Raw genomic sequence first — 57671 nt, 5'->3', positions numbered from 1 at the left:
AGACGCCCGCCCCGAGCTTCGCCGCGCCGTGCGGCCCGCCCTTGTACACGGGGAGGTAGAACGTGAGCGGGTTCGCCAGGTGGGGGGCCACCTGGCGGGAGACCGCACGGCGCTCGAAGTGGTTCTCCGCGACCAGCTTCACCGCGCCGGTCTGCAGATAGCGCAGACCGCCGTGGAGCAGCTTGGAGGAGGCGGAGGAGGTGGCGCCGGCGAAGTCGCCGGCGTCGACCAGGGCCACCCTGAGCCCGGACTGCGCGGCGTGCCAGGCGGTGGAGATGCCCAGGATGCCGCCGCCGATCACGAGGAGGTCGTACGACGCCTTGGAAAGCTGTTCCCGGGTCTCGGCACGGCTCGGGTTCGAGCCGGACGCCGGGCGCGTCCCCAGGGCAGGCAGGGTCTGCAGGGTGGTCTGACTGGTCATGTCGGGTTCTTACTCCTCAATCAGAGCCGGACGAACGGAGCCTTCGAGGGCCCCGCTCAGCTCTCGTCCTCGATCCAGCCCATGGTCCGCTCGACGGCCTTGAGCCAGCTCTTGTACTCACGGTCGCGGGTCTCCGCGTCCATACGGGGGGTCCACTCGGCGGCCCGGCGCCAGTTGGCGCGCAGGTCGTCGGTGCTGGTCCAGAAGCCGACGGCGAGACCGGCGGCGTAGGCGGCGCCGAGGCACGTGGTCTCGGCGACCATCGGACGCACCACGGGGGCGTCCAGGAAGTCCGAGAGCGTCTGCATCAGCAGGTTGTTGGAGGTCATGCCGCCGTCGACCTTGAGGGCCGCGAGCTCGACGCCCGAGTCCTTGGTCATGGCGTCCGTGATCTCACGGGTCTGCCAGGCCGTGGCCTCCAGGACGGCGCGCGCGAGGTGCGCCTTGGTGACGTACCGGGTGAGACCGGCGATCACACCGCGGGCGTCGGAGCGCCAGTACGGGGCGAACAGACCGGAGAAGGCCGGCACGAAGTACGCGCCGCCGTTGTCCTCGACCGAGAGCGCCAGCGTCTCGATCTCGGCGGCGGTGGAGATGAGCCCCATCTGGTCGCGCATCCACTGCACCAGCGAACCGGTGACGGCGATCGAGCCCTCCAGCGCGTAGACCGGCTTCTGGTCGCCGATCCGGTAGCCGACGGTGGTCAGCAGACCGCTGTAGGAGTTGATGATCTTCTCACCGGTGTTCAGCAGCATGAACGTTCCGGTGCCGTACGTGGACTTGGCCTCGCCCTCCTCGAAGCAGGTCTGGCCGAAGAGCGCCGCCTGCTGGTCGCCGAGCGCGGAGGCGACCGGGATGCCGCCGAGCAGGTCGCCGAGGCGGCCGCCGGTGACCTCGCCGTACACCTCGGCGGAGGAGCGGATCTCCGGGAGCATCGACAGCGGGACGCCGATGGACTCGGCGATCTTCTCGTCCCACTGCAGCGTGTGCAGGTTCATCAGCATCGTGCGGGAGGCGTTGGTGACGTCGGTGTAGTGCTTGCCGCCGTCGACACCGCCGGTCAGGTTCCAGATGACCCAGGTGTCCATGGTGCCGAAGAGGATGTCGCCGGCCTCGGCGCGCTCGCGCAGGCCCTCGACGTTGTCCAGCAGCCAGCGGGCCTTCGGACCGGCGAAGTACGAGGCCAGCGGCAGACCGGTCTCACGGCGGAAACGGTCCTGCCCGACGTTGCGGCCGAGCTCGCGGCAGAGGGCGTCGGTACGGGTGTCCTGCCAGACGATGGCGTTGTGGACGGGCTCACCGGTGTTCTTGTCCCAGAGCAGCGTGGTCTCGCGCTGGTTGGTGATGCCGATGGCCTTGATGTCGTCACGGGTGATGCCGGCCTTCTCGATGGCCCCGGCGACGACCTCCTGGACGTTCGTCCAGATCTCGGTGGCGTCGTGCTCGACCCAGCCCGGCTTCGGGAAGATCTGCTCGTGCTCCTTCTGGTCGACGGAGACGATGCGTCCGTCGCGGTCGAAGACGATACAGCGGGACGAGGTCGTGCCCTGGTCGATGGCGGCGATGAAGGGGCCGGCGGTGTGGGCGTCGGTCACGGTGTGCTCCTGAAAGGTCAACTGGTCAACGGGCTGTACGTACGGCGCGTGCTGAGCGTTCCGCGGGTCGGGCCCCGCGGAACGGCGGCTCAACGGGTTTCTCAGGCGAATGCGACGTTGTAGAGGCCTGCGGCGATGGCGGCACCGATCAGGGGGCCGACCACCGGGACCCAGGCGTAGCTCCAGTCCGACCCGCCCTTGTTGGGCAGGGGCAGCAGGGCGTGCACGATGCGCGGACCGAGGTCACGGGCCGGGTTGATCGCGTAACCGGTCGGGCCACCGAGGGACAGACCGATGGAGACCACGACGAGCGCGGTGACCAGGGCGCCGAGGGTGCCGAGGCCCTTGCCCGAGTCGTTCAGACCTTGTGTGAGCACCGCCAGGACCAGCACGACGGTGCCGATGACCTCGGTGGCGATGTTCAGGACCGCGTTGCGGACCTCCGGACCGGTGGAGAAGATGCCGAGCACGGGGCCGGCGCCCTTCTCCCGGGCCTCGACCGACTTGGCCTTGGCCAGCGTCTCCGCGTCTCCGACGATCTCCTCGTCGGTCAGGTGGGCGTGGAACTGCCCGTAGTAGGCGATCCAGACCAGAGCGGCACCGATCATGGCGCCGAGCAGCTGCCCGCCCCAGTAGATCGGGACGTCGCCCCAGTCGATGCCGTCCTTCTTCAGCGCGAGCGCGAGGGTCACGGCCGGGTTCAGATGGGCGCCGGACAGCGGCGCGGAGGTGTAGACGGCGGTGAGAACGGCAAAACCCCACCCGAAGGTGATGGCGAGCCAACCGGCGTTACGGGCCTTGGAGGCCTTCAGTGTGACGGCCGCGCAGACGCCGCCGCCGAGCAGGATGAGTATGGCGGTACCGATGGTCTCGCCGATGAAGATGTCGGAGCTGGACACCCGCGACTCCTTTGTCCTTCGTCCAGGGGAAAGAGTTCGGCCCGTGGCGTTGTCACACTCTAGCGCGTATTGCCGGTAGGTGTTCGACAATGTCGACCGATGGACGGGAGTCTTGCTCTGGCGTTACGGGCACGTCAAGAGCTGAGTTGTCGAAAACGCGATCGTTATTGATCGAACCGGCTCATCGATCTTGAGACGGCCGCCAGGGCGCCCACCAGGGCACCTGGCGTGCACCCGCGCCCACGCGCGCGTACGGCGAAGGCCGGGACACCGTGACGTGTCCCGGCCTTCGCCGTGTCGGTGGCGGACCGTGTCGGTGGCGGGCGGTCAGAACCGCCCGGCGCCCAGGTCCCGCGAGACCGCGCGGGCGCAGTCCCGCACGGCCGCGATCAGCTCGGGGCGCAGCTCGCCCTCGCGGCACAGCCGCTCCACGGCACCGGTGATGCCGACCGCGCCGACGGGCATCCGCCGCCGGTCGTGGATGGGCGCCGCGATGGACGCCACGCCCTCCCAGGTCTCCTCGACGTCGGCCGCGTACCCGCGCGCGCGGGTGATGTCCAAGACGCCCTCGAAGTCGTCCAGCGCGTGCACGGTCCGGTCGGTGAACGCCTTGCGCTCGCTCTCCAGCACCTCGCTGTGCGCCACCGGGTCGTAGGCCGACAGCACCTTGCCCAGGGCCGTGGAGTGCAGCGGCTGCATGGCCCCTATCTCCAGGACCTGCCGGCTGTCGTCCGGCCGGAACACGTGGTGCACGATCAGCACGCCCTGCTGGTGCAGCACCCCCAGGTGCACGCTCTCGCCGCTGGAGCGGGCCAGGTCGTCCGTCCAGACCAGGGCGCGCGCCCGCAGCTCATGGACGTCCAGGTACGTGGTCCCCAGCCGCAACAGCTCGGCCCCCAGCTGGTAGCGCCCCGAGGCGTCGTCCTGTTCGACGAAGCCCTCCTGCTGGAGCGTGCGCAGTATGCCGTGGGCGGTGCCCTTGGCGAGGCCCAGCGACGAGGCGATGTCCGACAGACCGAGCCGCCGTTCGCCGCCCGCGAGCAGGCGCAGCATCGCGGCCGCCCGTTCGAGCGACTGGATGTTCCGTGCCATCGCCGTCCTGCCTCCGTCCCCTTCGGCCGCCGTACGCGACTGAACTTCCATCGTTCGGCAATGTCGAACACTACCGGTCGTTGCCGACCTCTCGCTAATGGCCGTCACTAGCTTTTCGGCCACGCTCGCCGAGCGGTGGCGCTCTCGTGTCCGTCCGGTGCGCCTCCGGTGCCCCCGGGGGCGCACATGTGGCCGTGGGGTGTCCGAAGCATGCCGGAGTGGTGTCCGTCGTTCTTTTCGTCGTCGGAGTAAACCGCACCCGGGCGGGTGCGCCACGCCGGTCCGCCCCGTGGACGCCCCTGACCATCCGCGCCGCTCCGGGCTAGGCTTGCCGCGTGCGCCTTCCGCTGGGAGGGCGCAAAGCCGACAGCCGTCGCACTCCAGGGAGCAGCTCCATGGCCTCGTCGCCGAACACGTCCCTCACGTCCGCCGCCGCAGGCCGGGCCCGATCCGAGGCCCTCCGCGAGGCCCTCGCCACCCGTGTGGTGGTCGCCGACGGCGCGATGGGCACGATGCTGCAGGCGCAGGACCCCACACTGGACGACTTCCAGCAGCTGGAGGGCTGCAACGAGGTCCTCAACGTCACCCGTCCCGACATCGTCCGCTCGGTGCACGCCGCGTACTTCGACGCGGGCGTGGACTGCGTGGAGACCAACACCTTCGGCGCCAACCTCACCGCACTGGGCGAGTACGACATCCCCGAGCGCACCGCCGAGCTGTCCGAGGCGGGCGCCCGCATCGCCCGCGAGACGGCCGACGAGTACGCCGCCCGCGACGGACGGCAGCGCTGGGTCCTCGGCTCCATCGGCCCCGGCACCAAGCTGCCCACGCTCGGCCACACCACCTTCACCGCCATCCGTGACGCCTACCAGCAGAACGCCGAGGGCCTGCTGGCCGGCGGCGCCGACGCGCTCCTGGTGGAGACCACCCAGGACCTGCTGCAGACCAAGGCCTCCGTCGTCGCCGCCCGCCGCGCGATGGAGACCGCCGGCTACGACGTCCCCCTGATCGTCTCGGTGACGGTCGAGACGACCGGCACCATGCTCCTCGGCTCCGAGATCGGCGCCGCGCTGACGGCGCTGGAGCCGCTCGGCATCGACATGATCGGTCTGAACTGCGCGACCGGCCCCGCCGAGATGAGCGAGCACCTGCGCCATCTGGCCCGCCACTCCCGCATCCAGCTCTCCTGCATGCCCAACGCCGGACTGCCGGTGCTGACCAAGGACGGCGCCCACTACCCGCTGACCGCGCCGGAACTGGCCGACGCGCAGGAGAACTTCGTCCGCGAGTACGGCCTCTCCCTGGTCGGTGGCTGCTGCGGCACCACCCCCGAGCACCTGCGCCAGGTCGTCGAGCGGGTCCGCGACCTCGCCCCCACCGCCCGTGACCCGCGCCCGGAGCCCGGCGCGGCCTCCCTCTACCAGAGTGTGCCGTTCCGCCAGGACACGGCGTACATGGCGATCGGCGAGCGGACGAACGCCAACGGCTCGAAGAAGTTCCGCGAGGCCATGCTCGAGGCCCGCTGGGACGACTGCGTGGAGATGGCCCGCGACCAGATCCGTGAGGGCGCCCACATGCTCGACCTCTGCGTCGACTACGTGGGCCGCGACGGCGTGGCCGACATGGCCGAACTCGCCGGCCGCTTCGCCACCGCCTCCACCCTCCCCATCGTCCTGGACTCCACCGAAGTGGACGTCATCCGGGCCGGGTTGGAGAAGCTCGGCGGTCGGGCCGTCATCAACTCCGTCAACTACGAGGACGGCGACGGCCCCGACTCCCGCTTCGCCAAGGTCACCCGCCTCGCCCAGGAGCACGGCGCCGCACTGATCGCGCTGACCATCGACGAGGAGGGCCAGGCCCGCACCCCGGAGAAGAAGGTCGAGATCGCCGAACGGCTCATCGACGACCTCACCGGCAACTGGGGCATCCACGAGTCGGACATCCTCATCGACACCCTGACCTTCACCATCTGTACCGGTCAGGAGGAGTCCCGGGGGGACGGCATCGCCACGATCGAGGCGATCCGTGAACTCAAGCGCCGCCACCCGGACGTCCAGACCACCCTCGGTCTGTCGAACATCTCCTTCGGCCTCAACCCGGCCGCCCGGATCCTGCTGAACTCCGTCTTCCTCGACGAGTGCGTCAAGGCGGGCCTGGACTCGGCGATCGTGCACGCGTCGAAGATCCTGCCGATCGCGCGCTTCAGCGAGGAGGAGGTGCGGACGGCCCTCGACCTCATCCACGACCGCCGCGCCGAGGGCTACGACCCGCTGCAGAAGCTGATGGCGCTGTTCGAGGGCGCCACCGCCAAGTCCCTGAAGGCGGGCAAGGCCGAGGAGCTGGCCGCACTCCCGCTGGAGGAGCGCCTCAAGCGCCGCATCATCGACGGCGAGAAGAACGGCCTGGAGGCCGACCTCGACGAGGCCCTTACCGAGCGCCCCGCGCTCGACATCGTCAACGACACGCTCCTGGACGGCATGAAGGTCGTCGGCGAACTCTTCGGCTCCGGCCAGATGCAGCTGCCGTTCGTGCTCCAGTCCGCCGAGGTCATGAAGACCGCCGTGGCCCACCTCGAACCGCACATGGAGAAGACCGACGACGAGGGCAAGGGCACCATCGTCCTGGCGACGGTCCGGGGCGACGTGCACGACATCGGCAAGAACCTCGTCGACATCATCCTGTCCAACAACGGCTACACCGTGGTCAACCTCGGCATCAAGCAGCCGGTCTCCGCGATCCTGGACGCCGCAGCCGAGCACCGCGCCGACGTCATCGGCATGTCCGGCCTCCTGGTCAAGTCCACAGTGATCATGAAGGAGAACCTTCAGGAGCTCAACCAGCGCGGCCTGGCCGCCGACTATCCCGTCATCCTCGGCGGCGCCGCCCTCACCCGCGCCTACGTCGAGCAGGACCTGCACGAGATCTACGAGGGCGAGGTCCGCTACGCCCGCGACGCCTTCGAGGGCCTGCGCCTGATGGACGCCCTCATCGGCGTCAAGCGCGGCGTCCCCGGCGCGCAACTGCCCGAACTGCGCCAGCGCCGGGTCAAGGCCACGGCCGCGGCCACCGTCGTCGAGGACCGCCCCGAGGAGGGCCACGTCCGCTCCGACGTCGCCACGGACAACCCCGTCCCCACGCCCCCGTTCCGGGGCACGCGTGTGGTCAAGGGCATCCAGCTCAAGGAGTACGCGTCCTGGCTGGACGAGGGTGCGCTGTTCAAGGGCCAGTGGGGGCTGAAGCAGGCCCGCACCGGCGACGGCCCCACCTACGAGGAGCTCGTCGAGACCGAGGGCCGGCCCCGGCTGCGCGGCCTGCTGGACAAGCTGCAGACCGAGAACCTCCTCGAAGCGGCCGTCGTCTACGGCTACTTCCCCTGCGTCTCCAAGGACGACGACCTGATCATCCTGGACGACGACGGCAACGAACGGACCCGGTTCTCCTTCCCGCGCCAGCGCCGCGGCCGCCGGCTGTGCCTGGCCGACTTCTTCCGCCCCGAGGAGTCCGGCGAGATCGACGTGGTCGGTCTCCAGGTCGTCACCGTCGGCTCCCGCATCGGCGAGGAGACCGCCAAGCTCTTCGAGGCCAACTCCTACCGTGACTACCTCGAACTCCACGGCCTGTCCGTGCAGTTGGCCGAAGCCCTCGCCGAGTACTGGCACGCACGCGTCCGCTCCGAGCTGGGCTTCGCCGGCGAGGACCCCGCCGCGATCGAGGACATGTTCGACCTGAAGTACCGGGGCGCCCGCTTCTCCCTCGGCTACGGCGCCTGCCCCGACCTCGAGGACCGCGCCAAGATCGCCCAGCTCCTCGAACCCGAGCGGATCGGCGTCCAGCTCTCGGAGGAGTTCCAGCTCCACCCGGAGCAGTCCACCGACGCCATCGTCATCCACCACCCCGAGGCGAAGTACTTCAACGCACGGTAAGGCCCTGGCCCAGGGCTCGGCGCTGTCGAAAGGCACTTCGCCGCGCGGCGTCGTAGACTGGTCGGTCCACCGCAGGCCGGTTCCCCACCCGGGAACCGGCCTGCTCGTCCCACAAGGAGGTGCGCCGGATGACCACGACGATTCCCGCGCCAGGAACCCGTACGGCCGAAGGCTCGGCGCTCCAGGCCGTGCTCCTCGACATGGACGGCACCCTGGTCGACACCGAGGGGTTCTGGTGGGACGTGGAGGTCGAGGTCTTCGCCGGCCTCGGACACACCCTCGACGACTCCTGGCGCCATGTCGTGGTCGGCGGCCCCATGACCCGCAGCGCGGGCTTCCTGATCGAGGCCACCGGCGCCGACATCACCCTCGCCGAGCTCACCGTGCTGCTCAACGACGGCTTCGAGGCACGCATCGGGCGCACGCTGCCGCTGATGCCCGGCGCCTCCAGACTCCTCGCGGAACTCGCCGCCCACGAGGTCCCCACCGCCCTGGTCTCCGCCTCGCACCGGCGCATCATCGACCGCGTCCTGACCTCTCTCGGCCCCCAGCACTTCGCGCTGACCGTCGCCGGCGACGAGGTCGAGCGGACCAAGCCGTTCCCCGACCCCTATCTGCTCGCGGCCTCCGGCCTCGGCGCGGACCCGGCCCGGTGCGCGGTCATCGAGGACACCGCCACCGGTGTCGCCGCCGCGGAGGCCGCCGGCTGCCACGTGGTCGCCGTCCCGTCCGTGGCGCCCATCGCCCCCGCCGTCCGCCGCACCGTCGTCACCTCGCTGGAAGAGGTCGACCTGCCATTTCTGCGCGGTCTCATGGCGATCACGGCCAATTGAAAACGCAAGGAATTCCAAGATCGCGCACAGAGCCCCGGAGCGGGGAATTCGACTGGTCGCAATGACTGAATTCCCACAGTAGGGAATACCTTTCCACCTGTGACGTTGACCACTTCCCAGGGCATCCGAAGTGGCCGCCAACCGCCCCCGAACCCCCGGGTCGGGGGCGTTCGCCACGCCTTTGTGTCCCGATTGGAGAGGCGTGCCCCAAACATTCCGTGGGCACTACACCGTTTGCGTCCACGCCCGGTTCCGCAGCGTGAGGGGAACTCAACTCCGGTGTGCGCGGGCCCCTCTGGCGATGCGGGCTAATCTCGTCGCGAGAACATCGCCGTACTTCCCGAGACGCGCTCGCACCACCCCGCCAGCACCCATCTCGGACCACAGCTCTGGAGATTCGCGAGCATGAACCGCAAGACCCTGGTGCTGCCGGCCGTGATCGGTCTGCTCACCCCGGTACTCGCCGCCTGCGGTGCCACCGACAGCGCGGGCGACAGCGGTGACGCGATCGTCGTCGGCACCACCGACCACTTCACCGCCTCCGAGAAGGCCCCGGCCCCCATCGACCCGGCCTACGCCTACGACGTCGGCACCTGGAACATCCTCCGCCAGACCGTCCAGACCCTCCTGGTCCAGCCGCGCGGCGACGGCGAACCGGAGCCCGAGGCCGCCTCCAGCTGCTCCTTCACCGACACCGGCAACGAGCGCTACGCCTGCACCCTGCGCGACGGCCTGAAGTTCGCGAACGGCGACCCGATCACCGCCGAGGACGTGAAGTTCTCCATCGACCGGGCCCGCTCCCTCAAGGCCGACAGCGGTGTCTTCGCCCTGCTGTCGACCATCGACCTCATCGAGACCAAGGGCGACAACGAGGTGATCTTCCACCTCAACAGCCCCGACGCGACCCTCCCGTACAAGCTGTCCACCCCCGTCGCCGGCATCGTCAACCCCGCCGACTACGACAAGGGCGAACTGCGCGACGGCTTCCAGGTCGACGGCTCCGGCCCGTACACCATGGACGCCGAGGTCGAGAACAACGAGCTGGTCCGGGCCGTCTTCACCAAGAACCCCAATTACAAGGGGCAGTTGGACCCGAAGAACGACAAGGTCGAACTGCGCTCCTTCGCGAACGCCGACGCCATGGGCACCGCCCTCGAGAACGGCGACATCGACCTGATGACCCGCACGATGTCCCCGGAGCAGATCACCAAGCTCTCCGACGCGGCCGACAGCGACATCGACGTCATCGAGTCCGCCGGCCTGGAGATCCGCTACCTCGCCTTCAACACCGAAGCCTCGCCGGTCAGGAGCACCGCGGTCCGCCGCGCCATGGCCGAGGTCATCGACCGGGGCGAACTCGTCTCCAAGGTGTACGGCTCCCAGGCCGAACCGCTCTTCTCCCTGGTCCCCGCCGGCATCACCGGCCACTCCAACTCCTTCTTCAACAAGTACGGCGACCCGGACGTCGCCAAGGCGAAGTCGACCCTGGAGTCGGCCGGCGTCACCGCCCCGGTGAAGCTGACCCTCCACTACACGACCGACCACTACGGCGCCGCCACGAAGAAGGAGTTCGAGGTGCTGAAGAAGCAGCTCGACGACAGCGGCCTGTTCGACGTCACCATCAAGGGCACCCCCTGGTCCACGTTCCGCCCCGCCGAGCAGGACGGCGAGTACGCGGTCTACGGCATGGGCTGGTTCCCGGACTTCCCCGACGCCGACAACTACCTCGCGCCCTTCCTCGACAAGGACAACTTCCTCGGCTCGCCCTACGCCAACAGCGAGATCCGCGGCAAGCTGATCCCCGAGTCCCGCCGAGCGGCCGACCGCCTCTCCGCCGCGGAGACCCTCAACGGCATCCAGGACATCGTCGCCGACGACGTGCCGATCCTGCCGCTGTGGCAGGGCAACCAGTACGTCGCCGCCCGCGACGACGTCACCGGCGCCGAGTACGCCCTCAACGCCGCCTCCACGCTCCAGCTCTGGGAGCTGGGCCGCGGCAGAAGCGACTGACCGGACCTCACCACCCCTCCGGACAGGGGCCGTTCGGCCTCGGGGGAGCCCGGAGCGCCCGCAATGCACCCGACGACACAAGGCATCCATACGTGAACATACGCACCCAGTGGCCCGTCCTGACCATCGCGACAGGGCTTGCCGCCGGCCTGCTGACCGGTTGCGGCTCCGACTCGGGGGGATCCGGGGACTCCGGCTCCAACGTCGTGATGGGGATGTCCGACGACGTCCTGGCCACCGACCCCGCCTCCGGCTACGACCCCGGATCCTGGCTGCTCTTCAACAACGTCTTCCAGTCGTTGCTGAGCTTCCCCAACGGCGCCACCGAGCCCGAACCGGACCTCGCCAAGGAGTGCTCCTTCGAGGCCGGCGGCACCACCGTCTACCAGTGCACCCTCAAGGACGGCCTGAAGTTCAGCAACGGTGAGGCGCTCACCGCGAAGGACGTCAAGTTCTCCTTCGACCGCATGCTGAAGATCAACGACGACGCCGGCCCCGCGATCATGTTCCCCATGCTCGACAAGGTCGAGACCCCGGACGACAAGACCGTCCGCTTCGACCTGAAGTACGCCGACGCCACCTTCCCCAGCAAGATCGCCTCCGGCGCCGGCTCGATCGTCGACGAGAGCTCCTACGACGCCGACGGACTCCGCGAGGACGGCGAGGCGGTCGGCTCCGGCCCCTACAAGCTGGAGTCCTTCGGCAAGGACGAGGCCGTCTTCACCGTCAACGAGAACTACCAGGGCACCGCCGACGTCGAGAACAGCGGCGTCACCCTCAAGTTCTTCCACGGCGACCAGGACGCCCTGAAGAAGGCCCTGCTGGAGGGCGACCTCGACGTCACCTACCGGGGCCTGAGCGCCTCCGACATCTCCGACATCGAGACCGACACCTCCACCGCCAGCGGCATCGAGATCGTCGACGGCACCGGCGCCGAGGTCCAGCACCTCGTCTTCAACATGAACGACCCGGTCACCGGCAAGCTCGGCGTCCGCCAGGCCATCGCCTACCTCCTCGACCGCGAGGCCCTCGTCGACGAGGTCTACCAGGGCACCGCCACCCCGCTGTACTCGATCATCCCGGCCGGCATCACCGGCCACAACACGGCCTTCTTCGACACCTACGGCGCCCGCCCCTCCCGCGCCAAGGCCGAGGCCGCGCTCCGGGCCGACGGCATCGACGACAAGGTCGAACTGACCCTCTGGTCCACCCCGTCGCGCTACGGCCCCTCCACCGACCAGGAGTTGGAGGCCGTCGCCAAGCAGCTCAACGACAGCGGCCTGTTCGACGCCAAGGTCGAATCCGTCGCCTTCGACCGGTACGAGAAGGACATCGCCGCCGGCAAGTACGGCGTCTACGTCAAGGGCTGGGTCCCCGACTACCCGGACCCCGACAACTTCACCGGCCCCTTCTTCGGCAAGGGCAACGTGCTCGGCAACAACTACACCAACAACACCATCACCGGTGAACTCCTCACGAAGACCGCCGCCGAGAGCGAGCGCTCCTCCACGGAGAAGGAGTACGCCGAACTCCAGAACATCGTCGCCACCGACGTCCCGCTCATCCCCATCTGGCAGGCCAAGCAGTACGCCGTCGTCCGCGACGACGTCTACGGCCTGGAGTACTGCCTGGACGCCTCCACCGTCTTCCGCTTCTGGGAGATCAGCAAGGGCTGACACGAGCACGGGTCCACACCACGGCCCCGAACGCCGAGGGCGCCCCCTTCCACAAGAAGGGAGCGCCCTCGGTGCGTACTGGGGAGCCCGCCGACTACTGCGCGCCGGGGCGCACCAGCCCGCTCTCGTACGCGTACACCGCCGCCTGCACCCGGTCCCGCAGCCCCAACTTCGTCAGCACATGGCCCACATGCGTCTTCACCGTGGTCTCGCTGACGAACAGATCGGCCGCGATCTCCGCGTTCGACAACCCCCGGGCCACCAGCTTCAACACCTCGACCTCACGGTCCGTCAGCGTGTGCAGCGTGTCCGGCACCGGCTCCTCGCCCGACGGCAGATGCTCCGCGTACTTGTCGAGCAGCCGACGCGTGATGCTCGGCGCGAGCATCGCCTCCCCGTTCGCCACCACCCGGATCGCCTGCACCAGCTCATTGGCCGGAGCGTCCTTCAGCAGAAACCCGCTGGCCCCCGCCCGCAGCGCCTCCACCACGTACTCGTCCAGATCGAACGTGGTCAGCACCAGCACCTTCGCCGGGCCGTCCCGCCCGGGACCGGTGATCTGACGGGTCGCCTCCACGCCGTCCATCCGGGGCATCCGGATGTCCATCAGAACCACGTCGGGCTGCAACGCCCGCACCTGGTCGATCGCCTGGAGACCGTCCCCGGCCTCCCCGACGACCGCGAGGTCCTGCTCCGCCTCCAGAATCATCCGGAACCCGGTACGCAGCAGCGGCTGGTCGTCGACCAGTAGGACGCGGATGGCCACGAAAATCTCCTTCGGCTAGTCCGGCCCCATTCTGCCCTGCGCCTCGCCGGCCGACTCCGGTGACCTCACCTGGAGGGGGTACGGCGGGGGAGTACCACCGAACTCCGGACACACCGCCTGGTGATCGCACCAACCGCACAGCTTCGTCGGCCGCGGCCGCCAGTCACCGCTCTCCGTGGCCAGCCGGATCGCCTCCCACAGCGCCAGCAACTTGCGCTCCACCCGCTCCAGATCGGCGATCACGGGGTCGTACGTCAGGACGTCACCACTGCCGAGATAGACCAGCTGCAACCGGCGCGGCACCACCTGCTTCAGCCGCCACACCACCAGCGCGTAGAACTTCATCTGGAACAGCGCGCCCTCGGCGTACTCCGGCCGCGGCGCCTTCCCCGTCTTGTAGTCGACGATCCGCACCTCGCCGGTGGGCGCCACATCGACCCGGTCGATGATCCCGCGCAGCCTGAGTCCCGACTCCAGCTCCGCCTCCACGAACAACTCCCGCTCGGCGGGCTCCAGCCGCGTCGGGTCCTCCAGCGTGAACCAGCGCTCCACCAGCCGCTCGGCCTCCGCCAGCCAGCGCCCCAGCCGCTCACCCTCCGCGTCGTCCGCGAACAGCTCCACGACCTCCGGCCGGGTCTCCCGCAGCCGGTCCCACTGCCCGGGCACCAAGGCCCTGGCCCGCGGCGCCGTCCGCTCGGCCGCCGGCGCGTCGAAGAGTCTCTCCAGCACCGCGTGCACCAGCGTGCCCCGGGTCGCCGCCTCGCTCGGCTTCTCCGGCAGCCGGTCGATCACCCGGAACCGGTACAGCAGCGGACACTGCATGAAGTCACTGGCGCGCGACGGCGACAGCGAGGCGGGCGGCGCGGCGGCCCGCACGACAGGACGGTCGCCCTCGCCACCCACGGGAACGGCGGGGGTGCCGTCGGTGCTGGTTTCCATGACCACAGACCATACGGCCCACCACTGACAGTGACAGCCACGGCCCGGCACGACCACCGGGCGACACCCCGCCCGCCGACACCTGTGTGCCTCGTGCGACGCGGGGGAAAACAGAGGGGGTGCCGGGGCGGAACGTGCCCCGGTGACGGCATAGCATCGACGACAGACCCATCCGCCCGGCCACCGGGTGCGGAAGACGCTTCGAACGAGGGGACATCGTGGAGACGAGCGGCGGGAGCGGGCAGCCGCGGTCCGACAGCGAGCAGGCGCCCGAGCGCGCCCACCGCGACACGACCGGCACACCGGCGAACCACAACGCCCCCACCGACCCCCACCCCACCCCCGACCACCCGGACGCCCCCGCGAACCCGAAGAGGATGGAGCGGCCCACCACGCCCGCCGCCGACGGGGAGGGCGCCGACGCCGCCGCGACCGCCGACGACGGTGAGGTAGCCGCGGACGGCAAGGCCGCTGACGACTCGGAGTCGGCCGGCAATAGCTCGCGGACCGCTACCGGTACACCGGCCGCCACCGGAACGACGGCCGACAGGGGCATGACGGCCGACGGTGGCGCGCCTGCTGAAAACGGCTCGACGGCCGGTAGCAGCACGCGGGACGGCGCAGGCATGACGGCCGGCGACGGCACGCCCACCGACAACGGCGCGACGGCCGACACGGATGAGGCTCCAGAGCCCGCCGCCACGCCCCCCGGCACCGGAACGCCTGCCGACGCCAAAACAGCGAAGCCGCTGACCGACCCGCCGACCGCCTCCACCCCCGCCGACCCGGCGAAGGCCCACACGCCTGCCGACCCGACCAAGGCCCCCGCGCCCGGTGCCCCGGAGCAGGACCACGCAACTGGCGACCCGGAGAGGGCCCCCGCGCCTGCCGACCCGGCGAGGACCTCAACCCCTGCCAACCCGGAGCAGGCCCACGCCCCCGCCGACCCGGACAAAGCCCCCGCCCCCGCCGACCCGGACAAGCCCCCCGCCCCCGCCGACCTCACCAAACCCCCCGCCCCGGCCGACGAGTCGGAGCGCGCCGCGACGTCCTCGCGCCCCTATGCCCACGCGGACGCCGGGCCCAAGCCCCCCGAGCGTTCCAAGGAGCCCGGCGGTGGCATCCTCATGGGGCGGCCCTTCGGCGTGCCCGTGTACGTCGCGCCCAGCTGGTTCCTGGTCGCCGCCCTGATCACCTGGGTCTTCGGCGGCCAACTCGACCGCGTCCTGCCCGAACTCGGCGCCCTCCGCTACCTCGTCGCCCTCTTTTTCGCGGTCGCCTTCTACGGCTCCGTACTCGTCCACGAACTCGCCCACACCATCGCCGCCCTGCGCTACAAACTGCCCGTGCGCCGCATCCAGCTCCAGTTCTTCGGCGGTGTCTCCGAGATCGAGAAGGAGTCCGAGACCCCCGGCCGCGAATTCGTCCTCGCCTTCGTGGGCCCCCTCCTCTCCCTGATCCTTGCGGGCGTCTTCTACGTCGCCCTGCTGGCCGTCGAGCCCGGCACGGTCCCCGGCGTCCTGCTCGCCGGCCTGATGATCTCCAACCTCATCGTCGCCGCGTTCAACCTGCTCCCCGGCCTGCCCCTCGACGGCGGCCGCATGCTCCGCGCCGTCGTCTGGAAGATCACCGGCAAGCCCATGAGCGGCACCATCGCCGCCGCCTGGGTCGGCCGCGCCCTCGCCGTCTCCGTCCTCATCGGACTCCCGCTGCTCACCCAGTCCGGCCTGCTCGGCTCCGCCGCCGAGGACAGCGTCGGCATGGACACCGTCCTCGACGCCCTGCTCGCCGCGATCCTCGCCGCGATCATCTGGACCGGCGCCGGCAACAGCCTCCGCATGGCCCGCCTGCGCGAACACCTGCCCGAACTCCAGGCCCGCGCCCTCACCCGCCGCGCCGTCCCCGTCGAGACCGACACCCCCCTCTCCGAGGCCCTCCGCCGCGCCAACGAGGCCGGCGCCCGCGCCCTCGTCGTCGTCGACCCCGACGGCGAACCCCTCTCCCTCGTCCGCGAGGCCGCCATCGTCGGCGTCCCCGAACACCGCCGCCCCTGGGTCGCCGTCAGCGGCCTCGCCCAGGACCTCACCGACGGCATGCGCGTCTCCGCCGAACTCGCCGGCGAGGAACTCCTCGACGCCCTCCGCGCGGCCCCCGCCACGGAGTACCTGGTCGTCGAGGACTCGGGCGAGATCTACGGAGTCCTCTCGGCGGCGGACGTGGAACGCGCCTTCGTCAAGGCGATGGCCCGCCCCAGCTGACCTCTCCCCGACCATGGTCGGCGCCCTCCCCGGGGACCGGTAGGCTGGTCACATGTCCGAACCGACCGGTGCCGCCCGCCGTCGCGGGCCCTTCAAGGTCGGGGACCAGGTCCAGCTCACCGACCCCAAGGGACGCCACTACACGTTCACGCTCGAAGAGGGAAAGAACTTCCACACCCACAAGGGTTCCTTCCCGCACGACGAGCTGATCGGCGCTCCCGAGGGCAGTGTTGTCCGCACCACGGGGAACGTCGCCTACCTGGCGCTCCGCCCCCTGCTCCCCGACTACGTCCTGTCCATGCCCCGCGGCGCCGCCGTGGTCTACCCCAAGGACGCGGGGCAGATCCTCGCCTTCGCCGACATCTTCCCCGGCGCCCGCGTCGTCGAGGCCGGCGTCGGCTCCGGCTCGCTCAGCAGCTTCCTGCTGCGCGCCATCGGCGACCAGGGCATGCTGCACAGCTACGAGCGCCGCGCAGACTTCGCCGAGATCGCCCAGGCCAACGTGGAACGCTACTTCGGCGGCCCCCACCCCGCCTGGCAGCTCACCGTCGGCGACCTCCAGGACAACCTCAGCGACACCGAGGTCGACCGCGTCATCCTCGACATGCTCGCCCCCTGGGAGTGCCTGGAGGCCGTCTCCAAGGCCCTCGTCCCCGGCGGCATCGTCTGCTGCTACGTGGCCACCACCACCCAGCTCGCCCGGACCGTCGAGTCCATCCGCGAGATCGGCTGCTTCAACGAGCCGAGCGCCTGGGAGTCGATGATCCGCAACTGGCACATCGAGGGCCTGGCCGTCCGCCCCGACCACCGCATGATCGGCCACACCGGCTTCCTGCTCACCGCCCGCCGCCTCGCCGACGGCGTCGAGCCCCCCATGCGCCGCCGCCGCCCCGCCAAGGGCGCCTACGGCGAGGACTACGCCGGCCCCAACGCCGACGGCGGCTCCGGCCGCTGACCCGCCGTACGACGAACGCGCCCTCGACGTGGCCGAGTTCCCCGCAGCGCACGGGAACTCGGCCACGGCGCTCTCCCGTTGACGCGCCACCGAAAAGCTGCGGGAACCACGTACCCCGCCGTTCCACCCCCCTGTGACGTGTGGCACCATGCGGGTCATCCCAACCGGCACAGCACCCTCAGGAGACGCTCCTAGTGCAGCAATCCGCCGTCCCGGAACTGGCACACACGCACACCCGCCCCATCCACTGGCTCGCCACGGCCACCGCACTCGCCGGAGTCGTCGCCCTGTCGTCCGCCCTCCAGCCCGACGCGGCGAGAGCGGCCCAGCCCGTCCCGAAGGCGGCCCCCGCTCCCGCCGTCGCGGCCCCCGACCCCGCCGAGGTCGACCTCCCGCTCGACTGCGGACCCGTCGGCGTCGTCGTGAAGAAGAAGGCCTCCGGAGACCTCGACGGGGACGGCCGGCCCGAGACCGTGGCCGTCGTCCACTGCGACGCCAGCATGGGCACCCCGCCCGACGGCGTGTACGTGCTCACCCGCTCCACCGACGCCGCGCAGCCCCGGGTCGTCGCCACCCTGGTCAACCCCAAGGACCGCACCAACGTCTCCGACTTCGCCGTCCGCGACGCCGCCGTCACCGCCACCCTGCACAGCTACTCGTCCCCCGAGGTCCCCAACTGCTGCCCGGACGTCACGGACCCCGTCAAGTGGCAGTGGAAGAACGGGGCGTTCGTGCGCTCCACCCCCGCGGGGACACAAAGCGTCTGACACCGCCCGCACCCGGGCGAACGGGAAGTGATCACCCGGCAAACCCGGTGTGAGAAAGCAGACACAGGGCGACGCGGAGTGCCCGCCGGGTCACTCCGCGTCAGGCCCGAAGACCTCGACCCTGTCCGAAACGCGACGTACATGGATGCACTCGCCCGGACACTCCTTCGCGGAGTCCACCACATCCGTGAGAAGCGGCAGCGGAACGGGCGTTGTCGCCCCCGGCGCCTGCAGCAACTCGTCGCCCGGACTCTTCACATAGGCCAGTCCGTCGATGTCCAGCTCGAACACCTCGGGCGCGTACTGCACGCAGATACCGTCACCGGTGCACAGGTCCTGGTCGATCCAGACCTCGAGCGCCTCGCCCGCGGCCGTGGCCTCCTGCTGCACGCTCATCTCTCCTGCCGCCTCATGCGTCGGGTCAATCGTCGAGTCATTCGTCGAGCCGGTCGGGAACGATGCAGGCTCTGACGGGTGTTGAACACTTCGACCCTACCCGGGGCGGCTTCCCCATCACGTTCGGTGGGTATCCCCTTGACGTGAGGGAGAGCGCAAGGGTGAAGATCGGACACACCCCGACCGTCTTTGTGATCTAGGGGTTTCAATCGACACCCACCCAGGTAGGGTCTGGAAGCGTCCAGCTCCCCTTGGAGGAGGTGAGGACCGTGGCAGCCCACGACGACGACATGAACCGCGGCATCCGCCCGGGACGAGGGTCCGACGACCCGGCCGGGCAGATTGCCTACCTTGAGCAGGAGATCGCCGTCCTGCGACGCAAGCTCGCCGACTCTCCGCGACACACGAGGATTCTCGAAGAGCGGATCGTCGAGTTGCAGACCAATCTGGCCGGCGTGTCCGCACAGAACGAGCGGCTCGCCAACACGCTCCGTGAGGCCCGCGACCAGATCGTGGCCCTCAAGGAGGAAGTCGACCGGCTCGCACAGCCGCCGGCCGGCTTCGGTGTCTTCCTCACGGCGAACGAGGACGGCACGGCCGACATCTTCACCGGGGGCCGAAAGCTCCGGGTGAACGTCAGCCCCAGCGTCGACCTGGAAGAGCTCCGGCGCGGCCAGGAAGTGATGCTCAACGAAGCCCTCAACGTGGTCGAGGCCATGGAGTTCGAGAGCGTCGGCGACATCGTCACCCTCAAGGAGATCCTCGAGGACGGCGAGCGCGCCCTCGTTCAGGGGCACACCGACGAGGAACGGGTGGTGCGGCTCGCCGAGCCCCTGCTGGACATCACCATCCGCCCCGGCGACGCCCTCCTGCTCGAACCCCGCTCCGGCTACGTCTACGAGGTCGTGCCCAAGAGCGAGGTCGAGGAACTCGTCCTCGAAGAGGTCCCCGACATCGGGTACGAGCAGATCGGTGGCCTCGGCAACCAGATCGAGATGATCCGCGACGCGGTCGAGCTCCCCTATCTCTACCCGGACCTGTTCAAGGAGCACGAACTGCGCCCGCCCAAGGGTGTCCTGCTCTACGGACCCCCCGGATGCGGCAAGACGCTCATCGCCAAGGCCGTCGCCAACTCGTTGGCCAAGAAGGTCGCCGAAGTCACCGGCCAGGCCCAGGGCAAGAGCTTCTTCCTCAACATCAAGGGCCCCGAGCTCCTCAACAAGTACGTCGGCGAGACCGAGCGACAGATCCGCCTGGTCTTCCAGCGTGCGAGGGAGAAGGCCAGCGAGGGCACCCCCGTCATCGTCTTCTTCGACGAGATGGAATCCCTCTTCCGCACCCGCGGATCCGGCGTCAGCTCGGACGTGGAGAACACCATCGTCCCGCAGCTGCTCGCCGAGATCGACGGCGTGGAAGGCCTGCAGAACGTGGTCGTGATCGGCGCCTCCAACCGTGAGGACATGATCGACCCCGCCATCCTGCGCCCCGGCCGGCTCGACGTGAAGATCAAGATCGAGCGTCCGGACGCCGAAGCGGCCAAGGACATCTTCCAGAAGTACCTCACCGAGCGACTCCCCCTCCACACGGACGACCTCGGCGAACACGGCGGCTCCAAGACCACCACCGTCCAGAGCATGATCCAGACGGCAGTGGAACACATGTACGCCGAATCCGAGGAGAACCGCTTCCTGGAGGTCACCTACGCCAACGGCGACAAGGAAGTCCTCTACTTCAAGGACTTCAACTCCGGCGCCATGATCGAGAACATCGTCGGCCGCGCCAAGAAAATGGCGATCAAGGACTTCCTCGACAAGAACCAGAAGGGCCTCCGCGTCTCCCACCTGCTCCAGGCCTGCGTGGACGAGTTCAAGGAGAACGAGGACCTGCCCAACACCACCAACCCGGACGACTGGGCCCGAATCTCCGGAAAGAAGGGCGAGCGGATCGTCTACATCCGCACCCTGATCACCGGAAAGCAGGGCGCGGACACCGGTCGCTCCATCGACACGGTGGCGAACACCGGACAGTACCTGTAAAACACAGGGCGGCTGCGGGTGCCCTCAGTGGGTACCCGCAGCCGACTGTTTTCCAGGTAAAAGCCGGAGCACAGCAATGACGCAAATGATCTCCCCACCAGCGCAGAGCCGTTCTAGGCTCTTTCGTACCGCCGAGTCGCGCAGTGCGGGGACGGGCACCGCACACGCACGAGAGCGCCAGCGGTACTTGAGCGGCGTCCCCGACCGAGGACACCGCCGGGCAAGGAGGGCCGCATGACCGTACGGCGAGTAATGGGCATCGAGACGGAGTACGGGATCTCCGTCCCCGGCCACCCCAATGCCAATGCCATGCTCACCTCGTCCCAGATCGTCAACGCCTACGCAGCGGCGATGCACCGGGCCCGCCGGGCCCGCTGGGACTTCGAGGAGGAGAATCCGCTGCGGGACGCGCGAGGCTTCGACCTCGCCCGCGAGGCCGCCGACTCCAGCCAGCTCACCGACGAGGACATCGGCCTCGCCAATGTCATCCTCACCAACGGCGCGCGGCTCTACGTCGACCACGCCCACCCCGAATACAGCGCCCCCGAGGTCACCAACCCCCTCGACGCCGTCCTGTGGGACAAGGCCGGCGAGCGCATCATGGCCGAAGCCGCCGAACGCGCGGCACAGCTCCCCGGCGCCCAGCCGATCCACCTCTACAAGAACAACACCGACAACAAGGGCGCCTCCTACGGCACGCACGAGAACTACCTGATGAAGCGGGAGACCGCCTTCTCGGACATCGTGCGCCACCTCACCCCCTTCTTCGTCTCCCGACAGGTCTTCGCCGGCGCCGGCCGCGTCGGCATCGGCCAGGACGGCCACGAACACGGCTTCCAGCTCAGCCAGCGCGCCGACTACTTCGAGGTGGAAGTCGGCCTGGAGACCACCCTCAAGCGACCCATCATCAACACCCGCGACGAACCCCACGCCGACGCGGAGAAATACCGCCGCCTCCACGTGATCATCGGCGACGCCAACCTCTCGGAGATCTCCACCTACCTGAAGCTGGGCACGACCGCCCTGGTCCTCTCCATGATCGAAGACGGCTTCATCGCCGTCGACCTGGCCGTCGACCAGCCCGTACGCACCCTCCACCAGGTCTCCCACGACCCGACCCTGCAACGCCTCATCACGCTGCGCAGCGGGCGCACCCTGACCGCCGTACAGCTCCAGATGGAGTACTACGAGCTGTCACGCAAGTACGTCGAGGAGCGGTTCGGGGCGGACGCGGACGACCAGACGAAGGACGTCCTGAGCCGGTGGGAAGACACCCTCAACCGCCTGGAGAACGACCCCATGAGCCTCTCCGGAGAGCTCGACTGGGTCGCCAAGCGGGAACTGATGGAGGGCTACCGGCGCCGTGACGGCCTCGACTGGGACGCCGCGCGCCTGCACCTCGTCGACCTCCAGTACGCCGACGTGCGCGCCGAGAAGGGCCTCTACAACCGTCTCGTGGCCCGCGGCAAGATGAAGCGGCTCCTGACCGAGCAAGGCGTCGACGAGGCCCGTACGAAGCCGCCGGAGGACACCCGTGCGTACTTCCGCGGTCGCTGTCTGGAGCAGTACGCGGACGACGTCGCGGCGGCCTCCTGGGATTCCGTGATCTTCGACCTCCCGGGGCGGGACTCGCTCCAGCGCGTCCCAACCCTCGAACCGCTTCGCGGAACGCGAAATCACGTCAAGGAGCTCCTGGACCGCTGCCGCACGGCAGAAGACCTGGTCAGGGTCCTGTCGGGCAACTGAACCGGGCCCCAATCGTGATCAGCGGCGCAGGGTGGAAACACCGCCGTCCGGGAATCATCGAGGTGGTCCCCGGACGTTGTGGAAACAACAGGGCCAATGTCAGACCCGGCTTGTAGGGTCTGATCATCACCGATCGGCAGGAATGCCGACCTGCCGACCATGTCGGGCAACAGAGCGGGGTGAGGGTTATGGCGACCAAGGACACCGGCGGCGGCCAGCAGAAGGCCACCCGTTCCACCGAGGAGACCGAGGCAGCGCCCGAGGCGCAGGCATCGGAGGACCTCAAGGAACGGCAGGAGAAGCTCAGCGACGACGTGGACTCGGTTCTGGACGAGATCGACGATGTCCTCGAAGAGAACGCTGAGGATTTCGTGAGGTCGTTCGTTCAAAAGGGCGGACAGTAGTCACCTACGTGAACGCACCGCTGAAGAAGTGCTCGGCGTGCCAGAGAATGCTTTCGGTCAGCGCATTCGCGAGCAACAGGTCACGGCCTGACGGCCTCCAGACCACTTGCCGCGAATGCGCTGCCGATTACTACAGGCGTCGCCAAGAGGCCAAGGGCAGAACCGTTCGCGCCAAGGTGCCTGTGCCGCGAGGCCACAAGCGCTGTCCCCAGTGCGCGGAGATCAAGCCGCACTCGGAGTGGGAGCGGAACAAGACTTCCGCGGACGGCTGGGCCAGCTACTGCCGAACCTGCCGTGCGGAGCGCAACCGGATCAGCTACTTCAAGCGCAAGTACGGTCTCACCCCGGCCGAGTTGGACACCATGGTCGGCGAGCAGCACGGCATCTGTTGCATCTGTCTCGCTGCACCCGCCGAGCATGTGGATCACTGCCACGAGACGGGTAGGGTCCGAGGCGTACTGTGCTTCAGCTGCAACGCGGCGCTGGGGCAGTTCAAGGATCGGCCCGACGTCATAAGGCGGGCTGCGACATATGTGGAAGGAAACGCGTGGAAGCCAACACTCGTAGCACCGGGCGTCTACCAGCTGCCTTCCTGACGCCTGGGTCGTCGTCCTTCATGGACTTCCTGTCGGACCACCAGCCGGAGCTGCTCCCCGGCAAGCGGCAGCTGCCGCCGACCCAGGGCGTCATCGAAGCTCCGCACGGCACGACGATCGTGGCCGTGACGTTCCCCGGCGGTGTGGTGCTCGCCGGTGACCGCCGGGCCACGATGGGGAACATGATCGCCCAGCGGGACATCGAGAAGGTGTTCCCGGCCGACGAGTACTCGGCCGTCGGGATTGCCGGCACGGCCGGTCTGGCCGTGGAGATGGTGAAGCTGTTCCAGCTGGAGCTGGAGCACTTCGAGAAGGTCGAGGGCGCGCAGCTCTCGCTGGAGGGCAAGGCGAACCGGCTCTCCACCATGATCCGTTCCAACCTCGGCATGGCGATGCAGGGCCTGGCGGTCGTGCCGCTCTTTGCCGGTTACGACGTGGACCGGGAGAAGGGCCGCATCTTCTCCTACGACGTGACGGGCGGCCGTTCCGAGGAGAGCGGCTACGCGGCCACCGGCTCGGGTTCGATCTTCGCGCGCGGTGCGATGAAGAAGCTCTTCCGTGACGATCTGACCGAGGACCAGGCCACGACCCTCGTGATCCAGGCCCTCTACGACGCGGCAGACGACGACTCGGCGACCGGTGGTCCCGATGTCGCCCGCCGGATCTACCCCATCGTCACCGTGATCACCGAGGACGGCTTCCGTCGGCTCACCGACGAGGAGTCCTCCGAGATCGCCCGTTCGATCCTGGAACGCCGTCTGGAGCAGCCGGACGGTCCCCGGGCCGCGCTGCTCTAGCCGGTCCGGCCCGCGACGGCTCTCTTATCAAGGTGATCCAGTGACTTCGACAGAAAGGGACGGATAACCGGTGTCGACGCCGTTCTATGTCTCACCCCAGCAGGCGATGGCGGACCGGGCGGAGTACGCCCGCAAGGGCATCGCCCGTGGCCGCAGCCTGGTCGTGCTGCAGTATGCCGACGGCATCGTGTTCGTCGGCGAGAACCCGTCCCGCGCGCTGCACAAGTTCAGCGAGATCTACGACCGGATCGGCTTCGCGGCCGCCGGCAAGTACAACGAGTACGAGAACCTCCGCATCGGTGGTGTGCGCTACGCCGACCTGCGGGGTTACACCTACGACCGTGACGACGTGACCGCCCGTGGTCTCGCCAACGTGTATGCCCAGACGCTGGGCACGATCTTCTCCTCGGCGGCCGAGAAGCCGTACGAGGTGGAGCTGGTCGTGGCCGAGGTGGGGGAGACCCCCGAGGGTGATCAGATCTATCGGCTGCCGCACGACGGTTCGATCGTGGACGAGCACGGTTCGGTCGCGGTCGGTGGCAATGCCGAGCAGATCAGCAGCTATCTGGACCAGCGCCACCAGGACGGCATGTCTTTGGCGGAGGCGCTGAAGCTCGCCGTCCAGGCCCTGTCGCGCGACACCAACGGCACGCAGCGGGAGATCCCCGCCGAGCGTCTGGAGGTGGCGGTCCTGGACCGTACGCGTCCGCAGCAGCGGAAGTTCAAGCGGATCGTCGGCCGTCAGCTCGACCGTCTGCTGGAGGCGGGCGGTGCCTCCACGGAGGCCGAGAGCTCCGAGGAGGACGACGAGTAGCGCAGGCGTGCGCAGGACCCGTCCGTAGTGCGCCCCGGCCGACACGAGGCCGGGGCGCGCGGCGTTCGGTGCCCGTGGCGGATGCGCCCACGACAACGAGCCCCGAAGGGGCGCGGGGACCTGCGCGACCACCCGCTGACGGGCGTGGTGCTCAGCCTCCTGCCCGTGCCGTGGAGCCCCGTACCACCAGCTCCACCGGGATGTCCCCCTCCGCCGGCGTACGCCCCTCCAGGACGGCCAGCAGGGCCTCCATGCCGCGTTCGCCGAACAGTTCCGCGTCCAGTCGTACGGTGGTCAGCTCGGGGTCGAGGGCCGTGGCGAGGGCGAGGTCGTCGAGCCCGGTGACGGACACGTCCTCGGGGATCCGCAGCCCGAGGCGGCGTACGGCCTTGTAGACGCCGGCCGCGAGTTTGTCGTCGTCGCACACCACGGCGGTGGGGCGCCCTGCGCCGCCGACGTCGGTCAGGGCCGCTTCCGCCGCGGCCAGCGCCCCCTCGATGGAGATCGGTGCCGCGGCCGTTCGCAGGGACGCGCCCGGCACCGATCCCAGCCGTGCCGCGAGTTCCCGTGCGCGGACGTGGAAGGTCCAGGAGGGGATGTCGGCGGCGAGGTGCAGGAAGTCGCGGTGGCCGAGGGCGAGGAGGTGCTCGGTGACCTGGCTGATCCCGTCGCGGATGTCGAGGTTGACGGTCGCGGCGCCGAGGCTGCCGTCGGGGTCGCTGTCGAGCATGACGAGGGGCAGTTGGTCGCCGCGGATGGCGGTGAGGGCGTCCGCGGCCATGGAGGAGGCGATGACGCCGTCGAGGGCGGCCTGGGCGGAGGCGAAGGGGTCGCGGGCGGGGCCGACGCCCTCGGGGGAGGGGTAGAGGACCACGCCGAAGCCGTGGCGGGCGGCGACGCGGGCGGCGCCCGTGTAGACGCCGGCGAAGAACTCGGTGGTGAGGGCGGGGACGACCAGCAGGACGGTGCGGGTGCGGCCGAGGCGTAGGTTGCGGGCGGCGAGGTTGGGCCGGTAGCCCAGTTCGCGGGCGGCTGCGCGGACGCGTTCGGCCGTGGTCTCGGAGACACGGCCGCGCCATTTGTCGCCGAGGACGAGGGAGACGGCGGCCTGGGAGACGCCGGCGGCCTGGGCGACGTCACGACTCGTGGGCCGTGTACTACCTCGTGCCACCGTCGGCCTGCTCCCTCGTCTGGACTCGTGGTCAGGGCACATGGTACGTATGACGAGAGACGTTATACGTAACACGTCGCTCGCGAGAGCCCGTCGAGAGGCAGGACATGGCCGCCGGATACCTCGAGATCCTCAGGACGCGGCACGCGGCGCGGCTGCTCGCGGGAACGCTGGTGGGGCGGCTGCCGAACGCCACCGCCGCCATCGCGATCGTGCTGTTCGTCCGTGCGGAGGGCGGCACCTACAGCCTCGCGGGCGCGCTGGCGGCCGTGTACGGCCTGGCCAACGCGGTCGGCCAGCCGCTGCTGGGGCGGCTGGTGGACCTGTACGGACAGCCGCGGGTGCAGTTGCCCGCTGCGGTCGTCTCCGCCCTCGCCATGGTCGTCTTCGCGCTGTCGGGCCTCGATCCGCTTCCGGTGGCCTATCTCGCGATGGCGGTCGCCGGGCTCTGCACGCCGCCGCTGGAGGGCGGGCTGCGGGCCCTGTGGTCCTCGGTGCTCCGCGGGGAGGAGCAGGTGCACACGGCGTACGCGATGGACGCCGTGGCGCAGGAGGTCATGTTCACCGTCGGGCCGCTGCTGGTGACGCTGTGCGTGGCGCTGTGGTCGGCGTCGGCCGCGCTGATCGTGCTCAGCGTGATCGGGGTGCTGGGCGCGCTGTGGGTGGTGGTCTCGCCGCCCTCGCGGGCCTGGCGCTCCGCTCCGCGTGAGGCGCACTGGCTGGGGGCGTTGCGTTCGCCGGGGCTGCTGGTGCTGCTCGGCGCGTTCCTCTTCGTCGGTGTCGCGCTCGGCTCGATCACCGTCGCGGCGGTGTCGTACGCGGACGGCCACGGTGGGGACGCGGTGTACGGCTGGCTGATGGCGGGTGTGGGGCTGGGGGCGCTCGTGGGTGGCACGGCGTACGGCGCGCGGCAGTGGGGCGGTGCGCCGGAGCGGCGTCTGCAGGTGCTGGTGGCGCTCCTCGCGGTGTGTTACGTGCCGCTGACGCTGATGCCGGGTCCGGTGGGGATGACGGGGCTGACGACGCTCGCGGGGGTGTTCCTGGCGCCGGCGATCGCCTGTGTGTTCGTGCTGGTGGACCGGCACGCGCCGCGGGGCACGGTCACGGAGGCGTTCTCGTGGATCGTGACGACGTTCACTGTGGGCCAGTCGGTCGGTACGGCGGTGGCGGGGCCGGTCGTCGAGTGGGGCGGGACGCTGTGGGGGTTCGTCGTGCCGGGTGCGGCGGGGGCCGTGTCGTTGCTGGTTCTGCTGGCCACGGGGCGGGTACTCGCTGTTCCGTCCGGGGGTGCGGTGGTTGCGGTCTCATCGGAAAATGATCCAAACCGTGCTGCCGAACCCCGTTTCAGCTCGGTGGATCGGGCGTAATGTTCAGTCATGGACCGCCGCATTTTCGGGCTGGAGAACGAGTACGGCGTCACGTGCACGTTCAGGGGACAGCGCCGTCTGTCTCCTGACGAGGTGGCGCGGTACCTCTTCCGCCGTGTCGTGTCATGGGGCCGCAGCAGCAATGTGTTTCTGCGGAACGGGGCCCGCCTCTATCTCGACGTGGGCTCACATCCGGAATACGCGACACCCGAATGTGACAACGTGACCGAACTGGTCACTCACGACAAGGCCGGCGAGCGCATTCTCGAAGGACTGCTGGTCGACGCCGAACGCCGCCTGCACGAGGAGGGAATCGCGGGCGACGTCTACCTTTTCAAGAACAACACGGACTCCGCCGGCAACTCATACGGTTGCCATGAGAACTATCTGGTGGCGCGGCACGGGGAGTTCTCCCGTCTCGCCGACATCCTGATTCCGTTCCTCGTCACCCGTCAGCTGCTGTGCGGCGCGGGCAAGGTGCTGCAGACCCCGCGTGGTGCGGTGTACTGCGTGAGTCAGCGCGCGGAGCACATCTGGGAGGGTGTCAGCTCGGCGACCACCCGCTCCCGGCCGATCATCAACACCCGGGACGAGCCGCACGCGGACGCCGAGCGGTACCGCCGTCTCCACGTCATCGTGGGCGACTCGAACATGTCCGAGACGACCATGCTGCTCAAGGTCGGTGCCACCGACCTGGTGCTGCGCATGATCGAGGCGGGCACGGTCATGCGTGACCTCACCCTGGAGAACCCGATCCGGGCGATCCGCGAGGTCAGCCATGACATCACCGGCCGTCGCAAGGTGCGGCTGGCCAGTGGCCGGGAGGCCTCCGCGCTGGAGGTGCAGCGCGAGTACTACGAGAAGGCCGTGGACTTCGTGGAGCGCCGCGGCATCCGTACGGGCACCGTCGAGCAGGTCCTGGAGCTGTGGGGCCGCACGCTGGACGCGATCGAGGCCGAGGACCTCGACCGGATCGGTACCGAGATCGACTGGGTGATGAAGTACCAGCTCATCGAGCGGTACCGGGCCAAGCACAACATGACCATGTCGCATCCGCGGGTCGCGCAGATAGACCTCGCGTATCACGACATCCACCGCCGTCGTGGCCTCTACTACCTGTTGGAGAGGAAAGGTCAAGCCGCCCGCATCTGCAATGACTTGAAGATCTTCGAGGGCAAGTCGGTGCCGCCGCAGACCACTCGGGCGCGGCTGCGCGGTGACTTCATCCGGCGCGCTCAGGAACAGCGTCGGGATTTCACGGTCGACTGGGTGCATCTGAAGCTCAACGACCAGGCACAACGGACGGTGTTGTGCAAGGACCCGTTCCGTTCGGTGGACGACCGGGTGGAGAAGCTGATCGCGGGAATGTGAGCTGAAATGTTCCGGTGGTGATTGTCGGAACGCAACGCGGGGCGCCGTACGTTTGCCGTACGGCGCCCTTCTCACGCCGTAGAGTTGCGCGCACGCCATCCGACAAGATCGACCGATACGAGGCCTTCACCGTGCGCCGACGCTCCCTCCTCATCGCTGTTCCCGCTGGACTGGTCACGCTCGCCGCCTGTGGTGAGGGCGAGTCAGATTCGGCCAAGGCCAGCAGCAGCCCGTCCGCGTCGGCGAGCGCGGCGAAGCCGCCGAAGATCGTGGACGGCCCGCTGCCGGCGATCACGGCGGGTGTGAAGTTCGACGAGAAGCCGACCGTCGCGAAGGGCAGTGGTGATCCGTCGAAGGACCTGGCGGTGAAGACGGTGATCGCGGGCAGCGGGAAGACGGTCGCCGAGGGCGACTACATCCAGGCGAACTACCTGGGGCAGATCTGGTCCACGGCGAAGGTCTTCGACAACTCCTACGACCGCAAGACGCCGCTGGTGATCCAGCTCTCCCCGCAGGGCATCATCGACGGCTGGCGGTACGCGCTGACCGGTAAGAAGGCCGGCAGCCGGGTCCAGATGGCCGTGCCGCCGACCTGGGGTTACGGGACGGCCGGGAGGCCTGAGTCGGGGATCAAGGGCACCGACACGCTGGTCTTCGTCGTCGACATCCAGAACACCTTCAACGGCAAGAGCTCCGCCAAGGGCACGGAGGTCGCGCAGGACAATGTGGATCTGCCGAAGGTGGGCACCAACACCGACGGCAAGGCGCCCTCCATCGAGGTGCCGAAGGTCGACCCGCCGAAGAAGCTCGTCGCGAACTACATCATCGAGGGCGACGGCCCCGAGGTCGGCGCGGACGACAGCCTGTTGGTGCAGTACAAGGGCGTGCTCTGGGAGAACGGCAAGGAGTTCGACTCCTCGTACAGCCGGGAGGCGCTGAGCTCGTTCGGGCTGAACCAGGTCGTCAAGGGCTGGTCGCAGGGCATGACCGGCAAGAAGGTGGGCAGTCGCCTCCTCATCGTCATCCCGCCGGAGCTGGGGTACGGGGACACGCCGCCGAGCGGCAGCGACATCAAGAAGGACTCCGTGATGGTGTTCACCGTGGACATCCTCGCGAAGATGTGATCCCGGGGATGCGAGACTGTCCACGTTGCCTCGTACGTACACAAGCAGGAGCCTGAAGACGTGAGCATTGACAAGCCCGAGATCGACTTTCCCGAGGGCGAGCCGCCGGCGGACCTGGAGATCAAGGACATCTGGGAGGGCGACGGCGAGGTGGCCAAGGCCGGCCAGACCGTCACCGTGCACTACGTGGGTGTGTCCTACTCCACCGGTGAGGAGTTCGACGCCAGCTGGAACCGCGGGACGCCGTTCCGTTTCCCGCTCGGTGGCGGTCGTGTCATCAAGGGCTGGGACCAGGGTGTGCAGGGCATGAAGGTCGGTGGCCGTCGCCAGCTGACCATTCCGGCCCACCTCGCCTACGGGAACCAGAGCCCGACTCCGGCGATCAAGCCCGGTGAGACGCTGATCTTCGTGGTCGACCTCCTCGGGGTCTGATCTGTTGGATGCCGGCTCCGCGGTGATCGTGCCGTGACCGGTCCCGACTGTCTGGGGTCCATGCCTTTTCGGGCATGGACCCTCGGCTTTTGCCGCGACGCTTCGTAGCGGTACGGTCGTGCCGCGGAAACACCCGGAGGAAGGGCGTCGATGGCCATTGCCAAGGCCGAGCGGTTGATGAACCTGGCGCTGTGTCTGCTGGGGACCCGACGGCCGCTCAGCAAGCGCGAGCTGCGGGAGTCCATCGAGGCCTATCTGGAAGCCGGCTCCGACGACTCCTTCAACCGCATGTTCGAGCGCGACAAGGACGATCTGCGCGAACTCGGCCTGGTCATCGAGACGGTGGAGAACCTCGACGGCGAGGTCGGCTATCTGGCCCGCCGCGACAGCAACAGCCTCCCGCCGATCACCCTCGACGCCGAGGAGGCCGCGGCGCTCGGGCTCGCCGCGAAGGTCTGGCAGCAGGCCCGCCTCGCCGGGGCCGCGAGCGGCGCCCTGCAGAAGCTGCGCGCGGCCGGGCTGCCCGAGGACGTCGACCCCTACGAGGCCCATGGGGCGCTGGAGCCGCGCATCCCGGTGCACGAGGCCGCGTTCGAGCCGCTCATGCTGGCCTGCCGTGACCGGCGGCCGGTCGTGTTCGAGTACCGCAAGGCGACCGCCGCGCGCCCCGAGCCCCGCCATGTCGAGCCGTGGGCGCTGGAGTGCTGGCGCGGTCACTGGTACCTGGCCGGCTTCGACCGGGACCGGGGTGCCGAGCGGGTGTTCCGGCTCTCCCGGATCACCGGCAAGGTCCGCAGCCGGGGTGCCGCCTTCACCGCCGAGGTGCCCGACGTCGTCACCGTGCGGGAGACGGTCGCGAGCTGGGCGGGGGAGACCGCCGACCGCTCCGCGCTGATCCGGCTGCGCTCCGGCGCCGGCTATCCGCTGCGCGCGAAGGCCTCCCTCGTACGGGAACTCGGGAACGGCTGGGACGAGTTGGAGATTCCGTACGGGCACGGTCTGGATGCCTGGCTGGTCGAGTTCGGGCCCGACGTGGTGGTCCTGGAGCCCGCCGAGTTGCGGGCCGACGTGGTGGACCGGCTGCGTGCTGTGGCCAAAGGTTGAGGGGGACGTAAGAACGTGGTGGGAAAACCGGCCCGGCCGGCGAACGCCATCGACCAGACCCGGCGGATGCTCTCCCTGGTGACGTACCTGCGGGAGCGGCCCGGCGCCCGGATCGAGGACGTCGCCCGTGCCTTCGGGATCACCGAGGACGAGCTGGTCTCGGACCTCGATGTGCTGCCCATGTGCGGGACCAGCTTCCGCGGCGGTGATCTGCTGGACATCGACACCGACGGCGAGCGGATCTGGTGGCACAATCCGGCCGCCCTGGGCGCGGAGGCCGCCGAGCCGCTGCGGCTGGCGGCCGACGAGGCCACGGCCCTGCTGGTGGCCGCCCGCGCGGTCGCGACCCTGCCCGGGCTGCGGGAGAGCGACCGGCAGGCCCTGCTGAGGGCCACCGCGAAGGTCGAGGGCGCGGCGGGGGAGGCGGCGGGTGCCAGTTCACGCCTGTCGGTCACCTTCGAGTCCGAGGGCGGGGTCTTCGCGGACGTCGACCGGGCCATCTCGGAGCGCCGGCGGCTGTGGATCCGCTACTACTCACCCGCCCGGGACGAGGTCACCGAGCGGGAGATCGACCCGATCCGCCTGGTCAGCGTCGGTCACACCTATGTCGAGGCCTGGTGCCGTCGCTCCGAGGCCCGGCGCACGTTCCGGCTGGACCGGGTCGCCGAGATCAAGATCCTCGACGAGCCGTCCGCGCCGCCCGAGATCGAGCTGCGGGACCTGTCGGAGGCGCTGGTGCAGCCGGCCGCCGAGGACCCCGAGGTCGTCGTCGAGGTCGGGCCCGGTGGGCGCTGGGTCGCCGAGTACTACCCGCACGACAGCGCCGAGGAACTGCCGGACGGCGGGCTGCGCATCAGTCTGCGTACGCCCGACCCCGCCTCGCTGCGGCGTCTGGCGCTGCGGCTCGGGCGGGACGGCCGGATCGTCTCGCCGCAGGATCTCGCCGACAGTGCCCGCCGGGCGGCCCGTGAGGCGCTGGCGGCCTACGACGAGGCCGACGTGACGACGAGGCCGTGACGGGCGGGCGGCGTGACCGGGTGACCTCGGGAGCGCGGGACCGTGACGGCGGGGCGCGACGACGACGTACGACCTAACAAGGGAGATGCGAGGGCTGTGAGCGGCGGGTCGGTTGTGTCGGGTGTGAAGTCCGGCGTGAAGTCCGGGGTGCAGGAGATCCAGGAGATCCGGGAGATGACCGTGGCGGTCGCCTTCGCGGGGATGAAGAAGGCGGTCGACGTGGTGTTCAGGGCCGGCTGCCCCGACTGCCGGGCCAATTTCGAGCTGGGCGCGAGCGCGCTGCGTCTCGCCATCGGCGCCACCAGCAAGACGACCTTCTACTCCTTCACCTGCCCCGAGTGCGGCACCGCCGTCCGCAAACCGGCCGGCGAGCGGATCGTCGAGCTGTTGACCGGGGGCGGCGTGCGGACCCTCCGGCTGCATTCGGCGGGGTAGGGCCAGGGGGCTAGGGTCGGCTCATGTTCTGGGCGATGTTCGCGGTGGCTGTGGGGTTCGTGGGGCTGGTCGTGCTCGGGGTGCTCGCCGTGCGGGTCTTCGTGGAGGCGCGGCGGCTGGGAGCGCAGGTCACGGAGTCGGCGCGGAGGATCAACCGGGCGGCGGAGGACCTGGAGCGGGCGGCGGCGAGCGCGGCCCGCTCCGTGGACGCTCTGTGAGGCGTGACGGAGGCCTCTGTGAGTTGGCCGCCGAGTGCGTTTTGCGCCACTTCGCCCTGTCACCTTCTCACCTTCGGCAGGTACGCTGCCTGTCGCGGCACGGATAAAGAGGCCCGGGTCGCGAATCGGGAGTGCGCACAGGGATTGCCTGACGTTCACCCCTGAGCGTTACGATCGCTGCCAGCATGATCGGTCGGACACTTGTCCGACAGGTCGGACAGCCCCCACCCGCCGCCTCGGTGAAGAAGGTAGACAGTTATGGGTAACCTCGGCCCCACCGAGATCATTCTGATCCTCGTCGTCATCATCCTGCTGTTCGGCGCGAAGAAGCTGCCGGACATGGCTCGCTCGCTGGGCAAGTCCGCCCGCATCCTCAAGAGCGAGGCCAAGGCCATGAAGTCCGACGGTCAGGACGACACGACCGCGGCCGCGCCCGCGCACCAGCACGGCGAAGCCCCGGCACAGCGCACCATCCAGGCCGCCCCCGGCGATGTGACCAGCTCCCGCCCGGTTGCCGAGCCGACGGACACGACCAAGCGCTGACGCAAGGCCGGACAAGGTTTCCGGCCTGCCGCACGAGATGAGGACGTGGGTTGCTCAAGTCTGCCCGCAAGACGGAGAAGGACAAGGATCCCGAGGGGCGGATGCCCCTCGCGGAGCACCTGCGCGAGCTGCGAAACCGCCTTGTCAAGAGCCTGTTGGCCATCGTTGTCACGACGGTCGTCGCGGTGATGTTCTACAAGGACATCATCCAGTTCTTCACGGATCCCATTCTCCAGGCGGTGGGATGCCAGTACAGCTTCGCCGAGTTGGCGAAGGACAGTAGCCAGACCAGTTGCGCGCGCATCGTGCAGAACGGCCTGCTGAGCCCGTTCACGCTCGCCCTCACGGTGTCGCTGTCGTCGGGCGTGGTGCTCGCCGCCCCGGTCTGGCTGTACCAGCTCTGGGCGTTCGTCGCCCCCGGGCTGCACCGGAACGAGAAGAAGTACAGCCTCGGCTTCGTGGCGGCGGGCTTCCCGCTGTTCCTCATGGGCTCGTACTTCGCCTACTGGTCGCTGCCCAAGATGGCGTCGGTCATGCTGCAGTTCTCGATCATCGGAAGCGACAACCAGCTTCCCCTCGATGATCTGCTGAACCTGATCATGCGGATGATCGTCGTCTTCGGCCTCTCCTTCGAGCTGCCCCTGCTGCTCGTGATGCTGAACTTCGGCGGCGTGCTCTCCGGCAAGAAGATGTTCGGCTGGTGGCGCGGGATGATCCTGGGGATCACGCTGTTCGCGGCGATCGCCACCCCCAGCACCGACCCCATCTCCATGATGGCGCTGGCGGGCCCCATCTGGATCCTGTACTTCTGCGCCTGTGCCATCGGGCTGGTCAACGACAGGCGTCGGGCCCGCGTCGAGGCGATGAAGCCGGACGACGACGAGGCGTCAGAGCTGGACCTCACCCCGGACGACATCGGCGAGGTCGAGACGGTCTCCGCGAGCCGGGCACTCCCCTCGCCGACGCCGTCCCCGGAGACCGAGCGCGAGCGGATCAACGGCTACGACGACGTCACCTAGGTTCGCCGGTCTGGAACGCCGACGGGGGCCCACCGCTATCGGTGGGCCCCCGTCGGCGTTCTTCCCGGGGGGCGGGGCGTGAGCTGCGCTTATCCCGGGTTTAACAGGTTCCGATCCGGATAATGATCGTCCTGTTGTCAGTGGGGCCCGGTACGCTCGAAAGCACGATGACAGAGGATCTCTCACCGGCCGAGCGGTATGCGGCAGCACGTAGGCGCGCTGCCGAGCAGGCCACCGCGCTCGCCTCCTTCCGCGAGATGTACGACTTCGGTCTCGATCCCTTCCAGATCGAGGCCTGCCAGGCACTGGAGGCGGGCAAGGGCGTCCTGGTGGCCGCCCCCACCGGCTCGGGCAAGACGATCGTCGGCGAGTTCGCCGTCCATCTCGCCCTGGGGCAGGGCAAGAAGTGCTTCTACACGACACCCATCAAGGCCCTGTCGAACCAGAAGTACGCGGACCTGTGCCGCCGTTACGGCAGCGACAAGGTCGGTCTGCTCACCGGTGACAACAGCGTCAACTCCGACGCCCCCGTGGTCGTGATGACCACCGAGGTGCTGCGGAACATGCTGTACGCGGGTTCCCAGACCCTCCTCGGCCTCGGGTACGTGGTGATGGACGAGGTGCACTACCTCTCCGACCGCTTCCGGGGCGCGGTGTGGGAAGAGGTGATCATCCACCTCCCCGAGTCGGTCACCCTCGTCTCCCTCTCGGCCACCGTGTCGAACGCGGAGGAGTTCGGCGACTGGCTGGACACCGTGCGCGGCGACACCGACGTGATCGTCTCCGAGCACCGGCCGGTGCCGCTGTTCCAGCACGTGCTCGCCGGGCGGCGGATGTACGACCTGTTCGAGGAGGGCGAGGGCAGCAAGAAGGCCGTCAACCCGGACCTGACCCGGATGGCGCGGATGGAGGCCAGCCGGCCCTCCTTCCAGGACCGCCGCCGCGGCCGCTCCATGCGCGAGGCCGACCGGGAGCGCGAGCGCAGACAGCGGTCGCGGATCTGGATCCCGAGCCGGCCCGAAGTCATCGAACGGCTCGACTCCGAAGGCCTGTTGCCCGCCATCACCTTCATCTTCAGCCGCGCCGCCTGCGAGGCCGCCGTCCAGCAGTGCCTGTACGCGGGCCTCCGGCTCAACGACGACGAGTCCCGGCACAAGGTGCGCAGCCTCGTCGAGGAGCGCACCGCCTCCATTCCCCGCGAGGACCTCCATGTCCTCGGCTACTACGAGTGGTTGGAGGGCCTGGAGCGCGGTATCGCGGCCCACCACGCCGGCATGCTGCCGACGTTCAAGGAGGTCGTCGAGGAACTCTTCGTACGCGGCCTGGTCAAGGCCGTGTTCGCCACCGAGACCCTCGCGCTCGGCATCAACATGCCCGCCCGCTCGGTGGTGCTGGAGAAGCTCGTCAAGTGGAACGGCGAGCAGCACGCCGACATCACCCCCGGTGAGTACACCCAGTTGACGGGGCGTGCGGGCCGGCGCGGCATCGACATCGAGGGCCACGCGGTGGTGCTGTGGCAGCGGGGTATGAACCCCGACCACCTCGCCGGGCTCGCCGGCACCCGTACGTATCCGCTGCGCTCCAGCTTCAAGCCGTCGTACAACATGGCCGTCAACCTGGTCGAACAGTTCGGGCGGCACCGCTCGCGGGAGCTGCTCGAGACCTCCTTCGCGCAGTTCCAGGCCGACAAGTCGGTCGTCGGGATCTCCCGGCAGGTGCAGCGCAACGAGGAGGGGCTGGAGGGCTACCAGGAGTCCATGACCTGCCACCTCGGGGACTTCGAGGAGTACGCGCGCCTGAGGCGGGAGCTGAAGGACCGCGAGACGGAGCTGGCGAAGCAGGGGGCCGCGCAGCGGCGCGCCGAGGCCGCCGTCGCACTGGAGAAGCTGAAGCCCGGGGACGTCATCCACGTGCCGACGGGCAAGTACGCCGGGCTCGCGCTGGTGCTGGACCCGGGGCTGCCCGCCGGGCGGTCCAACGGCCACCGGGGGTTCGAGCACCACGACGGGCCGCGTCCGCTGGTGCTGACCGCGGAGCGGCAGGTCAAGCGGCTGGCGTCGATGGACTTTCCCGTGCCGGTGGAGGCGCTGGAGCGGATGCGGATCCCGAAGTCCTTCAACCCGCGTTCGCCGCAGTCGCGCCGGGATCTGGCATCGGCGCTGCGCACCAAGGCCGGACATCTGGTGCCGGACCGGCACCGCAAGCGGCGGGCCGCCGCCGCGGACGACCGCGAGATCGCCCGGCTGCGCGCCGCGTTGCGGGCGCATCCGTGCCACGGTTGCGACGAGCGCGAGGACCACGCGCGGTGGGCCGAGCGCTACCACCGGCTCAAGCGGGACACCGCGCAGCTGGAGCGGCGTATCGAGGGCCGCACGAACACGATCGCGCGGACCTTCGACCGGATCGTCGCCCTGCTGACCGAGCTGGACTATCTGCGGGGTGACGAGGTCACCGAGCACGGCAAGCGGCTCGCCCGGCTGTACGGCGAGCTGGATCTGCTCGCTAGTGAGTGTCTGCGGGCGGGTGTGTGGGAGGGGCTCGGGCCGGCGGAGCTCGCGGCGTGCGTCTCGGCGCTGGTGTACGAGGCGCGTGTCGGGGACGACGCGATGGCGCCGAAGCTGCCGTCCGGGAACGCGAAGGCCGCGCTGGGGGAGATGGTGCGGATCTGGGGGCGGCTGGACGGGCTGGAGGAGGAGTTCCGGATCACGCAGAGCGAAGGGGTCGGGCAGCGGGAGCCGGACCTCGGCTTCGCCTGGGCCGCGTACATGTGGGCGTCGGGGGCGGGGCTCGACGAGGTGTTGCGGGAGGCGGAGATGCCGGCGGGGGACTTCGTGCGGTGGTGCAAGCAGGTGATCGATGTGCTGGGGCAGATCTCGGCGGCGGCGCCGGCTGGGTCGACGGTGGGGAAGAGTGCGCGTAAGGCGGTCGATGGGGTGCTGCGGGGGGTTGTGGCTTACTCGTCGGTGGGGTGAGTCGTGGAGCGCCTGCCGTGGGGGTGGAGCGGGTTCGTCGGCGGGTGCGGGTGGGTGGGGCTTCTCGCGCAGTTCCCCGCGCCCCTGAAGACCCTGCGCGCGCCCCGGGTGACATCAGGCGGGTCCGCGTCCCGGGACCAGGGGCGCGGGTCTCCTCCTCTTCAGCGGGACAGATAGCCCCTCCAGCCGCCGTACTCCGTGATGTCCTCGGCGTCTTGGAGGGCTGAGGGCTCGCACAGGAAGCCCGGGGTTCGGGTGCCGTCGGAGAGTTCGATCGAGCCCAGGGTCATCGGGCGGGGGAGGATGGTCAGGAGGCGGCCCAGGCCCTCGGCGGGGAGGCGCCAGATCTCGGTCTCGATGGGGGCGCCGCCCTCACCCACGTGGACCAGGCCCGGCTTCGGTGGGGTCGTGCGCAAGGCGTGCAGGCGGTAGACGGGCGCTGTCGTGGTGGTGCGCTCCAGCCGGGCACCCAGGGCCAGGAGTTGGGGGTTCAGGGGCTGGCCCGAGAGATGGGCGCCCACGACCGCCAGCCGGGCCTCCGGCTGGAGGACCGCGGCGAGGCGGACCAGGCGGTCGTCCGTGAAAGCCGGGCCGATCAGCATGACGCCGAACGGGAGGCCGTTCACCTCACCCGCCGGGACGGCCACCGCCGCCAGGTCGAAGAGGTTCGTGGAGTTGGTGAAACGGCCGAGGCGGGCGTTCGCGCCCAGCGGGTCGGCGGCCACCTCGGCCAGCGTCGGGTGGCCCGGAGTCGTCGGCAGCAACAGGGCGTCCGCGTCGGCCAGTTCGGCGAGCGCGCGGGTGCGTAGGCCGGCCAGCTGGTCCTGGTCGGCGAAGAGCTGGTGGGCCGGGACGTCCTTGGCCCGGGTGATGATGCCGGCGACCGTGGGGTCCAGGGAGTCCACGCCGTCCGCGATCGCCTTGTCGACGAAGGCGCCGACCGCCGTGTAGCGCTCGGCCACGAACGCGCCCTGGTAGAGCATGGCCGCCGCGTCGGTGAAGGGGGTGAGGTCGAGCGGGCGTACGTCCGCTCCCGTGGCCTTCAGGCGCGTCACCGTCGCCTCGTACGCCTCCGCCCAGCCCTCGTCCAGTTCGCCCAGCTGCTCACGCGGGGGGACTGCGACGCGCCAGGGGCCCGGGGTGCGCGGGGGGAGGGGCGGGAGGGCGCGGTCGGGTGGGGAGGCCATGTGGGCGAGGGCCTGTTCCGCCTCCGGGAGGGTGCGGGCGAACACCGTGACGCAGTCGATCGAGGCGCAGGCCGGGACCACGCCCGTGGTGGGGACCAGGCCCCGGGTGGGCTTCAGGCCGACGATGCCGTTGAAGGCGGCGGGCACCCTGCCGGAGCCCGCCGTGTCGGTGCCGAGGGCGAAGTCGACGATGCCGAGCGCCACCGCCACGGCCGAGCCGGCGCTGGAGCCGCCGCTGACGCGGGAGGGGTCGTGGGCGTTCCGGACGGCGCCGTACGGGGAGCGGGTGCCGACCAGGCCCGTGGCGAACTGGTCGAGGTTGGTGGTGCCGAGGAGGAGGGCGCCGGCGGCGCGGAGGCGGGCGACGACGGGGGCGTCGGTGGCCGGGGTGTACGCGTAGGCCGGGCAGCCGGCGGTCGTGGGGAGGCCTTGGACGTCGATGTTGCCCTTCGCGGCGAAGAGGTGGCCGGCGAGGGGGAGATGGGCGCCGGTGGCCAGGCGGGCGTCGATCGCTCGGGCCTCGGCCTCCACGTCGGGCTGGGGGCGTAGGTCGATCCAGATCTCGGGGCGGTCGACTGCGTCGATGCGGGCGTAGGCCGTGCGGACTCTGGTGAGGGTGGAGGAGTCTGGCATCTGGGCTCCTGGTGGGATGGTTGTGGGCTTGCCTTTTTTCGCCCCCGCCGCCCCTACCCGTCCCATCCCCAGGGGCGGTGCCCCTTCGACTCCCTTCGGCTTCCTTGGGCGGCCCATGGGGTGGCGGGTTCGGAGGCGTTGGCGGGTGCGGGTGGAGTGTGGTTGCTCGCGCAGTTCCTCGCGCCCCTACGGGGTGCTCGGGGTCAGGATGAGCAGGGGGGTGCCCGGTTCTACCTGGGTGCCCGGGGTGGTCAGGATCTGGGTGATGGTGCCGGCCGTGGGGGCGGTGACGCGGGACTCCATTTTCATCGCCTCCAGGGTCAGGAGGGCGTGGCCGGTGGTGACGTGGTCGCCCGCGCTGACGTTCACCTGCCAGACCGACGCGGTGAACTCGGCCTCGATCAGGTGACTGCCTTCGGGGACGTGGACGTCGGTGGGCGGTGCCGGTTCGGCCGTCGCCGTCTCCGGCCTGTCGAACTCGCCGGCCGCCTCCCAGGCGGCCCTCTCCGCCGCGAAGGCGGTCTGCTGCCTGGTCCTGAACTCGGCTATGGAGTCGGCGTGTTCGGCGAGGAAGGCCTCGTACTCGGCCAGGGAGAACGTGCCGTGCTCCACGTGGGGGACGAAGCGGCCCGCGACGATGTCCGCGCGGAGGGACAGCAGTTCGTCGGCGTCCACCGGGTACCACTTGATGCGGTCGAAGAAGCGGAGCAGCCACGGGGAGCCGGGCTCGAAGGCGCCGCGCTGCTGCCACGGGGACCACACCTGGGTGGTGCGGCCGACGAACTGGTAACCGCCGGGCCCTTCCATGCCGTAGACGCAGAGGTAGGCGCCGCCGATGCCGACCGAGTTCTCCGCCGTCCAGGTGCGGGCCGGGTTGTACTTCGTGGTCACCAGGCGGTGGCGGGGGTCCAGCGGGGTCGCCACCGGGGCGCCCAGGTAGACGTCGCCGAGGCCCAGGACCAGGTACTCGGCGGCGAAGACCGTGTCGTACACCTCGGTCACCGTGTCCAGGCCGTTGACGCGGCGGATGAACTCGATGTTCCAGGGGCACCAGGGCGCGTCGTCGCGGACGCCCGCCATGTAGCGGGCGATGGCCTCACGGGTCGCGGGGTCGTCCCAGGAGAGGGGGAGGTGGATCGTGCGGGAGGGGACGGTCAGTTCGTCGGCGGGGGGCAGCGTCGTCACGATCCGCCGTACGGCGGTGAGGAGTTCGGGCTGGGGGAGGAGTGCCGGATTCGTCTGGATCTGGAGGGAGCGGATGCCCGGGGTGAGGTCCGTGACGCCGTCGAGGTCCGCTTCCGCCACGCCCTCCATCAGGGCGTGGACGCGCATCCGCAGGGCCAGGTCGAGTTGCATGGGTCCGAACTCGACCAGCAGGTTGTCGTCGCCGCTGCGGCGGTACGTCACGTCGCCGTCGCGGGCCAGGACGCCGCCGTCGACGATCGCGGGGCGTGGCGAGGAGTCGTCGGCGACCGGGCGGAAGCGGACGGTGTCGCCGGGGCGGAGCTGGCCGAGTTTCCAGCGTTCGGTGGAGACGACGGTGGCGGGGCAGACGAAGCCGCCCAGGGAGGGGCCGTCGGGGCCCAGCAGGACGGGCATGTCCCCGGTGTAGTCGACGGCGCCGACCGAGTACGGGGTGTCGTGGATGTTGGAGGGGTGCAGGCCCGCTTCGCCGCCGTCGGCGCGGGCCCAGCGGGGCTTGGGGCCGATCAGGCGTACGCCGGTGCGGGCCGAGTTGAAGTGGACCTCCCAGTCGGCCGCGTAGAACTCGTGGATGTCCTGCTCGGTGAAGAACTCCGGTGCCGCGTGGGGGCCTTCGAGGACGGCCACCTGCCAGGAGGCGGGGAAGGAGGGGCGGTCCTCCGGTGGGACGGGGGCCGCGTGGTCCGTGACCGCGCCGCCGTGCAGGACGTCGCCCGTGCGCAGGGCCCGGCCGCCGTGGCCGCCGAAGCGGCCGAGGGTGAACGTGGCCGCGCTGCCGAGGAAGGCGGGGACGTCCAGGCCGCCGCCCGCGAAGAGGACGTAGGTGCGCAGTCCGTGTTCCGTGGGCGTGCCGACGGCGAGGACCGCTCCGGCGGGGACCGTCACCGGCTCCCACCGGGCGATCGGTGAGCCGTCCACGGTCACCGGGGCGGGGGCGCCCGTCACACAGACCGTGGTGGCGTGCGTGAAGCGCAGGGAGGGGCCCTGGAGGGTGCATTCGAGGCCCGGGGCGCCCTCCGGGTTGCCCAGCGCCCGGTTGCCGAGGCGGAAGGACAGGTCGTCCATGGGGCCGCTGGGCGGGACGCCGACCTGCCAGTGTCCGGTGCGGCCGGGCCAGTCCTGCACGGTGGTGAGGGTGCCGCCGGAGACGACCTCGATCCGGGGCGTCGGGTCGGTGACGGACGCGAGGGTGGTCGTGGAGTGCGTGGCCTGCCGGAGGTCCTCGTCGGCGAGGGCGGCGCGGATCAGGCCCAGGTTCGTCTCGATGCCGTCGACCCGGGTCCGGGCCAGCGCCTCGTCCAGTCGGCGCAGGGCCTGCGCGCGGTCGGTGCCGTGCGCGACGACCTTGGCGAGCAGCGGGTCGTACGACGTGGTGACCTCTGTGCCCGTCTCCACCCAGCCGTCGACGCGGACGTCCTCCGGGAACTCGACCCGGGTCAACAGGCCGGCGCTCGGCCGGTGTTCGCGCGAGGGGTCCTCGGCGTAGAGGCGGGCCTCGACGGCGTGGCCGCGCGGGGGGCCCGGGGCCCGGACGACCGCCGCGTCGCCGCGCGCCAGGCGGAGCATCCAGGCGACGAGGTCGACGCCGTAGATCTCCTCGGTGACCGGGTGCTCGACCTGGAGGCGGGTGTTGACCTCCAGGAAGTACGCCTCCTCGCGGGCGGCGTCGTACACGAACTCGACGGTCCCGGCGGACCGGTACTCGACGCTGGCGCACAGATCGCGGGCGGCGGCGGTGAGCCGGGCGCGGACATGGTCGGGCAGGCCGGGCGCCGGGGCCTCCTCGACGACCTTCTGGTTGCGGCGCTGGAGGGTGCAGTCACGGTCGCCGAAGGTGACCACGAGGCCGTCGCCGTCGCCGAAGACCTGTACCTCGACATGGCGGGCCCGCTCGACGAGACGTTCGAGGTAGACGCCGGAGGTGGTGAAGGAGGCGGTGGCGACGCGTTGGACCCGGTCCCATGCCTCGGTCAGTTCGGCGGCGGATCGACATGCCGACAGACCGATACCGCCGCCTCCGCCGGTGGCCTTGAGCATCACCGGGTAACCGATGGCCGCGGCACGGTCGAGGGCCTCGTCCAGGGAGGCGAGCAGGTCGGTGCCGGGGAGGAGCGGGACACCCGCGGCCTCGGCCGCCGCCCGCGCGGTGTGCTTGGCGCCGAACAGCTCCAGTTGGTCGGCGGTGGGGCCGACGAACACGAGGTCCGCCTCCTCGCAGCGGCGCGCGAAGTCCGCGTCCTCGGAGAGGAACCCGTATCCGGGGTGGACGGCGCCCGCGCCGGTGTCCTTGGCGGCCTTCAGGATCAGGTCCGCGTCGAGGTACGACTCCTTCGCGGGCGCCGGGCCGAGCCGTACCGCCTCGTCGGCGAGCCGGACGTGGGCGGCGGAGCGGTCGGCGTCGGAGTACACCGCGACCGTGCGCAGGCCCAGTTCGCGGGCGGTGCGGATGATCCGGACGGCGATCTCGCCCCGGTTGGCGACCAGCAGGGTGTCGAAGGTCATGTGCCGGCTCCAGGGGTCGTCACGTGGTCGACGGATGTCGCTCCCGCGGTGTTCTCCCCGGTGATCGTCACTTCCACGGCCGTCGGGTCGAAACCGTTGCAGGGATTGTTGATCTGGGGGCAGTTGGAGATCAGGACCAGCACGTCGCGCTCGGCGCGCAGGGTGAGGGCGAGGCCCGGTGCGGAGATCCCGTCGACGATGCCGAGGGTGCCGTCCTTCTCGACCGGTACGTTCATGTACCAGTTGATGTTCGACACGAGGTCGCGTTTGCCGAGGCCGTGCTTGGCGCCCTCCGCGAGGAAGTTGTCCACGCAGGCGTGCTGCGACCAGGTGTGGTGCCCGTACCGCAGGGTGTTCGACTCCTTGGAGCAGGCGCCGCCGACGGTGTCGTGCCGGCCCACGTCGTCGGCGGTCACGGTCATCAGCGGGGTGTGTTCGTTCGACATCAGCACACTGCCGGTGGTGAGGAAGATGCCGCCCTGGGCGTGGATCGTGTCGGGCGCGCTGTAGCGGACGGCCGTGTCGTGGGCGTCGTACACGAGGAAGTCGACGGCCTGGTTGCCGTGCAGGTCGGTGAGGGTGAGGGACTCTCCGGCGCGGATCACGGACGACCAGGCGGCGCGGGCCGGGACGGTGGCCGTCCTCGGGGTGGCGGTGTTCATGCGATCCCCCTCGCGGCGAGGAACTCGACGGTGTTCAGGAAGGCGCGGCGGCCCTCGGGTGTGGCGTCCCAGAGCGGGTCGCCGGGGCGGGTGGGCTCGGCACGCCAGGCCAGCACCTCGAGCGGGGTGCTGACGTAGTCGGGGCGGGGGTCGGCCGGGTGCGGGACATTGGCGATCAGTACGGTCACGTCCTGCTCGGCGCGCAGGGTGACGGCGGCGCCGGGGCCGGCGGAGCCGGTGAAGTCGAGGGTGCCGTCCTCGGTGACGGTCACGCCCTGGAAGAAGGAGAGCGAGGGCGGCAGGTCACGGGGTTCGAGGCCGTTCTTGGCGGCGGCCAGCTTGAACAGCTCGCGTCCGGCGGGGGAGGGGGACTGCGGGGTGCCGTCGCCGTACCGCTCGGTGTTGCGTACGAGGGTGGAGGTGCCGCACAGGGCGTCGTGGCGGCCGGAGGTGTCCGCGACCACCGAGGCGAGGACGCGGCCCTGGTCGGACAGGAGCAGGACGCCCGCGCCGAGGTAGGCGTTCCACTGCACCTTCACCGTGTCCGCGACGTTCAGCCGCTCCCAGGGGCGGTCGGCGTGGTGCAGGAGCAGATGCGCGCACGCGTCGCCGCGCAGGTCGGTCAGCCGGACCTCGGTGCCGCGGGCGAGTACCCGGTGCGTGTAGTTGCCGCCCGCCACCGTCTCCGCCCAGACGAGGGGTCCGGACTCGGGGGGCGGGGCGGGCCAGTCGCTCGCGGGCACCACGGGCATGGCCTCGGCCCGGGAACCCTCCTGTGCGCGGGCGTGATCACGTGCTCCGTACGTCGTCGATGTCGCCATCGTGGGACCTCCGGGTGCGGCGTGTATTTCTGTCGTGCGACAGAAATTAGGAGCGGGGCGCGTCGGTGCCATGTCCCTTGCGTTGCCGGGCAGTTACCGCCCCCTCACGATGGTCGTGCCTGGCCGGGGGCGGGGGAACAGCGCGTTCGCCCTTCACCGGTGGCCGGGTGCCGTGTGCGAGGATCGAACGCATGGGAAGCGCGGGTGGCGGAGGTGGGCGACGGGTCGGCAGACCCCGTGCCGGGGGCCGACCGGAGACCGGAGTGTCGCCCCGGGACGAACTGCTCGCCGCCGCCGCCGAGTTGTTCACGACGCGGGGGTACGCGGCCACCACCACCCGGGCCGTCGCCGAGCGCGCCGGCATGCGGCAGGCGTCGATGTACCACTACGTGTCCGGCAAGGAGGAGTTGCTCGCCGAGCTGCTGGAGTCCACGGTCACGCCGTCGCTGGTCTGCGCCCGTGACCTCCTCGCCCGGGACGCCGTCCCCGCCGAGGAGCGGCTGTGGGAGCTGTGCCGCGCCGACGTCGCCCTGCTCTGCGGCGGCCCGCACAACCTCGGCGGCCTCTACCTCCTTCCGGAGGTCCGCGCCGAACGCTTCGCGGGCTTCCATGCCGTACGGGCCGAACTCAAGGACGCCTACCGGCAGTTGATCGCCGCGACGGCCGTGGGCGCGACGCTCGCCAAGAGCGAGCTGGACCTGCGGACTGATCTTGTCTTCGGGCTGATCGAGGGAGTCATCCTCGTCCGCCGCTCCGAGCCCGACCGCCCGGTCTCCGTCTTCGCCGAGGCGACGGCGGACGCGGCCCTGCGCATCGCCGGGGTCTGACCTCACCCTGTCAAGAGGCTCTTCTCGTACGCCCGTTCCTCGTCACTCGGTGTGTTCGAACGGCGACCTGGCGTGTAAATGACCAGAGCGTACTCCTGTCGCGAGGGTGATTTCAGTCGGTTGCTGAATATGACACAGCGATGATCCGGTCGGACTAAGCTCGCCCGCAGCGCACCGAGTTGAGATGTATTCGTGCGCTTGTTCCAAAAAATACCGAAGATCCAGTTTGATTCGCGGATGAACCCGAGCAACCTCCAGCAACTCCCCGCAAGTCCCCCGACCATCAGCCGAACCGTCTTTAGAGGGCATACATGGTGAGTGTTCAATCGCCTCCCGGTGGCCGTGAACTTCCCTACGCGCGCGTGCTGCCGCTACCGGCGATACTGATGGCCGCGGCGACCGGGACCACCGTCTCCCTGGTGACGGGACCGGCCCGGCTCGCCGTCGGCTTGTGCGGAGCCGTCGCGACGCTCCTGCTGCTCACGGTCGCCGTCGTCGCCGTGCGCGGCGGCCGCCGTACGGTCCGCGAGCTGCGCGCCGAACACCAGCGGCGGACCGCCTTCCTCGAGCAGCGGATCGCCGCCCACGACCAGGAATTCATCCGGTTGGGCAAGGAGATCCTGCCCGCCGCCCTGTACCGGCTGCGCACCGGAGAATCCCCCTCAGAGGTGATTCGTCACGTCGTCGACGGTGACGCCGAGTGGCGCGAACTTCCGGAATCCCAGCGCGACTTGCTGCGCACCCTGCTGACCATCGTCGACCGCGAGGAAGCACTGCGCGACTCCTCGCAGCGGTCGTTCGTCAACATCGCCCGCCGCGTCCAGGCGATCGTGCACCAGCAGAACAACGAACTCCGCGAGATGGAGGAGGACCACGGGCGCAACCCCGAGGTCTTCGACGACCTGCTGCGCATCGACCACGGCACCGCCCTGATCGGCCGCCTCGCCGACTCCATCGCCGTCCTCGGCGGCAGTCGCCCCGGACGTGTGTGGTCCCGGCCCGTCCCGCTCTACAGCGTGCTGCGCGGCGCCATGTCCCGCATCCTGGAGTACCGCCGCATCGAGCTCGAGTCGATCGCCAAGGTCAACGTCAACGGCCCCGGCGTCGAACCGGTCATCCACGCCTGCGCCGAACTCCTCGACAACGCCACCCGGTACTCGCCGCCCCACACCAAGGTGCACGTCACCGCCGTGGAGGTGCAGACCGGCATCGCCATCGAGATCGAGGACGGCGGCATCAGCCTCAGCGAGGAGAGCCGCGCCAAGGTCGAGGACATGCTCGCCAAGGCACAGCAGGGCGTGGACATCCAGGAGATGGGCGACACCCCGCGTCTCGGCCTCGCCGTCGTGGGCCGCCTCTCGACCATGTACAACATGCACGTCTCGCTGCGGCCCTCCGCCTACGGCGGTGTCCGCGCCGTGGTCGTCGTGCCGCGCGACCTGCTGACCGACGAACCCGCCCCCGGCCTCGCGCACGGCATCGGCGCCGGCGCCGTGACGACCATCGACAACGGCGGCGTCGCGGGTCCCGACCGCAAGCCCAAGCGCAGGCGCCCGACCACCGGACCGCGGATCCCGAGCTCCGCGGAGGAGATGAGCCGGGACATGGAGGACGACGTTCCCGTCGTCACCGAGTGGACCGCCAACGGCCTGCCGCAGCGCCGCAGCCGCAGCAAGATCCCGCTCAGCCAGCGCTACGCCGAGGCCGCCGCCGCGGAGGCCGCCGCCGAGGCCGCCATGGCCGCCGCCCCCGTGTGGCAGCCGGAGCCCGAACCGGAGAAGGAGCTGCCGCCGCCCGGCATGTGGGTCGAGGCGTTCATGGCCGGGCTCAAGGGCGACCCCGACCCGAACGCCCGACGGAACCCGGACGACTCCACGGCGTCCACCGCTCTCACCGCGAACACCGAGCCGGCCCGCACCGAGGCCGACGACGAGGGGGACCTCAAGTGATCCAGCAACGAGCCAATTTCGACTGGCTGCTGAAGGATCTGGCCGACGGAGTACCCGGCATCCAGCAGATCGTCGTGCTCTCCGCCGACGGTCTGCGGATCGCCCGCCACGGCGGCGACCCGGACGCCGCCGACCGCGTCGCCGCCGCCTGCGCGGGGCTGCAGAGCCTGGCCGGCGCCGTGGCCGGAGAGATCCCGCAGAGCGACGGCCACATGCGGATGGTCATCATCGAGATCAACGGCGGCTACTTCTACATGATGGCCGCCGGGGCCAACGCCTATCTCGCGGTGCTCGCCAACGAGGTCGCCGAGCCGGGCCTGATGAGCAACCGCATGCGCGACCTCGTCGACCGGATCGGCTCCCACCTGACCAGTCCGCCCCGGCGGAACGGGCAGACCGTATGACGCCTCCGCAACGCCGGCGGCGTCAACCCAGGCACGAGCCCTCGTCCCCGCCGCCCCCGCCGTCCTCACCGCCGTCGCTGACCTCGCCGCCTTCTTCGTCGTCCTCGCAGTCCGAGGGTGAGGACTCCACCGGTGAGTCGGGCGGTCGTCCGCCCGAGCGGCTCTACATCCTCACCGGGGCGGACGGCGAGCGAGCCCCGATCGACCTCGTCACGTTAATCGTGGCGCGCGCCGATCCGCCTCCGTCCGCCGCTCCGGAGCAGTCGGCGTTGCTCCGGATGTGCCAGGCACCCCTGTCCGTGGCCGAGATCTCGGCCTACCTCAACCTGCCGATCAGCGTGGTGACCGTCCTGCTCACCGAGCTGCTGACGGCCGAACTGGTTCAGGCGCGCGCACCGGTCGTCCGGCAGGCGCGGGCAGACCGTTCCCTCCTCGAAGCGGTGATGCATGGACTTCAAAAGCTCTGACACCATCACGGGTCCACGGACCGAGGACCACCTGCCGCACACCGCACAGGCCGCGGCGAAGATCGTGATCGTGGGCGGTTTCGGCGTCGGCAAGACGACCATGGTGGGGTCCGTCAGCGAGATCAGGCCGCTGACGACCGAGGAGACCATGACCCAGGCCGGCATCGGGGTCGACGACAACTTCGGCTCCAAGTCCAAGACGGCCACCACCGTGGCCATGGACTTCGGCCGGATCAGCATCACGGACGAGCTGGTGCTCTATCTGTTCGGCACCCCCGGGCAGGAGCGCTTCTGGTTCCTGTGGAACGGCCTGTTCGAGGGCGCCCTCGGGGCGGTCGTCCTGGTCGACACCCGTCGGCTGGAGGTCAGTTTCGACGTCATGGGGCGCCTGGAGGAGCGCGGCGTGCCCTTCGTCGTGGCCGTCAACGACTTCCCCGACGCGCCCCGTTACGCCATCGAGGAACTGCGGCAGGCGCTCGACCTCGCCGCCGAGATCCCGATCATCCGCTGCGACGCACGCCGCCGCGCGTCCAGCCGGGACGTCCTGATGACCCTCATGACCTTCCTGCACTCCCTGGCGATGTCGGGGGCGACGGGGGTGCCGGGGGCGGCGACGGCTTGAGCGGCGGGCGCGTGCGGGGGCGGGGGCGGGGGTTGTAGGGCCGGGGGGCCGGGGGTGCTGGCATCCCGGTCACCCGGGTCATGCCGGTCGCGCCGGCCGTGCCTGTCATGCCGACGATGCCGGTCCTCCTGTCGCCTGTCGTCTCCCTCGCCTCCGCCTCCTTCACCTCCCCCTCTTCTCCGTCATCCCTGTCATCCCCGCAATCCCCTCATCACCTTTCAGACACCGGATCCACCTCAGTTCGGAGCGATCACCGTGACGCCTGAATCAAACTCCCTGACCGGCACGGACGACCCCACGCTCGGGCCGCCCCCCGGTTGCCCCGCCCACGGCACGGGCCCCGGCGGGCTCCGCCGTCTGTACGGCCCCGAGGCGGAGGACCTGGGAGCCGTGTACGAAAAGCTCCGCGCGGAACACGGCCCGGTGGCCCCCGCCCTGCTCCACGACGACGTACCCATCTGGGTGGTGCTGGGGCATGGCGAGAACCTGCACATGGTGAGCACGCCGTCGCAGTTCTGCAAGGACAACCGGCTGTGGTCACCCATGCGGGAAGGCACGATCAAACCGGATCACCCGCTCATGCCCCACTTCGCCTGGCAGCCCATCTGCGCCCACGCCGAGGGTGACGAGCACCTGAGGCTGCGCGGCGCGGTCACCGGCGCCATGTCGACCATCGACCACCGGGGCATCCGCCGCTACATCAACCGCGCGACCCAACACCTCGTCAACAAGTTCTGCGAGGACGGCAAAGCCGATCTGGTCGGTGAGTTCGCCGAACACCTGCCGATGGCGGTGATGTGCGAGATCCTCGGCATGCCCGAGGAGTACGACGAACGCATGGTCCACGCCGCCCGCGACTGCCTGAAAGGCAGCGAGACCGCGCTCGTCAGCCACGCGTACGTCATGGACGCCCTCGACCGGCTCACCGCCCGCCGCCGCGCCCAACCCCAGGAGGACTTCACCAGCCACCTCATCACGCACCCGGCCGGGCTCACCGACGACGAGGTCAGGGAACACCTGCGCGTGGTGCTCCTCGCCGCCTACGAAGCCACGGCGAACCTTCTCGCCAACGTGCTGCGGCTGGTGCTCACCGACCCCGGCTTCCGGGCTCAGCTGAAGGGCGGCCAGATGACCGTGCCCGAGGCGGTGGAACAGTCCCTCTGGGACGAACCGCCGTTCAGCACCGTCTTCGCCTATTTCGCCAAGCAGGAGACCGAGCTGGGCGGTCAGCGCATTCGCAAGGGCGACGGACTCCTCCTCGGTATCGCGCCGGGCAACGTCGACCCTCGCGTCCGGCCCGACCTCAAGGCCAACATGCAGGGCAACCGCTCACACCTCGCTTTCAGCGGTGGTCCGCACGAGTGCCCGGGTCAGGACATCGGCCGTGCCATCGCCGACGTCGGCGTCGACGCCTTGCTCACCCGAGTGCCGGACATCCAGCTCGCCTGCCCGGAGAGCGAGTTGCGCTGGCGGGAGTCCATTTCCAACCGGCATCTGGTGGAACTGCCGGTGACGTTCGCGCCGCGGCCGCAGCAGGACGTCACACAGCGGCCCGCCATCAATCCGGCGGCTGCGCACACCCCGCGCCAGCGGCTGGGCGAGCCCCAGCGACCGCAGCCCGCGGCCCCGGAGCCGGCCGCCCCGGCCGTCGAACCCACTCCCCAGGCTGAACCCACTCGTAGGCCAGGCGTGCTCCGGCGCATTCTGCGTTGGTTCGGCGGCAACTGAGCAGACGGGACCTCGGGGCCTACGTGGCCCACTCCTCGTACGAGGACCAGGCCCGCAGCACCCGCGGGCTGACGAACCGGTGCTCGCGCCCCGTGACCGGGTCGGTGAACTCCAGGCTCCGCGCCAACAGTTGGAGCGGTCGCCGGAAGTCACCCACCGGCACCGGGGCAGTGACCACCGGATAGAGGGGATCACCGAGGATCGGTACCCCCAGCGCGCTCATGTGCACCCGCAGTTGGTGGGTCTGCCCGGTACTCGGCACCAGCCGGTACCGGGCACGCCCGCTGCGGTGCTCCAGCAGCTCGATCCGGCTGACGGCGTTGGGTTCACCCTCGACCTCGCAGGCCGCCATGACCCCCCGCTCCTTGACGATCCGGCTGCGCACGGTACGGGGCAGCGGCAGAGCGGGGTCGTACGCGGCGACCGCTTCGTACTCTTTCCTCACCCGCTTGTCCCGGAACAGTGACTGGTACGCGCCGCGTTCCTCCGGCCGCACGGTGAAGAGCACGACGCCGGCCGTGAGTCGGTCCAGCCGGTGTGCCGCGCTGAGCGTCGGGATGCCCAAGTGTCTACGCAGCCGTGCAAGGGCGGTCTCGGCGACATGGCTGCCGCGCGGGGTGGTGGCCAGGAAATGCGGCTTGTCGGCCACCACAACGTGCTCGTCCCGGTACAGGACACCGATGTCGAACGGCACTCGTTCCTCGGCGGGCAGCTCGCGATGGAACCACACGGTCAGCCCGGGCACGTACGCCATGTCCCTGGGTACCGGCCGCCCGGCGACGTCCACGATCAGCCCCGCGTCGAGCATTCCGTCGATCACACCGGCATCGGCCGAGAGCCGCGCCACCAGATGGTCCCGAACCGTCGCCCACGCCTCGCCCGGCGGCAACCGCACCCGTACCGGATCGACCCCGTCGCGCTGCGGGAGGGGTGGGGGAGGGGGTGGCGTACGGCGTCTCATCACCCTCAAGGATACGAGCGGTCACGGCGACACTCGGCGAGCCGTTCAGGCAGGCAGCCTCGTGACCTGCGCTTCCTGCCGCCCGCTCGGGTGGAGACGGTGCGGGGGATCGACATCCTCCGCCCGTATGTGATCGTGACTTCCGGCCAGCCTGATGCGATTCGCCGCGGTGAACGCCTCGTCGAGCCATGCGTCCGTCGGTACCTCGCCGAAGAGCCGTTCGAGCTCGCGGATCATGGGAGGAGCCAGCGGGAACCGCCTTCCCTGTCGGCGTTCCTGGTACCTGTCCTGGATCTGTACGAAGAGGAAGCCGCTCCGGCCGAAGTGGACCAACGGCTCGGGCGCCCCGGCGAAGACCAGGTCGTCTATGAGGTCGAGATAGATCGACCGGTAGGCGGCCTTCCGCTCCTCCGCCCGGTGTTGGCTGGATGTCGGCTGGTGGTCGTCCGTCGCGTAGATGCCGAGCGCGGACTTGCACAGATCCATGGAGAGGCAGTCGCAGATCGCGCTGTCCATGAGCCAGGCGAAGGACACGGGTCCCGTCGCGCTGTTCCGGGCGACCATGATGGCGGTTCCGTACGCGTTGCCTGTGTTGGCGCGGAACATGACGCCGTCCCACATGTTCGGAGAGTCGTTCAGGGCGTCCTGCAGCCCGACGTGTTCGTCCCCCGGCCGGAAGTCCATCTTCTCCGCGTACTGGACGATGGCCTGTCGGACCAGCGAAAGCAGTGCGTGGACCGCGTCGCGTCCCCAGCCGGCCCCGTCCATCGCGCGCATCATGTCGGGTACGGACCGGCCGTACATCCGGAAGCGACCTTGGACCAGATCGAGCGGGGGGATGCAGATGTCGTCGATGACGGTGGCGAAGGCTATGTAGTGCAGACCGAGGGGGTCCGCGCCGAATCGCTCGCCGCACCAGCAGGCCATCCACTGGATGGTGTCCCGGCACGCGCGTGACACCGTGTCGGCGGCCTTGTCGTCCCGCTTCTTCGTCCAGTCGGTGTAGTGCTCGGGCGTCCTGCCGCCCCGTGCCTGAACCGCGTCCCACCGTTCCGCGACCTTCTCCAGCAGGGGCCACACATTCACCTCGTGGCCCTGCGGGATCGGGCCCGCGTACCCGTCTCCCCCCATGACGGCGTACAGGTGGGCGGTGTGTTTGTTGTAACGGGACCTAGTGGCCGCGGGACGCACGGTTTTCACCGGGTTCCGCGGGTAGTGCAAGAACGAGCATGTCGTACCGCGATCACAGTCCGATCCGCACCACAGAGCATGCGACCGGTGCAGCAGTTCCTGAATCCCCCTCGTGCCTGACAGCTGCTCAAGGGCCTCTTGCGCAGAGCCCTTCCAAGCAAGCATGTCCGGGGTAACCATCGAGACCTCAACGCCACCTGATGCCATAGCCCGAGCCTCCGCAAGAAGTCCCCACTCCTGGCTGCAATCCCAGCGTGCGGGCGACAACCGGCCGCCGTGAAGGGGCGTACGGCGAGCGTACTGCGGCACATAAGGGGCGCATTCGGTTGAAAATTTGTCATGAATGATACCCAGGTTGGCTGGAGATGTCCCCTGCTTCGATCACGCCAGTTCGATCGTCAGGGTTGACTCGGCGGGTCCGCGGTGGCACTCGCGCTGGAGCGCAGGCGGTGGTTGCGGAGGAGGTGGTAGGTGGTGCCTGCGGCCAGGGTGGCCAGGAGGAACAGGACCGTGAACCACTGGAACCACCAGTGGCCGCCGGTCGGGTCGTAGACGTCGGCTCGGGGCCAGGCGAGGTTGATGGTCATGAAGAGGCCGTAGAGGAGGGCGAGGGTGTTGACGGGGATGCCCCAACGGCCCAGGGAGAAGAGGGGTTTGCCGGTCTCGTCGGTGCCGGCCGAGGGGAACGTGCCCTTCAGGCGCCGTATCAGGAGCGGGCCGGTGACCATCGCGTACGCCAGGTACAGCATCACGATGCAGGTCGTGCCGATGGCCAGGAACGCCTCCGGCGAGGCGAAGTTGAGCAGCAGCAGCGCGGCGGCCAGGACGCCGACGACCAGGGCGGGGGCGGTGGGCACCCCGGTGCGCGGGTTGACCTTGGCGAGCTGCCCGGCGAAGGGGAGTCGGCCGTCGCGGGCCATCGAGAAGAGCATGCGGCAGGCCGACGTCTGGATCGCGAGCGTCGCCACGACGATCGCCACCACCACGTCCGCGAGCAGGACGCGGCCCACACCGTCACCGAGGCTGCTGGTCAGCACATAGCTCAGGCCGTCCACGCCCAGCCTGCCGTCGGTCAGGCTCGGCGCGGCGAGCAGACCGCCGAGGACGAGCAGGCCGCCCAGCAGACCGGCCGCGCCGAGGGCCATGAGAATCGTGCGGGGCGCGGTGCGGCGCGGATGGTGGGTCTCCTCGCTCATCTCGCCCGCGCTGTCGAAGCCGATCATCACGTACGCCGCCATGAACGAGCCCACCAGCAGGGCACCCAGCAGATCGGTGCTGCCCTCCGCCATGTGGAACGTGATGCCGGGCGAGCGCTCGGAGTGGGTGAGCAGCAGGACGATGATCAGGACCGCGCCGATGATCTCGGCAGTCACGCCCACGCGGTTGACCACGGACAGCACCCGGTTGTCGAGGATGTTCACGAAGGTCGTGAGGACCAGCAGGAGCACGCCGAGGACGGCCGCGTTCGCCGCTCCCGTCGACGAGGTGGGCGTCGGGTCGCCGCCCACGAGCTGGAAGCCCGACCAGATCGCCGGCAGCACCATCTGGAGCGCCAGCGCTGCCGCAGCGACCACCACGATCTGTCCGATCACCATGATCCAGCCGGCGAACCAGCCGAAGGTCCGGTTGGACAGGCGTGAGGACCACTGGTAGATCGAGCCCGATATCGGGTAGCGCGCCGCGAGTTCCGCGAAGCAGGCGGCCACCAGCAGCTGGCCGACGAGCACCGCCGGCCAGGTCCAGAAGAAGACGGGGCCGCCGAACGCGTATCCGAAGGCGAAGAACTGGAAGACGGTCGTGAGGACCGAGATGAAGGAGAAACCGGCGGCGAACGAGGCGTATCTGCTGAGGCTGCGGTGCAGCTCCTGGCGGTAGCCGAACTCGGTCAGGGAGCGGTCGTCGGGGGAGTGGGGCGGTTCCGGACGGAGGTCTGGGGCGGTGCTCGTCATGGCGGCAACCTGCTTTCGCAACAAGCGGCGCGAGCGTTCGCGCACGAGCGGCGCGAATTCCTGTCGGGCGACAGAAATTAGGGGAGACCTGTGTCGCGCGCGTCACGCGACCGTGTCCGGGGCGGGCCCAAATCCTCACGACCATGGCAGTGGAGGGGAGTTGCGGCAAGGCAGGTCCGAGACATGTTCGAAAGGGCCGGGATACGGTCGACGGGGCCTGGTCGGGCCTGCCCGAGCCGGGCGAGGTCTGCCCGGGCCAGGCGTCGTGGGGGGACGCCCTGTTCCTTCCTCCGCCCCTGCCTCTCCGACGATCGCGGTAAGGAACCTCCGGATGAACGACGCTTCGCCGCCCTCCCCTCAGCTCCTCCCGGGCGCGCCCGAGTCGTCCGTGTTGTTGCATGTGCCGCACGCGTCCCGCGTGATCCCGGCGGCCGTACGGAGTGGGATCGTGCTCGACGACGCCGCGCTGGAGCGGGAGTTGGACCACATCACCGACGCGTACACGGACCGCGTCGCCGCACTGGCCGCCGAGCGGTCGGCCGTGCGCCCGTGGCGGTTCGTGAACCGGCTGTCCCGGCTCGTGGTCGATCCCGAGCGGTTCCCGGACGAGCGGGAGGAGATGCTGGCCGTGGGCATGGGCGCCGTCTACACGAGGACCACGCACCGGGAGGTGCTGCGTCCGGCCGACCGCGAAGGACTGCCCCTCGACGGGAGCGGGCGGTCGCTCGTCGACGACTACTTCCGCCCGTACGCCGCCGCCATGACCGACGCCGTCACGGACCGGCTGGCGGCCGTGGGGCGGGTGGTGGTCGTCGACGTCCACTCGTATCCGAGCGAGCGCCTGCCTTACGAGCTGCACGGCGACGGTCCCCGGCCGCCCGTCTGCCTGGGCACCGACCCCTTCCACACCCCGGCCGACCTGCTCGCCGCCGCCGAGGAGGCGTTCGCGGGGTTCGGCGGGACGGGCGTCGACAGCCCGTTCGGGGGCGCGTACGTCCCGCTGAAGTACTACGGGCACGACCCCAGGGTGTCCGCCCTGATGATCGAGATCCGCCGGGACGTCTACATGGCCGAGCCGGGCGGGGCGCCGGGCCCGGGAGTGGACGCGCTCGCGGATGCGCTGGCGCGGCTGGTGGACATGCTCGCGGGCGGCTGAATGGCCGGGGAGGGGGCGGCCCAGGGCGCGCGGCCGCCGTCCAGCTCGCCGCGCGCGGACCGAGTGACGGGCGCCGCCCGCCGGGGCCGTCGCGGCCACGTCCCCTGCGGATCCTGTGCGGATCCCGTACGGCGTCTACGTCGGCCGACGCGAAGAGAGACATCAGCGGACGACGCCACCGCGAGGCTCGACACCCCGGTCGGTTGAGGCGACGCCGATGGCGATGCCATGCCGTACCGGGCACCGCCCAGCACCAGCACACAGCAGCGCCGGGTGCGTTGGTCGGCCCCCGAGTCGCCGGGCGCGTCGGCCGGACGGACGTCAGTGGCGCCGTGGGGTCACGTCGTCGGCGGGGTGGTCTCCTGCTCGGCCTCCACGCGGGCGTTCCACTCCTTCTTGGAGGCCTGCCAGCCGTCCTCGTCGTGGCCGAGGCGCCAGTAGCCGGAGACGGACAAGTCCTCGCGGGGGACGGCGAGTTCGACGCGGAGCAGCCGACGCAGCTCCTTGACGAAGCCGGCCTCGCCATGGACGAAGGCGTGCAGCCGGCCCTCGGGGAACTGGAGCGCGCGTACGGCCTCGACGAGGGCCGCGCCGACGGGACGGTCGCCGCGGTGCAGCCAGACCACCTCCACATCGGAGTTGATCTTCTGCTCCTCCTCGGGGCCGGCGACCTCGACGATCGCGTGCGCGCGGGCGCCGTCGGGCAGGGCCTCCAGCGACGCGCCGATCGCCGGCAGGGCGGACTCGTCACCGACGAGGAGGTGCCAGTCGGCCTCCGGGTTGGGCGCGTACGCGCCGCCGGGGCCCAGGAAACGGATCAGCTCGCCCGGCTGGACCCGCGTGGCCCAGGGCCCCGCGATGCCCTCGTCGCCGTGGAGCACGAAGTCGAGGGTCAGCTCGCGCAGTTCGGAGTCCCAAGCGCGCACGGTGTACGTCCGCGTGACCGGCCACTGGTCCCGGGGGAACTCCGCGCGGATCCGCTCGATGTCGAAGGGCTCCGGGTAGGTCACACCCTCGGGCCCGAACAGGAGTTTCACATAATGATCGGTGCTGCCGCGCAAGGAGAACTCGGCGAGGCCGTCGCCACCGAGTACGACGCGCTGCATGTGCGGGGTGAGCCGCTCGGTGCGGACGACTCGCGCGGAGTGGGGCTTCGGGGTCCTGCGTACCGGACGCTCTGCCATGACGGCCTCCCAAATACCTAGCTAAGGCTTACCTAAGCTACCATCTCCCCCCTGCGAACACCCCATGCTCGGAGCGTGTACGAGGACTTCACGATGTGAATCGCGCCTCAGGCCCCTCACTACCGAAGTGTCACCCCGCCCTCCGGCGTGCGCCCCCTCCGCGGGGCGCGCATCTCACATACCGATCACATACCGAGCGTCACGCGCAGCCGCTGCAGCGATCCGCCGAGCCCCCACCGCGCCGCGATGGCCTCCAACGCCGCCGGATCCCGCGGTTCGCGCGGGAGTGCCGTGTCGACGTCCGGCAAGGGTACGTCCGCCGCCACCAGCACCACCTTGGGCGCGACCGCGACATAGGCCCGCGCCTCGTCGAGCCTCTTGCGCTGCGACGGGGTCAGCTTCGCCGCCGGGTCGTCCACGGCGGCCATGATCCCGGCCAGGTCCCCGAACTGGTCGAGCAGCTTCGCCGCCGTCTTCTCTCCGATGCCCGGCACCCCCGGCAGACCGTCGCTCGGGTCGCCGCGCAGCA

The 57671-nt window shown here is 70.0% G+C and carries 48 protein-coding genes (2 of these 48 cut by a window edge); 31 read left to right on the top strand and 17 right to left on the bottom strand.

Translation table 11 applies throughout. From position 1 onward, the window contains the following. The 4 genes from L3078_RS09435 to L3078_RS09420 form a co-directional block, all read right to left on the bottom strand. Window positions 1-421: the 5' end (the start) of a glycerol-3-phosphate dehydrogenase/oxidase gene (locus tag L3078_RS09435; protein ID WP_239752967.1), read on the bottom strand. Its footprint begins 1196 nt before the window's first position; only the first 421 of its 1617 coding nucleotides appear in the window; it begins with the start codon at window positions 419-421; the stop codon falls past the left edge of the window. Window positions 422-477: 56 nt separating this feature from the next. Beyond that, a complete protein-coding gene (gene glpK / locus L3078_RS09430) occupies window positions 478-2016 on the bottom strand; it encodes a glycerol kinase GlpK (RefSeq protein ID WP_239752966.1) in 1539 nt (512 codons plus the stop codon). A gap of 101 nt (window positions 2017-2117) precedes the next feature. Then, window positions 2118-2915, bottom strand: coding sequence for an MIP/aquaporin family protein (locus L3078_RS09425; RefSeq protein ID WP_239752965.1), 798 nt, complete (start codon window positions 2913-2915; stop codon window positions 2118-2120). A gap of 327 nt (window positions 2916-3242) precedes the next feature. After that, complete coding sequence (locus tag L3078_RS09420; protein ID WP_239752964.1) at window positions 3243-4007, bottom strand: IclR family transcriptional regulator; 765 nt, start codon at window positions 4005-4007, stop codon at window positions 3243-3245. A gap of 395 nt (window positions 4008-4402) precedes the next feature. Between L3078_RS09420 and metH the strand changes: the two genes are divergently transcribed. The 4 genes from metH (at window position 4403) to L3078_RS09400 (ending at window position 12449) form a co-directional block, all read left to right on the top strand. Beyond that, on the top strand, window positions 4403-7930 hold the full coding sequence (metH, locus tag L3078_RS09415; protein WP_239752963.1) for a methionine synthase: 3528 nt from the start codon (window positions 4403-4405) through the stop codon (window positions 7928-7930). Between the two features lie 128 nt (window positions 7931-8058). Then, on the top strand, window positions 8059-8763 hold the full coding sequence (locus tag L3078_RS09410; protein ID WP_239752962.1) for an HAD family hydrolase: 705 nt from the start codon (window positions 8059-8061) through the stop codon (window positions 8761-8763). Window positions 8764-9168: 405 nt separating this feature from the next. Then, on the top strand, window positions 9169-10773 hold the full coding sequence (locus L3078_RS09405; RefSeq protein ID WP_239752961.1) for an ABC transporter substrate-binding protein: 1605 nt from the start codon (window positions 9169-9171) through the stop codon (window positions 10771-10773). Window positions 10774-10865: 92 nt separating this feature from the next. Then, window positions 10866-12449 carry an ABC transporter substrate-binding protein gene (locus tag L3078_RS09400; RefSeq protein WP_239752960.1) on the top strand — a complete coding sequence of 528 codons (1584 nt, stop codon included), beginning with the start codon at window positions 10866-10868 and terminating at the stop codon, window positions 12447-12449. 94 nt (window positions 12450-12543) lie between these two features. Here L3078_RS09400 and L3078_RS09395 read toward each other — a convergent pair whose 3' ends face one another. Beyond that, window positions 12544-13215, bottom strand: a complete 672-nt coding sequence (locus tag L3078_RS09395; RefSeq protein ID WP_045557086.1) for a response regulator — start codon at window positions 13213-13215, stop codon at window positions 12544-12546. Between the two features lie 15 nt (window positions 13216-13230). After that, window positions 13231-14154 carry a RecB family exonuclease gene (locus L3078_RS09390; RefSeq protein ID WP_239752959.1) on the bottom strand — a complete coding sequence of 308 codons (924 nt, stop codon included), beginning with the start codon at window positions 14152-14154 and terminating at the stop codon, window positions 13231-13233. A 626-nt stretch (window positions 14155-14780) separates the two neighbouring features. Between L3078_RS09390 and L3078_RS09385 the strand changes: the two genes are divergently transcribed. The 3 genes from L3078_RS09385 (at window position 14781) to L3078_RS09375 (ending at window position 18134) form a co-directional block, all read left to right on the top strand. Next, window positions 14781-16412 carry a site-2 protease family protein gene (locus tag L3078_RS09385; protein ID WP_338059567.1) on the top strand — a complete coding sequence of 544 codons (1632 nt, stop codon included), beginning with the start codon at window positions 14781-14783 and terminating at the stop codon, window positions 16410-16412. A gap of 52 nt (window positions 16413-16464) precedes the next feature. Continuing rightward, window positions 16465-17367: a tRNA (adenine-N1)-methyltransferase gene (locus L3078_RS09380; RefSeq protein ID WP_045557089.1), complete on the top strand. Its 903-nt coding sequence runs from the start codon at window positions 16465-16467 to the stop codon at window positions 17365-17367. Between the two features lie 194 nt (window positions 17368-17561). Continuing rightward, entirely contained in the window at window positions 17562-18134 is a 573-nt protein-coding gene (locus L3078_RS09375; RefSeq protein WP_239752957.1) for a hypothetical protein, read from the top strand. A 90-nt stretch (window positions 18135-18224) separates the two neighbouring features. On the opposite strand, the gene L3078_RS09370 is transcribed toward L3078_RS09375, so the two are convergent. Further along, the gene (locus tag L3078_RS09370; RefSeq protein ID WP_184896119.1) at window positions 18225-18530 is read right to left on the bottom strand and encodes a ferredoxin; all 306 of its coding nucleotides are present in this window, start codon (window positions 18528-18530) and stop codon (window positions 18225-18227) included. 269 nt (window positions 18531-18799) lie between these two features. Here L3078_RS09370 and arc point away from each other — a divergent pair, with 269 nt between their 5' ends. The 6 genes from arc (at window position 18800) to prcA (ending at window position 24923) form a co-directional block, all read left to right on the top strand. After that, entirely contained in the window at window positions 18800-20566 is a 1767-nt protein-coding gene (arc, locus tag L3078_RS09365) for a proteasome ATPase (RefSeq protein ID WP_217180225.1), read from the top strand. A gap of 234 nt (window positions 20567-20800) precedes the next feature. Next, entirely contained in the window at window positions 20801-22312 is a 1512-nt protein-coding gene (gene dop / locus L3078_RS09360) for a depupylase/deamidase Dop (RefSeq protein WP_338059475.1), read from the top strand. 188 nt (window positions 22313-22500) lie between these two features. Further along, window positions 22501-22716 carry a ubiquitin-like protein Pup gene (locus L3078_RS09355; RefSeq protein ID WP_045557092.1) on the top strand — a complete coding sequence of 72 codons (216 nt, stop codon included), beginning with the start codon at window positions 22501-22503 and terminating at the stop codon, window positions 22714-22716. A 47-nt stretch (window positions 22717-22763) separates the two neighbouring features. After that, on the top strand, window positions 22764-23312 hold the full coding sequence (locus L3078_RS09350; RefSeq protein WP_239760259.1) for an endonuclease VII domain-containing protein: 549 nt from the start codon (window positions 22764-22766) through the stop codon (window positions 23310-23312). Next, window positions 23264-24109: a proteasome subunit beta gene (gene prcB / locus L3078_RS09345; protein WP_239752956.1), complete on the top strand. Its 846-nt coding sequence runs from the start codon at window positions 23264-23266 to the stop codon at window positions 24107-24109. The genes L3078_RS09350 and prcB overlap by 49 nt, the downstream gene beginning before the upstream one ends. Window positions 24110-24179: 70 nt before the next feature. After that, the gene (gene prcA / locus L3078_RS09340; RefSeq protein ID WP_239752955.1) at window positions 24180-24923 is read left to right on the top strand and encodes a proteasome subunit alpha; all 744 of its coding nucleotides are present in this window, start codon (window positions 24180-24182) and stop codon (window positions 24921-24923) included. 151 nt (window positions 24924-25074) lie between these two features. On the opposite strand, the gene L3078_RS09335 is transcribed toward prcA, so the two are convergent. Then, a complete protein-coding gene (locus tag L3078_RS09335; RefSeq protein ID WP_420864047.1) occupies window positions 25075-26136 on the bottom strand; it encodes a LacI family DNA-binding transcriptional regulator in 1062 nt (353 codons plus the stop codon). Between the two features lie 65 nt (window positions 26137-26201). Between L3078_RS09335 and L3078_RS09330 the strand changes: the two genes are divergently transcribed. From L3078_RS09330 to L3078_RS09280, 11 genes are all read left to right on the top strand, one after another. Further along, a complete protein-coding gene (locus L3078_RS09330; protein ID WP_239752953.1) occupies window positions 26202-27461 on the top strand; it encodes an MFS transporter in 1260 nt (419 codons plus the stop codon). A gap of 9 nt (window positions 27462-27470) precedes the next feature. Then, a complete protein-coding gene (gene pafA, locus L3078_RS09325) occupies window positions 27471-28832 on the top strand; it encodes a Pup--protein ligase (protein ID WP_239752952.1) in 1362 nt (453 codons plus the stop codon). A gap of 131 nt (window positions 28833-28963) precedes the next feature. After that, window positions 28964-29956 carry an FKBP-type peptidyl-prolyl cis-trans isomerase gene (locus L3078_RS09320; protein ID WP_239752951.1) on the top strand — a complete coding sequence of 331 codons (993 nt, stop codon included), beginning with the start codon at window positions 28964-28966 and terminating at the stop codon, window positions 29954-29956. A gap of 60 nt (window positions 29957-30016) precedes the next feature. After that, complete coding sequence (locus L3078_RS09315) at window positions 30017-30388, top strand: FKBP-type peptidyl-prolyl cis-trans isomerase (protein ID WP_239752950.1); 372 nt, start codon at window positions 30017-30019, stop codon at window positions 30386-30388. Window positions 30389-30538: 150 nt separating this feature from the next. Continuing rightward, on the top strand, window positions 30539-31492 hold the full coding sequence (locus L3078_RS09310) for a helix-turn-helix transcriptional regulator (protein ID WP_239752949.1): 954 nt from the start codon (window positions 30539-30541) through the stop codon (window positions 31490-31492). 15 nt (window positions 31493-31507) lie between these two features. Further along, a complete protein-coding gene (locus tag L3078_RS09305; protein ID WP_239752948.1) occupies window positions 31508-32509 on the top strand; it encodes a helix-turn-helix transcriptional regulator in 1002 nt (333 codons plus the stop codon). A gap of 174 nt (window positions 32510-32683) precedes the next feature. Next, window positions 32684-32944 carry a hypothetical protein gene (locus L3078_RS09300; protein ID WP_037702271.1) on the top strand — a complete coding sequence of 87 codons (261 nt, stop codon included), beginning with the start codon at window positions 32684-32686 and terminating at the stop codon, window positions 32942-32944. A 23-nt stretch (window positions 32945-32967) separates the two neighbouring features. Continuing rightward, the gene (locus L3078_RS09295; protein ID WP_239752947.1) at window positions 32968-33162 is read left to right on the top strand and encodes a hypothetical protein; all 195 of its coding nucleotides are present in this window, start codon (window positions 32968-32970) and stop codon (window positions 33160-33162) included. A gap of 258 nt (window positions 33163-33420) precedes the next feature. Beyond that, on the top strand, window positions 33421-33705 hold the full coding sequence (gene tatA, locus L3078_RS09290; RefSeq protein WP_239752946.1) for a Sec-independent protein translocase subunit TatA: 285 nt from the start codon (window positions 33421-33423) through the stop codon (window positions 33703-33705). 50 nt (window positions 33706-33755) lie between these two features. Beyond that, entirely contained in the window at window positions 33756-34724 is a 969-nt protein-coding gene (tatC, locus tag L3078_RS09285) for a twin-arginine translocase subunit TatC (protein WP_239752945.1), read from the top strand. A 122-nt stretch (window positions 34725-34846) separates the two neighbouring features. Then, window positions 34847-37696 carry a DEAD/DEAH box helicase gene (locus L3078_RS09280; protein WP_239752944.1) on the top strand — a complete coding sequence of 950 codons (2850 nt, stop codon included), beginning with the start codon at window positions 34847-34849 and terminating at the stop codon, window positions 37694-37696. 161 nt (window positions 37697-37857) lie between these two features. Here L3078_RS09280 and atzF read toward each other — a convergent pair whose 3' ends face one another. The 4 genes from atzF to L3078_RS09260 form a co-directional block, all read right to left on the bottom strand. After that, window positions 37858-39516: an allophanate hydrolase gene (gene atzF / locus L3078_RS09275; RefSeq protein ID WP_239752943.1), complete on the bottom strand. Its 1659-nt coding sequence runs from the start codon at window positions 39514-39516 to the stop codon at window positions 37858-37860. Window positions 39517-39702: 186 nt separating this feature from the next. Continuing rightward, window positions 39703-43221 (bottom strand): 5-oxoprolinase/urea amidolyase family protein, encoded by a 3519-nt coding sequence (locus L3078_RS09270; protein WP_239752942.1) that lies wholly within the window; start codon window positions 43219-43221, stop codon window positions 39703-39705. Next, the gene (locus L3078_RS09265) at window positions 43218-43883 is read right to left on the bottom strand and encodes an urea amidolyase associated protein UAAP2 (RefSeq protein WP_239752933.1); all 666 of its coding nucleotides are present in this window, start codon (window positions 43881-43883) and stop codon (window positions 43218-43220) included. Before L3078_RS09265 ends, L3078_RS09270 begins: the two co-directional genes overlap by 4 nt. Further along, window positions 43880-44704: an urea amidolyase associated protein UAAP1 gene (locus tag L3078_RS09260; RefSeq protein WP_239752920.1), complete on the bottom strand. Its 825-nt coding sequence runs from the start codon at window positions 44702-44704 to the stop codon at window positions 43880-43882. Before L3078_RS09260 ends, L3078_RS09265 begins: the two co-directional genes overlap by 4 nt. A 191-nt stretch (window positions 44705-44895) precedes the next feature. Here L3078_RS09260 and L3078_RS09255 point away from each other — a divergent pair, with 191 nt between their 5' ends. From L3078_RS09255 to L3078_RS09230, 6 genes are all read left to right on the top strand, one after another. After that, window positions 44896-45531 carry a TetR/AcrR family transcriptional regulator gene (locus L3078_RS09255; protein ID WP_239752918.1) on the top strand — a complete coding sequence of 212 codons (636 nt, stop codon included), beginning with the start codon at window positions 44896-44898 and terminating at the stop codon, window positions 45529-45531. A gap of 311 nt (window positions 45532-45842) precedes the next feature. Then, window positions 45843-47480: a sensor histidine kinase gene (locus L3078_RS09250; RefSeq protein ID WP_239752917.1), complete on the top strand. Its 1638-nt coding sequence runs from the start codon at window positions 45843-45845 to the stop codon at window positions 47478-47480. After that, complete coding sequence (locus tag L3078_RS09245; protein WP_033531682.1) at window positions 47477-47884, top strand: roadblock/LC7 domain-containing protein; 408 nt, start codon at window positions 47477-47479, stop codon at window positions 47882-47884. Before L3078_RS09250 ends, L3078_RS09245 begins: the two co-directional genes overlap by 4 nt. Continuing rightward, on the top strand, window positions 47881-48351 hold the full coding sequence (locus L3078_RS09240; RefSeq protein WP_239752908.1) for a DUF742 domain-containing protein: 471 nt from the start codon (window positions 47881-47883) through the stop codon (window positions 48349-48351). Before L3078_RS09245 ends, L3078_RS09240 begins: the two co-directional genes overlap by 4 nt. Then, window positions 48332-48973, top strand: coding sequence for a GTP-binding protein (locus L3078_RS09235; RefSeq protein WP_239752902.1), 642 nt, complete (start codon window positions 48332-48334; stop codon window positions 48971-48973). Before L3078_RS09240 ends, L3078_RS09235 begins: the two co-directional genes overlap by 20 nt. Before the next feature lie 255 nt (window positions 48974-49228). Further along, a complete protein-coding gene (locus L3078_RS09230; protein ID WP_239752896.1) occupies window positions 49229-50701 on the top strand; it encodes a cytochrome P450 in 1473 nt (490 codons plus the stop codon). A gap of 19 nt (window positions 50702-50720) precedes the next feature. Here the strand turns inward: L3078_RS09230 and L3078_RS09225 are convergent, their stop codons facing one another. The 3 genes from L3078_RS09225 to L3078_RS09215 form a co-directional block, all read right to left on the bottom strand. After that, on the bottom strand, window positions 50721-51662 hold the full coding sequence (locus tag L3078_RS09225; protein WP_239752895.1) for an RluA family pseudouridine synthase: 942 nt from the start codon (window positions 51660-51662) through the stop codon (window positions 50721-50723). 45 nt (window positions 51663-51707) lie between these two features. Next, on the bottom strand, window positions 51708-52853 hold the full coding sequence (locus L3078_RS09220) for a hypothetical protein (protein WP_239752893.1): 1146 nt from the start codon (window positions 52851-52853) through the stop codon (window positions 51708-51710). Between the two features lie 398 nt (window positions 52854-53251). Continuing rightward, window positions 53252-54802 (bottom strand): amino acid permease, encoded by a 1551-nt coding sequence (locus L3078_RS09215; protein WP_239752892.1) that lies wholly within the window; start codon window positions 54800-54802, stop codon window positions 53252-53254. A 331-nt stretch (window positions 54803-55133) separates the two neighbouring features. On the opposite strand from L3078_RS09215, the gene L3078_RS09210 reads away from it, so the two are divergent. Next, a complete protein-coding gene (locus tag L3078_RS09210; RefSeq protein ID WP_239752891.1) occupies window positions 55134-55958 on the top strand; it encodes an N-formylglutamate amidohydrolase in 825 nt (274 codons plus the stop codon). A gap of 338 nt (window positions 55959-56296) precedes the next feature. Here the strand turns inward: L3078_RS09210 and L3078_RS09205 are convergent, their stop codons facing one another. Both L3078_RS09205 and L3078_RS09200 read right to left on the bottom strand, forming a co-directional pair. Next, window positions 56297-57142, bottom strand: coding sequence for a siderophore-interacting protein (locus L3078_RS09205; protein ID WP_239752890.1), 846 nt, complete (start codon window positions 57140-57142; stop codon window positions 56297-56299). Between the two features lie 185 nt (window positions 57143-57327). After that, window positions 57328-57671 carry the final stretch of a 5'-3' exonuclease gene (locus tag L3078_RS09200; RefSeq protein ID WP_239760258.1) on the bottom strand. It continues 586 nt past the right edge of the window, so 344 of the gene's 930 nt are visible here — the last part of the coding sequence; its start codon lies beyond the right edge, outside the window — the gene reads right to left on this strand; the stop codon is at window positions 57328-57330.

It is taken from the genome of Streptomyces deccanensis, from assembly GCF_022385335.1.
Classification (GTDB): Bacteria; Actinomycetota; Actinomycetes; order Streptomycetales; family Streptomycetaceae; genus Streptomyces; species Streptomyces deccanensis.
The sequence above is the reverse complement of the archived record's forward strand: the minus strand, read 5'-3'. Positions and strand labels throughout refer to the sequence as shown.

Excerpts from the sequence above, each read along its gene's own strand:
- L3078_RS09420 (WP_239752964.1), bottom strand. The coding sequence starts at position 4,007 with ATGGCACGGAACATCCAGTCGCTCGAACGGGCGGCCGCGATGCTGCGC.
- metH (WP_239752963.1), top strand. The coding sequence starts at position 4,403 with ATGGCCTCGTCGCCGAACACGTCCCTCACGTCCGCCGCCGCAGGCCGG.
- L3078_RS09410 (WP_239752962.1), top strand. The coding sequence starts at position 8,059 with ATGACCACGACGATTCCCGCGCCAGGAACCCGTACGGCCGAAGGCTCG.
- L3078_RS09405 (WP_239752961.1), top strand. The coding sequence starts at position 9,169 with ATGAACCGCAAGACCCTGGTGCTGCCGGCCGTGATCGGTCTGCTCACC.
- L3078_RS09390 (WP_239752959.1), bottom strand. The coding sequence starts at position 14,154 with ATGGAAACCAGCACCGACGGCACCCCCGCCGTTCCCGTGGGTGGCGAG.
- L3078_RS09385 (WP_338059567.1), top strand. The coding sequence starts at position 14,781 with ATGACGGCCGGCGACGGCACGCCCACCGACAACGGCGCGACGGCCGAC.
- L3078_RS09380 (WP_045557089.1), top strand. The coding sequence starts at position 16,465 with ATGTCCGAACCGACCGGTGCCGCCCGCCGTCGCGGGCCCTTCAAGGTC.
- L3078_RS09370 (WP_184896119.1), bottom strand. The coding sequence starts at position 18,530 with ATGAGCGTGCAGCAGGAGGCCACGGCCGCGGGCGAGGCGCTCGAGGTC.
- dop (WP_338059475.1), top strand. The coding sequence starts at position 20,801 with ATGACCGTACGGCGAGTAATGGGCATCGAGACGGAGTACGGGATCTCC.
- L3078_RS09355 (WP_045557092.1), top strand. The coding sequence starts at position 22,501 with ATGGCGACCAAGGACACCGGCGGCGGCCAGCAGAAGGCCACCCGTTCC.
- L3078_RS09350 (WP_239760259.1), top strand. The coding sequence starts at position 22,764 with ATGCTTTCGGTCAGCGCATTCGCGAGCAACAGGTCACGGCCTGACGGC.
- L3078_RS09335 (WP_420864047.1), bottom strand. The coding sequence starts at position 26,136 with ATGTGCCCTGACCACGAGTCCAGACGAGGGAGCAGGCCGACGGTGGCA.
- L3078_RS09330 (WP_239752953.1), top strand. The coding sequence starts at position 26,202 with ATGGCCGCCGGATACCTCGAGATCCTCAGGACGCGGCACGCGGCGCGG.
- pafA (WP_239752952.1), top strand. The coding sequence starts at position 27,471 with ATGGACCGCCGCATTTTCGGGCTGGAGAACGAGTACGGCGTCACGTGC.
- L3078_RS09310 (WP_239752949.1), top strand. The coding sequence starts at position 30,539 with ATGGCCATTGCCAAGGCCGAGCGGTTGATGAACCTGGCGCTGTGTCTG.
- L3078_RS09300 (WP_037702271.1), top strand. The coding sequence starts at position 32,684 with ATGACCGTGGCGGTCGCCTTCGCGGGGATGAAGAAGGCGGTCGACGTG.
- L3078_RS09295 (WP_239752947.1), top strand. The coding sequence starts at position 32,968 with ATGTTCTGGGCGATGTTCGCGGTGGCTGTGGGGTTCGTGGGGCTGGTC.
- tatA (WP_239752946.1), top strand. The coding sequence starts at position 33,421 with ATGGGTAACCTCGGCCCCACCGAGATCATTCTGATCCTCGTCGTCATC.
- L3078_RS09280 (WP_239752944.1), top strand. The coding sequence starts at position 34,847 with ATGATCGTCCTGTTGTCAGTGGGGCCCGGTACGCTCGAAAGCACGATG.
- atzF (WP_239752943.1), bottom strand. The coding sequence starts at position 39,516 with ATGCCAGACTCCTCCACCCTCACCAGAGTCCGCACGGCCTACGCCCGC.
- L3078_RS09270 (WP_239752942.1), bottom strand. The coding sequence starts at position 43,221 with ATGACCTTCGACACCCTGCTGGTCGCCAACCGGGGCGAGATCGCCGTC.
- L3078_RS09265 (WP_239752933.1), bottom strand. The coding sequence starts at position 43,883 with ATGAACACCGCCACCCCGAGGACGGCCACCGTCCCGGCCCGCGCCGCC.
- L3078_RS09260 (WP_239752920.1), bottom strand. The coding sequence starts at position 44,704 with ATGGCGACATCGACGACGTACGGAGCACGTGATCACGCCCGCGCACAG.
- L3078_RS09255 (WP_239752918.1), top strand. The coding sequence starts at position 44,896 with ATGGGAAGCGCGGGTGGCGGAGGTGGGCGACGGGTCGGCAGACCCCGT.
- L3078_RS09250 (WP_239752917.1), top strand. The coding sequence starts at position 45,843 with ATGGTGAGTGTTCAATCGCCTCCCGGTGGCCGTGAACTTCCCTACGCG.
- L3078_RS09240 (WP_239752908.1), top strand. The coding sequence starts at position 47,881 with ATGACGCCTCCGCAACGCCGGCGGCGTCAACCCAGGCACGAGCCCTCG.
- L3078_RS09235 (WP_239752902.1), top strand. The coding sequence starts at position 48,332 with ATGGACTTCAAAAGCTCTGACACCATCACGGGTCCACGGACCGAGGAC.
- L3078_RS09225 (WP_239752895.1), bottom strand. The coding sequence starts at position 51,662 with ATGAGACGCCGTACGCCACCCCCTCCCCCACCCCTCCCGCAGCGCGAC.
- L3078_RS09215 (WP_239752892.1), bottom strand. The coding sequence starts at position 54,802 with ATGACGAGCACCGCCCCAGACCTCCGTCCGGAACCGCCCCACTCCCCC.
- L3078_RS09210 (WP_239752891.1), top strand. The coding sequence starts at position 55,134 with ATGAACGACGCTTCGCCGCCCTCCCCTCAGCTCCTCCCGGGCGCGCCC.
- L3078_RS09205 (WP_239752890.1), bottom strand. The coding sequence starts at position 57,142 with ATGGCAGAGCGTCCGGTACGCAGGACCCCGAAGCCCCACTCCGCGCGA.